This window comes from Margalitia sp. FSL K6-0131 (genome assembly GCF_038008735.1).
Taxonomy (GTDB): domain Bacteria; phylum Bacillota; class Bacilli; order Bacillales; family Bacillaceae_C; genus Margalitia; species Margalitia shackletonii.
Genome location: NZ_JBBOZS010000001.1, coordinates 748798 through 806468, shown reverse-complemented (window position 1 = coordinate 806468; position 57671 = coordinate 748798). Strand labels below are relative to the sequence as shown.

The 57671-nt window shown below is 36.6% G+C and carries 61 protein-coding genes and 1 pseudogene (1 of these 62 running past the window's edge); 17 read left to right on the top strand and 45 right to left on the bottom strand.

Annotated elements, in window-relative coordinates:
- From NSQ59_RS04075 to NSQ59_RS04040, 8 genes are all read right to left on the bottom strand, one after another.
- Positions 1 to 611: the 5' end (the start) of a sensor histidine kinase gene (locus tag NSQ59_RS04075; RefSeq protein ID WP_340829455.1), read on the bottom strand. 1081 nt of this gene lie to the left of the window's left edge; the window shows 611 of its 1692 coding nt (coding positions 1-611); it begins with the start codon at positions 609 to 611; the stop codon falls past the left edge of the window.
- A 129-nt stretch (positions 612 to 740) separates the two neighbouring features.
- The gene (locus NSQ59_RS04070; protein WP_340829454.1) at positions 741 to 1463 is read right to left on the bottom strand and encodes a DsbA family oxidoreductase; all 723 of its coding nucleotides are present in this window, start codon (positions 1461 to 1463) and stop codon (positions 741 to 743) included.
- Between the two features lie 313 nt (positions 1464 to 1776).
- On the bottom strand, positions 1777 to 2142 hold the full coding sequence (locus tag NSQ59_RS04065; protein ID WP_340829451.1) for a VOC family protein: 366 nt from the start codon (positions 2140 to 2142) through the stop codon (positions 1777 to 1779).
- Between the two features lie 488 nt (positions 2143 to 2630).
- Positions 2631 to 2966: an ASCH domain-containing protein gene (locus NSQ59_RS04060; protein ID WP_126650067.1), complete on the bottom strand. Its 336-nt coding sequence runs from the start codon at positions 2964 to 2966 to the stop codon at positions 2631 to 2633.
- Positions 2959 to 3294 (bottom strand): rhodanese-like domain-containing protein, encoded by a 336-nt coding sequence (locus NSQ59_RS04055; protein WP_340829444.1) that lies wholly within the window; start codon positions 3292 to 3294, stop codon positions 2959 to 2961. The genes NSQ59_RS04060 and NSQ59_RS04055 overlap by 8 nt, the downstream gene beginning before the upstream one ends.
- A gap of 181 nt (positions 3295 to 3475) precedes the next feature.
- Positions 3476 to 3610 carry a hypothetical protein gene (locus NSQ59_RS04050; protein ID WP_340829442.1) on the bottom strand — a complete coding sequence of 45 codons (135 nt, stop codon included), beginning with the start codon at positions 3608 to 3610 and terminating at the stop codon, positions 3476 to 3478.
- A gap of 59 nt (positions 3611 to 3669) precedes the next feature.
- Positions 3670 to 4044 (bottom strand): nucleotide excision repair endonuclease, encoded by a 375-nt coding sequence (locus NSQ59_RS04045; RefSeq protein WP_340829440.1) that lies wholly within the window; start codon positions 4042 to 4044, stop codon positions 3670 to 3672.
- Positions 4045 to 4109: 65 nt separating this feature from the next.
- Complete coding sequence (locus tag NSQ59_RS04040; protein ID WP_340829438.1) at positions 4110 to 4232, bottom strand: hypothetical protein; 123 nt, start codon at positions 4230 to 4232, stop codon at positions 4110 to 4112.
- 309 nt (positions 4233 to 4541) lie between these two features.
- Here NSQ59_RS04040 and NSQ59_RS04035 point away from each other — a divergent pair, with 309 nt between their 5' ends.
- The 4 genes from NSQ59_RS04035 (at position 4542) to NSQ59_RS04020 (ending at position 8728) form a co-directional block, all read left to right on the top strand.
- Complete coding sequence (locus NSQ59_RS04035; protein ID WP_340829437.1) at positions 4542 to 6971, top strand: PhoX family protein; 2430 nt, start codon at positions 4542 to 4544, stop codon at positions 6969 to 6971.
- Between the two features lie 172 nt (positions 6972 to 7143).
- Positions 7144 to 7953, top strand: coding sequence for a GerAB/ArcD/ProY family transporter (locus NSQ59_RS04030; protein ID WP_340829435.1), 810 nt, complete (start codon positions 7144 to 7146; stop codon positions 7951 to 7953).
- Entirely contained in the window at positions 7940 to 8245 is a 306-nt protein-coding gene (locus NSQ59_RS04025; RefSeq protein WP_340829433.1) for a GerAB/ArcD/ProY family transporter, read from the top strand. The genes NSQ59_RS04030 and NSQ59_RS04025 overlap by 14 nt, the downstream gene beginning before the upstream one ends.
- A 102-nt stretch (positions 8246 to 8347) precedes the next feature.
- Complete coding sequence (locus NSQ59_RS04020; RefSeq protein WP_055738369.1) at positions 8348 to 8728, top strand: DUF2500 domain-containing protein; 381 nt, start codon at positions 8348 to 8350, stop codon at positions 8726 to 8728.
- A gap of 25 nt (positions 8729 to 8753) precedes the next feature.
- On the opposite strand, the gene NSQ59_RS04015 is transcribed toward NSQ59_RS04020, so the two are convergent.
- Positions 8754 to 9023 (bottom strand): hypothetical protein, encoded by a 270-nt coding sequence (locus NSQ59_RS04015; protein ID WP_340829431.1) that lies wholly within the window; start codon positions 9021 to 9023, stop codon positions 8754 to 8756.
- A gap of 350 nt (positions 9024 to 9373) precedes the next feature.
- On the opposite strand from NSQ59_RS04015, the gene NSQ59_RS04010 reads away from it, so the two are divergent.
- A complete protein-coding gene (locus NSQ59_RS04010; RefSeq protein ID WP_340829429.1) occupies positions 9374 to 10651 on the top strand; it encodes a hypothetical protein in 1278 nt (425 codons plus the stop codon).
- Between the two features lie 212 nt (positions 10652 to 10863).
- Positions 10864 to 12132: a metal-dependent hydrolase family protein gene (locus tag NSQ59_RS04005; protein WP_340829426.1), complete on the top strand. Its 1269-nt coding sequence runs from the start codon at positions 10864 to 10866 to the stop codon at positions 12130 to 12132.
- A gap of 324 nt (positions 12133 to 12456) precedes the next feature.
- Here the strand turns inward: NSQ59_RS04005 and NSQ59_RS04000 are convergent, their stop codons facing one another.
- From NSQ59_RS04000 to NSQ59_RS03930, 15 genes are all read right to left on the bottom strand, one after another.
- The gene (locus NSQ59_RS04000) at positions 12457 to 13620 is read right to left on the bottom strand and encodes a hypothetical protein (protein WP_055738365.1); all 1164 of its coding nucleotides are present in this window, start codon (positions 13618 to 13620) and stop codon (positions 12457 to 12459) included.
- Between the two features lie 253 nt (positions 13621 to 13873).
- Positions 13874 to 14935, bottom strand: a complete 1062-nt coding sequence (locus NSQ59_RS03995; RefSeq protein WP_055738364.1) for a DNA-processing protein DprA — start codon at positions 14933 to 14935, stop codon at positions 13874 to 13876.
- Positions 14936 to 14945: 10 nt separating this feature from the next.
- Positions 14946 to 15797 (bottom strand): YifB family Mg chelatase-like AAA ATPase, encoded by an 852-nt coding sequence (locus NSQ59_RS03990; RefSeq protein ID WP_235950798.1) that lies wholly within the window; start codon positions 15795 to 15797, stop codon positions 14946 to 14948.
- 4 nt (positions 15798 to 15801) lie between these two features.
- A complete protein-coding gene (locus NSQ59_RS03985) occupies positions 15802 to 16110 on the bottom strand; it encodes a hypothetical protein (protein ID WP_235950797.1) in 309 nt (102 codons plus the stop codon).
- 12 nt (positions 16111 to 16122) lie between these two features.
- Complete coding sequence (locus tag NSQ59_RS03980; protein ID WP_340829419.1) at positions 16123 to 16479, bottom strand: magnesium chelatase domain-containing protein; 357 nt, start codon at positions 16477 to 16479, stop codon at positions 16123 to 16125.
- A 5-nt stretch (positions 16480 to 16484) separates the two neighbouring features.
- A complete protein-coding gene (locus NSQ59_RS03975; RefSeq protein ID WP_126649289.1) occupies positions 16485 to 17105 on the bottom strand; it encodes a transposase in 621 nt (206 codons plus the stop codon).
- 227 nt (positions 17106 to 17332) lie between these two features.
- Entirely contained in the window at positions 17333 to 17824 is a 492-nt protein-coding gene (locus NSQ59_RS03970; protein ID WP_055738363.1) for a hypothetical protein, read from the bottom strand.
- Between the two features lie 72 nt (positions 17825 to 17896).
- Positions 17897 to 18361: a hypothetical protein gene (locus NSQ59_RS03965; RefSeq protein ID WP_340829415.1), complete on the bottom strand. Its 465-nt coding sequence runs from the start codon at positions 18359 to 18361 to the stop codon at positions 17897 to 17899.
- Positions 18362 to 18541: 180 nt separating this feature from the next.
- Positions 18542 to 19402 carry a proline iminopeptidase-family hydrolase gene (locus NSQ59_RS03960; protein WP_340829413.1) on the bottom strand — a complete coding sequence of 287 codons (861 nt, stop codon included), beginning with the start codon at positions 19400 to 19402 and terminating at the stop codon, positions 18542 to 18544.
- A 298-nt stretch (positions 19403 to 19700) separates the two neighbouring features.
- Positions 19701 to 20453 carry a Cof-type HAD-IIB family hydrolase gene (locus NSQ59_RS03955; protein WP_340829410.1) on the bottom strand — a complete coding sequence of 251 codons (753 nt, stop codon included), beginning with the start codon at positions 20451 to 20453 and terminating at the stop codon, positions 19701 to 19703.
- 259 nt (positions 20454 to 20712) lie between these two features.
- On the bottom strand, positions 20713 to 21249 hold the full coding sequence (locus tag NSQ59_RS03950) for a DinB family protein (protein ID WP_340829407.1): 537 nt from the start codon (positions 21247 to 21249) through the stop codon (positions 20713 to 20715).
- A 17-nt stretch (positions 21250 to 21266) separates the two neighbouring features.
- Positions 21267 to 21812: a DUF1697 domain-containing protein gene (locus tag NSQ59_RS03945; protein WP_340833129.1), complete on the bottom strand. Its 546-nt coding sequence runs from the start codon at positions 21810 to 21812 to the stop codon at positions 21267 to 21269.
- 151 nt (positions 21813 to 21963) lie between these two features.
- Positions 21964 to 22185 carry a hypothetical protein gene (locus NSQ59_RS03940; protein ID WP_126649294.1) on the bottom strand — a complete coding sequence of 74 codons (222 nt, stop codon included), beginning with the start codon at positions 22183 to 22185 and terminating at the stop codon, positions 21964 to 21966.
- Positions 22186 to 22305: 120 nt separating this feature from the next.
- Positions 22306 to 23100, bottom strand: coding sequence for a class I SAM-dependent methyltransferase (locus NSQ59_RS03935; protein ID WP_340829405.1), 795 nt, complete (start codon positions 23098 to 23100; stop codon positions 22306 to 22308).
- Between the two features lie 147 nt (positions 23101 to 23247).
- Positions 23248 to 23694, bottom strand: coding sequence for an NUDIX hydrolase (locus NSQ59_RS03930; protein WP_340829403.1), 447 nt, complete (start codon positions 23692 to 23694; stop codon positions 23248 to 23250).
- A 313-nt stretch (positions 23695 to 24007) separates the two neighbouring features.
- On the opposite strand from NSQ59_RS03930, the gene NSQ59_RS03925 reads away from it, so the two are divergent.
- From NSQ59_RS03925 to NSQ59_RS03905, 5 genes are read left to right on the top strand one after another with little or no spacing between them, the layout of a single operon-like run.
- A complete protein-coding gene (locus NSQ59_RS03925) occupies positions 24008 to 25258 on the top strand; it encodes a hypothetical protein (RefSeq protein WP_055738356.1) in 1251 nt (416 codons plus the stop codon).
- Between the two features lie 6 nt (positions 25259 to 25264).
- Positions 25265 to 25450 (top strand): helix-turn-helix domain-containing protein, encoded by a 186-nt coding sequence (locus NSQ59_RS03920; protein ID WP_340829400.1) that lies wholly within the window; start codon positions 25265 to 25267, stop codon positions 25448 to 25450.
- A 58-nt stretch (positions 25451 to 25508) separates the two neighbouring features.
- Positions 25509 to 28334 carry a helix-turn-helix domain-containing protein gene (locus NSQ59_RS03915; protein WP_340829398.1) on the top strand — a complete coding sequence of 942 codons (2826 nt, stop codon included), beginning with the start codon at positions 25509 to 25511 and terminating at the stop codon, positions 28332 to 28334.
- A gap of 10 nt (positions 28335 to 28344) precedes the next feature.
- The gene (locus NSQ59_RS03910) at positions 28345 to 29961 is read left to right on the top strand and encodes a hypothetical protein (RefSeq protein ID WP_340829396.1); all 1617 of its coding nucleotides are present in this window, start codon (positions 28345 to 28347) and stop codon (positions 29959 to 29961) included.
- Positions 29954 to 30637: a hypothetical protein gene (locus NSQ59_RS03905; protein ID WP_126649296.1), complete on the top strand. Its 684-nt coding sequence runs from the start codon at positions 29954 to 29956 to the stop codon at positions 30635 to 30637. The genes NSQ59_RS03910 and NSQ59_RS03905 overlap by 8 nt, the downstream gene beginning before the upstream one ends.
- 452 nt (positions 30638 to 31089) lie before the next feature.
- On the opposite strand, the gene NSQ59_RS03900 is transcribed toward NSQ59_RS03905, so the two are convergent.
- From NSQ59_RS03900 to NSQ59_RS03865, 9 genes and pseudogenes are all read right to left on the bottom strand, one after another.
- Complete coding sequence (locus NSQ59_RS03900) at positions 31090 to 32466, bottom strand: M1 family metallopeptidase (protein ID WP_126649297.1); 1377 nt, start codon at positions 32464 to 32466, stop codon at positions 31090 to 31092.
- A gap of 165 nt (positions 32467 to 32631) precedes the next feature.
- Positions 32632 to 34119 carry an ABC transporter ATP-binding protein gene (locus NSQ59_RS03895; RefSeq protein ID WP_235950795.1) on the bottom strand — a complete coding sequence of 496 codons (1488 nt, stop codon included), beginning with the start codon at positions 34117 to 34119 and terminating at the stop codon, positions 32632 to 32634.
- 371 nt (positions 34120 to 34490) lie between these two features.
- The gene (locus NSQ59_RS03890) at positions 34491 to 34664 is read right to left on the bottom strand and encodes a hypothetical protein (RefSeq protein WP_161809201.1); all 174 of its coding nucleotides are present in this window, start codon (positions 34662 to 34664) and stop codon (positions 34491 to 34493) included.
- 381 nt (positions 34665 to 35045) lie between these two features.
- Positions 35046 to 35585 (bottom strand): TlpA family protein disulfide reductase, encoded by a 540-nt coding sequence (locus NSQ59_RS03885; RefSeq protein WP_340829393.1) that lies wholly within the window; start codon positions 35583 to 35585, stop codon positions 35046 to 35048.
- Positions 35586 to 35836: 251 nt separating this feature from the next.
- Positions 35837 to 37419: pseudogene (locus NSQ59_RS03880) on the bottom strand (IS3 family transposase).
- A gap of 28 nt (positions 37420 to 37447) precedes the next feature.
- Positions 37448 to 37921, bottom strand: a complete 474-nt coding sequence (locus NSQ59_RS27875; protein WP_445669195.1) for a MauE/DoxX family redox-associated membrane protein — start codon at positions 37919 to 37921, stop codon at positions 37448 to 37450.
- Positions 37922 to 39457: 1536 nt separating this feature from the next.
- Positions 39458 to 39886, bottom strand: coding sequence for a hypothetical protein (locus NSQ59_RS03875; protein WP_340829391.1), 429 nt, complete (start codon positions 39884 to 39886; stop codon positions 39458 to 39460).
- 17 nt (positions 39887 to 39903) lie between these two features.
- Positions 39904 to 40254 carry a hypothetical protein gene (locus NSQ59_RS03870; RefSeq protein WP_235950794.1) on the bottom strand — a complete coding sequence of 117 codons (351 nt, stop codon included), beginning with the start codon at positions 40252 to 40254 and terminating at the stop codon, positions 39904 to 39906.
- A 1548-nt stretch (positions 40255 to 41802) separates the two neighbouring features.
- On the bottom strand, positions 41803 to 42309 hold the full coding sequence (locus NSQ59_RS03865; protein WP_445669229.1) for a class I SAM-dependent methyltransferase: 507 nt from the start codon (positions 42307 to 42309) through the stop codon (positions 41803 to 41805).
- A 107-nt stretch (positions 42310 to 42416) separates the two neighbouring features.
- On the opposite strand from NSQ59_RS03865, the gene NSQ59_RS03860 reads away from it, so the two are divergent.
- Positions 42417 to 42686 (top strand): excalibur calcium-binding domain-containing protein, encoded by a 270-nt coding sequence (locus NSQ59_RS03860; protein WP_055738345.1) that lies wholly within the window; start codon positions 42417 to 42419, stop codon positions 42684 to 42686.
- 628 nt (positions 42687 to 43314) lie between these two features.
- Here NSQ59_RS03860 and NSQ59_RS03855 read toward each other — a convergent pair.
- Positions 43315 to 43953, bottom strand: a complete 639-nt coding sequence (locus NSQ59_RS03855; protein ID WP_340829386.1) for an NAD(P)-dependent oxidoreductase — start codon at positions 43951 to 43953, stop codon at positions 43315 to 43317.
- 156 nt (positions 43954 to 44109) lie between these two features.
- Between NSQ59_RS03855 and NSQ59_RS03850 the strand changes: the two genes are divergently transcribed.
- Entirely contained in the window at positions 44110 to 44547 is a 438-nt protein-coding gene (locus NSQ59_RS03850; RefSeq protein WP_340829384.1) for an Rrf2 family transcriptional regulator, read from the top strand.
- Between the two features lie 35 nt (positions 44548 to 44582).
- Here NSQ59_RS03850 and NSQ59_RS03845 read toward each other — a convergent pair whose 3' ends face one another.
- On the bottom strand, positions 44583 to 45074 hold the full coding sequence (locus NSQ59_RS03845; RefSeq protein WP_340829382.1) for a GNAT family N-acetyltransferase: 492 nt from the start codon (positions 45072 to 45074) through the stop codon (positions 44583 to 44585).
- Between the two features lie 133 nt (positions 45075 to 45207).
- Between NSQ59_RS03845 and NSQ59_RS03840 the strand changes: the two genes are divergently transcribed.
- Positions 45208 to 46164, top strand: a complete 957-nt coding sequence (locus NSQ59_RS03840; RefSeq protein WP_340829380.1) for a DMT family transporter — start codon at positions 45208 to 45210, stop codon at positions 46162 to 46164.
- 79 nt (positions 46165 to 46243) lie between these two features.
- On the opposite strand, the gene NSQ59_RS03835 is transcribed toward NSQ59_RS03840, so the two are convergent.
- From NSQ59_RS03835 to NSQ59_RS03795, 9 genes are all read right to left on the bottom strand, one after another.
- Entirely contained in the window at positions 46244 to 47419 is a 1176-nt protein-coding gene (locus tag NSQ59_RS03835; protein WP_340829378.1) for an MFS transporter, read from the bottom strand.
- Between the two features lie 270 nt (positions 47420 to 47689).
- Positions 47690 to 48568 carry a phosphotransferase gene (locus NSQ59_RS03830; protein WP_340833128.1) on the bottom strand — a complete coding sequence of 293 codons (879 nt, stop codon included), beginning with the start codon at positions 48566 to 48568 and terminating at the stop codon, positions 47690 to 47692.
- Positions 48569 to 48603: 35 nt separating this feature from the next.
- Positions 48604 to 49089 (bottom strand): hypothetical protein, encoded by a 486-nt coding sequence (locus tag NSQ59_RS03825; RefSeq protein ID WP_340829376.1) that lies wholly within the window; start codon positions 49087 to 49089, stop codon positions 48604 to 48606.
- Positions 49090 to 49175: 86 nt separating this feature from the next.
- A complete protein-coding gene (gene nagE / locus NSQ59_RS03820) occupies positions 49176 to 50642 on the bottom strand; it encodes an N-acetylglucosamine-specific PTS transporter subunit IIBC (RefSeq protein ID WP_126649326.1) in 1467 nt (488 codons plus the stop codon).
- A gap of 273 nt (positions 50643 to 50915) precedes the next feature.
- On the bottom strand, positions 50916 to 51743 hold the full coding sequence (locus NSQ59_RS03815; RefSeq protein ID WP_055738337.1) for a PRD domain-containing protein: 828 nt from the start codon (positions 51741 to 51743) through the stop codon (positions 50916 to 50918).
- Between the two features lie 39 nt (positions 51744 to 51782).
- Positions 51783 to 52271, bottom strand: a complete 489-nt coding sequence (locus NSQ59_RS03810) for a PTS sugar transporter subunit IIA (protein ID WP_126649328.1) — start codon at positions 52269 to 52271, stop codon at positions 51783 to 51785.
- Positions 52272 to 52484: 213 nt separating this feature from the next.
- A complete protein-coding gene (locus NSQ59_RS03805; protein WP_340829373.1) occupies positions 52485 to 53006 on the bottom strand; it encodes an AAA family ATPase in 522 nt (173 codons plus the stop codon).
- 19 nt (positions 53007 to 53025) lie between these two features.
- Positions 53026 to 53943, bottom strand: coding sequence for an aminoglycoside phosphotransferase family protein (locus NSQ59_RS03800; RefSeq protein WP_340829371.1), 918 nt, complete (start codon positions 53941 to 53943; stop codon positions 53026 to 53028).
- 12 nt (positions 53944 to 53955) lie between these two features.
- Complete coding sequence (locus tag NSQ59_RS03795; protein ID WP_126649330.1) at positions 53956 to 54495, bottom strand: GNAT family N-acetyltransferase; 540 nt, start codon at positions 54493 to 54495, stop codon at positions 53956 to 53958.
- A 701-nt stretch (positions 54496 to 55196) separates the two neighbouring features.
- Between NSQ59_RS03795 and NSQ59_RS03790 the strand changes: the two genes are divergently transcribed.
- Positions 55197 to 55637 (top strand): hypothetical protein, encoded by a 441-nt coding sequence (locus NSQ59_RS03790; RefSeq protein ID WP_340829368.1) that lies wholly within the window; start codon positions 55197 to 55199, stop codon positions 55635 to 55637.
- Between the two features lie 97 nt (positions 55638 to 55734).
- Here the strand turns inward: NSQ59_RS03790 and NSQ59_RS03785 are convergent, their stop codons facing one another.
- The gene (locus NSQ59_RS03785; RefSeq protein ID WP_340829366.1) at positions 55735 to 56340 is read right to left on the bottom strand and encodes a TetR/AcrR family transcriptional regulator; all 606 of its coding nucleotides are present in this window, start codon (positions 56338 to 56340) and stop codon (positions 55735 to 55737) included.
- Between the two features lie 178 nt (positions 56341 to 56518).
- Between NSQ59_RS03785 and NSQ59_RS03780 the strand changes: the two genes are divergently transcribed.
- Together NSQ59_RS03780 and NSQ59_RS03775 are read left to right on the top strand one after the other, a co-directional pair.
- Positions 56519 to 57280, top strand: coding sequence for an SDR family oxidoreductase (locus NSQ59_RS03780; RefSeq protein WP_340829365.1), 762 nt, complete (start codon positions 56519 to 56521; stop codon positions 57278 to 57280).
- A 141-nt stretch (positions 57281 to 57421) separates the two neighbouring features.
- Entirely contained in the window at positions 57422 to 57658 is a 237-nt protein-coding gene (locus NSQ59_RS03775; protein ID WP_055738329.1) for a hypothetical protein, read from the top strand.
- Positions 57659 to 57671 lie beyond the last annotated feature (13 nt).

Below are 57671 nucleotides of genomic sequence, written 5' to 3'. Positions count from 1 at the left end.
AACAGTTTCATCAGGTTAAATAAATCGTCCACATCTGTCTCTATTAGTAGATAACTATTATTTAATACTCCGTATGAAAACTTAAGCGGGACTATCAAACCAATGACTTTATGGGGATTGTTATTTTTATAATGAGTTGGAGTATAAATACCGATTTCCGTGTCTCCGCTTACGATAGCCTTTTTCCAAATAGCAAGCTTCTTGAATTGGTCCAGCTTAAAATCATAATCCCCATAATAATAGCCGGAGGATGTAATCAAATAAATCCCACGGATATTCGACTTTTTGTGGGCTTGCATTAATCGTTCGAGATTATTTACTATTTTAAAATCAGAATATGTTTGCGGTACTTGATGCTTCAGATTAATAGATGTACTGTCTGAAACATACTGTTTAATAGTAGATGCCCCGTAATACATATCGCCTAAAGTCTGATCCAGCTGTGTTTTAATTTTTTCACCAGCAAAATGGTTATAGTTCGAGAGTTTCCCATTCACGACTTTCGAGGACTGTTCATAAGCAATCATCCCCAAGGTTAGCAGAGGAAGCAAAGCCACAATCAGAAACATAATGAACAGCTTTTTTTGGGTACTGAGATGATTCGTGAACACGGAAAGCCCCCCTGGTGAAAAATAATTTTGCATTGGTAATTGAAAAGTGTAAATCTTCTAAAATATTATATCGTATTTTCCCAATAATAAAAGACTTGGATTAAGAGGGTTCCAAGTCTTCCGTTTCAGCTATTTTTTATCAGGAATTTCACACTTTCCGTCTGCACAATACGGATCATTCGATTCATTCTTGTCTTCATTTAAAATAGTAAAAGAGCTTTCTTCTTCGCTTGCTTTTTGTAACGCGTTTAAAAATACCCCAATTGGTTGCGCTCCGGAAACAGCGTACTTTCGATTGATCACAAAGAATGGTACTCCTTGGATACCAAGCGAACCGGCTTCTTGTTCGTCCGTGCGAACCTCATATGAGAATTCATCGCTATTTAGCATTTCACGCGCTTTTTCAGGATCTAAACCGACTTCAGCGGCCAATGCTGTCAATGTTTCATGTTCCCCAATATGTTTAGATTCCGTAAAATAAGCTTTAAATAAACGTTCCGCCATTTCTGTCATTTTCCCATGCTGTGCAGCAAAATGGGTTAAACGATGGGCATCAAACGTATTCGTTGGTTTCATCGTATCGAAATGATAGGTTAAACCGACCTCCGCCGCTCTCTGAGCAACATTAGCATTCATTTCCTTTGCTTGTTCCACGCTCATTCCATATTTCGCCGCCAGCAACTGGTGCATATCTTCGTCATAATGCACTTTAGCATTCGGATCCAGCTCAAAGCTCTTAAAGACAATTTCCACATTCGCCTTCCCGCCAAACTGATTCAATGCCTCCTCAAAATGACGCTTCCCTATATAACAAAACGGACAAACAAAGTCCGACCATACTTCTACTCTCATCTTAAAACCTCCATCATTTTTTATTACTTCATTATTATCCTACACAGAAGGAAATACAAATATTATGTCTCCAAAACTGGGTAACAAGTTTTGGACAACATACTGCCGCTTGATTATTGTGGTTCTTGCCAACTATTTGGGCAGGTCTTTTTCTGCTTTCTACTTTATGTTCAGTGGGATCTCTCAATATTTCGGCGTTCTCTCCACTTTTTTCGGCAGTTCTTAATAGAGTTTCGGTATTCCGCTTAAGCTGCGGCCAATGTTATTCAGTGACCAAACAAAAAAGCCGATGAACACTCATCGACTTTCATTCTTATTCCTTAAAATGACAAACCTCTAACGGATTTCCTTCTAAATCTTGAAACTTGAACCACTTAACACTGCCTTCATCCTGGATCGGTTCCACATTCACTTGACAATCTACTAAATGTCGATGAGCCTTTTCCACTTCAGGTGTGAAGAAATTGAACGTTATATGACTTTTTGCGTTATGAAGCTCTTTTGCTGACTTTCTTACTAATGTTAAAGGTGTTTCACCAATATTTAATGCAGCATATCCAGAAATGTCATCCTTCCAACGGACCGTGAAACCAAGCACATCGCAATACCAATCTACTGCCCTGTCAAAATCCTTCACCGGTAAAAAAACAGTATCAATTCTTTTAAACAAATTGGACATTTTGATCTCCTTTAAAAGTTGATTTCCTCATAGTTTCGACGTCATATCGCATTTTCCTGCTAAAATTTGCTGAATAGGTGAAGGGCACTTTATTTATTCGGAGATTTTTATGAATGTGTGGAACTTTCTAGGAGAAGGATGAAAATCGGAATCGGTTTGTGGACATCCAAATAGAGGGTGGGGGTCTTTTTCTGTTTAATGTGGAAAAAATAAAGAAACCTGTGGATTTCTTCAGGTGAAGGGATGAAAAATAGAATCAGTTTGTGGACATCTATATAAGATGTGGATTTTTTTCTGTTTGATGTGGAAAAATCAAAGAAAACGGTGGATTTCTTCAGGTGAAAGGATGAAAACAGTATTGTTTTGTGGAACTTTATATAAACGCTGAAAAATAGAATCGTTTTGATGAACAATAAAAAGTAAAAAAAATTCCCAGAGGATCTCCCTCAAAACAAAAACCTCCACTCAATAGCGGAGGCAAAGCATCGTTACATCGCCTTAAATTCATGTACCCATACTTTCATTTTCGGCACCCAGCGCATACCTGGATGCATGGATAAAATTGATTCCTTATACGCTTCTAAATTCGCAAATCCCTCTTGACGTGCATTTTCTTCTGTCATGTCACCAAGTTGTTGGGAATAGACGTTTTCCACTACAAATTTTTTACCGTCTAATTCCATGATTTCTCCGATATCCGCGTATCTGCCATTTCGGCGAGTAGCAGTCTTCTCCCCTGCCAACACCTTTTTGACATCCCTTTCTACTGTCACAAGACGGTCGACCGAGCATGTTTTAGGTGGTAAAACATTATTTTCACTCATGTTTCTCTCCTCCTTTTTGTTCATTGTAATCCTTCCATGCTGTAATGCCACCTTCAAGCAGCGAAACATGATAATTTTTTTCAGCTAAAATCTTAGCACATTTTGCGGCAGAGTTTCCGGTCGTACAGGTCACAATGATCTCCCTGTCTTTTGGCAAGGTTGAAATCACATCCTCTTGATTTTCAAATATAGCCGATTTATGTATGTTATACGAATTTTCTACATGATATTCCCGAAATTTTTCCTCAGCACGAACATCAAGGACAAACGGTTTCCTGCCCTTCAATTGTTCCTCTAATTCCTTTGGTGTGATCTTTTTGATTTCCAAGTTCCATCCCTCCAATTCTTTTCTTTCATCCTATCATGTTTAAGGGAGAAAATCATACCAAGTTATTAATAGTGCCTTATCTTAGATTTTATGTGACTAATTCATGATTTAATATTACCGATATCTCTATTAATGTTACCTATTATGCATTCTATGTGCCCTCCGTTTTTCATTGGTCCCTTCACCAGCTCTTTTCGCTCCACATCCCATTCCATATGTGACCTCTTTCCTCTTCAAAATCCCCTATATCATATTCTATGTACCTCAATTGTTCATCCGTTACCCATTTTGAATTTTTTCTGCCCTCCCTATTCATTCTAAAACCTCAACCACCCCATCCTAAAATCAAAAAAAGCAACCCCCAGTGAGGATTGCTTATTTATAAAACACCTTTTCCACATTATACTTCGCTTGAAGCTTATTAATAATATAGGTTTCATATATTTCGCGCTCAGTTGGATCATCGACATAAAGCACAGCGATTTTATGGATCTCGTCACGATGGTTCTTGATTGGGGATACGTTGTCCTCAAAGTGTCTGGTTACACGCTGGCGGAGTTTTCTTGCTTTCCCGACAAACAACAGATCGCCGCTGGCATTGTAAAATAAAATAATGCCGCCTTTATCCCTCGCTATCAATCGGTAATCTACAAACCCATATTGACTGCTGATTTTGGATTCCTGTGCATCCACTGCTTGTTTTTTCTTCGTCACGACTACATCCGGTTTTGGAATTTCTATTTTAATCAATCGTTTCACTCCTATTTTAATATCATGAAGACCTATTATAGCATTATTTCCTATTAAAAGAGATCTTATTTTACCATCTCATAAAACAAAGAAATCCCTTTTCCTATTTTACTTCGCGCAATGGTAACTCGTGTTTCGTCAACCAATTTTTGGTTCCCCGCCGCCTTCCATCCAAATGTTTTTTCCATCTTGATCTTACCCCAGTAATCGATTATGAAATTTCCCTTTTTCTAAATCTAAAATTTGTTCATACGTATTCCGACCTATCATCTTATCGGAGTAACCATTGTCCCCTACCACCATAAAATAACCATTCTAATGTGTCAGCCTCTCCGGAGATTTTATCTTTCCTCCAAAATACCTTCCATAATCCGAAAGACTCATTTTCCAACTTCATCGTATCTTTATTTCCCCTTCATACTTTCTTTACATTAAAACGCTTTAATGAACTTGTAAGATAGGAAACTATTAATCCATTTATCTAAAGGAGGATATTCATGAAAAAGAGGTTGGCATTTGCTCTAACTGCAAGCTTGCTTGTCCCATCCGCTATTCCGGCATTAGCAGCACCCGTGAAGGACATAAAGGTCGAATCCATTGCCTTCAAAGGGATGGATGCACCGAAAACAGTAAAGGAAATGAGTCAAACGTACACAAATGCTTCTGTAGAAATTACATATAGTAATGGATCTAAAAGAATCGTACCGCTTACGTACAACAAATTATTTAAATCAGAAGATGCGATTGCCTTAAACAAAGGAAAACTAATTCCTGCTGGCACACCGATTGATGTGAATGGAAATCCAATCATCGACCCAACTGCTTCCGGAAAAAATCCATACTTTGTATCGGATGCGCCTGATGCAAACAGCGTCATGAAGGTTGGGAACCAAATTTATATGGTTACACACTATGAATACCAAACCCTCTCTGCAGACGGAAAATCAGCTTACGGTGTGGTACCTGCTTCTATGTCCCTATCCAAATTAAAGCAGGACAAGGCAACTGGGGCGTTAACCGTTGAAAGCGTGAAAAAGATTGATTTCAAAGACGTTAATGGAATTTGGATTCCTTGTAATGGAACCCTTTCACCTTGGAATACACACCTCGGTTCGGAAGAGTACGAACCAGATGCAAGAGCCTTCGAGGCGGATCCTGCTTCAAGTGCGGCTACATATACAAAAAGCTTTGCCAAATTGTATTTTGGGGACGAATCAAAAGCCAATCCGTATTTTTACGGATGGATTCCTGAAATTACAGTAAAAGAAAATGGGGACACGAAGGTGGTCAAACACTATAGTACCGGCCGCTTCTCCCATGAGTTAATGCACATCATGCCAGATAATCGCACAGCCTTTTTCGGTGATGATGGCGGTAATACGATGATGTTTATGTATGTTGCTGATAAAGCGAAAGACTTATCGTCCGGAACATTATATGCATCGAAATTTACCCAAACTGGTACTGAGAATGGCGGTGCAGGCAACTTAACATGGATCAAGCTTGGGCATGCGACTGATAAAGAAGTCAAAAATATTATTGATAAAGGGACAACATTCAGCGATATTTTCGAAACAGCTGATCAACCGACACCAGGTTTTACACCAATTAAAACCTACTCATCTAGTAAAATCGAATATTTAAAAGTAAAACCGGGTATGGAAAAAGCAGCTGCCTTTCTTGAACCGCGTCGCTATGCTGCCATGCAAGGAGCAACATCTGAGTGGAACAAGATGGAAGGTCTCGCTGTCAATACAAAAGATAAGAAGCTATATGTTGCTATGTCTTATGTGGAGAAATCGATGGAAAAGGACTCTACAGGAAAAGATCCTGCTGACGATATCCAGCTTCCAAAAGTAAAATCTGGCGTTACTTATGAATTGAGCTTAACAGGCGGACAAAAGGACAAGACTGGGCAAACCATTAACAGCGGCTATGTTGCCAGTTCTCTTAAAGGATTAGTTGTTGGCGAAGATTTACAGAAACCCGATTCATATGGCAATACAGCAAATCCCGATAAAGTTGCCAATCCTGATAATCTAACATTCTCTGATGATTTAAGAACCCTTTTCATAGGAGAAGACAGCGGTATGCATACAAACAACTTTGTATGGGCCTACAATCTCGATACAAAAAAATTAACCAGAATTCTTTCCGTTCCTGCTGGTGCCGAGGCAACTGGTCTAAAATATGTTGGTCAGTTAAATGGACATTCCTACCTCATGAGCAATTTTCAGCATCCGGGGGATGAGCTCGACAATTTTGATATCACGGCCATTAATAAAGACGAGTTAAAAGCAGAAATTGATAAAGAAATTGGAATCAATAAAACGGGCGGAGTCGGTTATCTTAACGGATTGCCTGCTTTAAAGCAAGGGCAAACTGCTATTCATGGGGAACCAATCGGACGATTGATTATCAAAAAAGATGTCCCTATCTATAAAACAGACAAAAACGGTAACCTCAAAGCATCTGGTCATGTAAAAAAAGGCACCATTCCTTATTACGGAGTGGAGGGAGATTATTATTACATCGGCGGTAACCAATATATCCGCTCGGAAGCCGGGAAAGTAATTCCTTATGAAGGCTGTCTGCTTGTACGGAAAGCAACTGCTATGTACGGACCAGACGGAAAAAAATATAAAACATTAAAGGCCGGCGAACAAGTAAAAGTGTATGACCAAGATAGCCAAAAATATGATGTTGGAAATGGTTATTACGTAAAAAAAGACAGCAATGTTTCCTATGTAGTAGGTATTGTAAAAATAAAAAAAGATACCGCACTCTATAAAAACGGAAAAAAAGTTAGAGTTCTTAAAAAGGGGGAGCAATACAAGGTATATAAATTAGAAGAAAATAAATTAAATCTTGGCAGCGGACAGTATGTGTATGCTGACCATGCCTATATCGAGTACACGAAAAATTAAATAACTTAAATCATTGCCCTTTAACTATTTTGGTTATTGGGCAATGATTATTTGAAGAGATACTTTGAATAAAGAATTGCTAATAGTTGCTCTGCATTTTCATAATTCCCCTTTAATTGGTAACACTAACTTCCATGTACAAAAAGAAGATTTACCTGTTGGAGGTAGCTAGATGCAGCCGCAAACCATTTCCGATGCACAAAAGATCTCACCCTATTATATTTTTTTCCTTATTATCACAATGCAGGTTGGGGTGGGTTTACTTGATTATCAAAAATTTCTTGCTAAATATGCAGGGTATGATGGTTGGCAGGCAGTAATTATCGCAGGGATAACAACGAATATCTTGTTGTGGATAATGTTTAAACAAGTAGAAATGGTAAAAGGAGATTTTTGCGATATTCATTGGACTGTTTTCGGAAAACTGCTTGGAAATCTTCTAAATATTATTTTTGCATTTTATTATTTATGGTATGCGGTTACAGTGCTCAGAAATTATATTGAAATTGTTCAAGTTTGGATGTTCCCTGATTTAAGTACTTTTTGGTTTGCAACCGGCTATATTTTATTATGTCTCTATATTATTTACGGTGGGTTACGTACCCTTGTTGGAATAGCCTTTTTTGCCTTTGCCCTTCCGTTTTATATTATTTATGTCCAAGGCTTTACCCTTCCGTTTTCTAATTTCTATCACTTTTTACCGGTATTTGACCATTCGTTTAATGATGTGATGACAGCATCCCAAAGCATGACGTTATCCAATATGGGGTATGAAACGCTCCTCATTTACTATCCATTTTTAAAAAACCCAAATAAGGCCAAAAAGTGGGGACAGCTTTCCTTAATCTTTACGACCTTTATGTATTTATATATAACTCTCCTAACATTTGCATTCTTTGCACAGGATGAGCTCAAAAAGGAGGTTTGGCCGACATTGACCTCTTTTAAAATTGTAAAAATTACCCGTTGTGGAACGTTTTGAATTCATCGGAATCGCCAACTGGAGTTTAATTGTTTTACCCAGTATCTGTTTATCCCTTTGGTGTTCAGGCAGATTGATAAAAAGAACGACAAAGTTAAAAATGAAACACAACATAATTATTTTAAGTATCCTTGTAGTACTAGGCTGTATCCTTTTTGATAAAAAATCTCAAATAGATATATTAAACGAAATCATCAATGATCTGGGATTTATCATCGTTTATATCTACATCCCTATCCTGCTCTTATTATTATGGCTTGTTATGAAAATCAAGGCAAAAAAGCAAACATAGAACAGACAAAATTCCCTCTTATTTAGAGGGGTTTACTGTTTTAGCACGAAACTTTTCCAGTCGAACAATCGTATATCCTCTAAAGGAAAGGGGGTGTAAGACATGGAAGAAATTGTATTTTCTGCTGGACCATATTTTATTGGTATTGTTTTTTTAATAGTGTTCGTGGTAATTATTTTTACAGTTATAAAGGGAATTACTCAGTGGCAAAAAAATGAGCGGTCACCTAGGATTTCTGTACCAGTGACGGTAAAAACGAAAAGAACTGATGTAAGACGCCATGCTAACCATAATGACAATCTAGTTTCTCATAGTACGAGCACGTCCTATTATGTTACGTTTGAATTTGAAAGCGGCGATCGTTCTGAATTTCATATATCAGGTTCTGAGTATGGCCAATTAGCTGAAGGGGATTCCGGTATCTTAACCTTCCAAGGAACAAGATATCTCGGATTTGAACGGAGGGTTGGGCATCAAGCATAGACCGAGGTGTGTTTTCATCTTGGTTTTATTTTTTTTGGACAGACATAAAAATCTGTATAGTAGATAGGAACATAAATACTAAAATTCCGATACTGACAAAATAAGAAATGTCAGGTTGATAATCAAAAATGTGAAAGAAATAGGCAGATATAATTACTAAGGCTAGTAAAAAAAGCTCAAAAATGACTCCCATTATCAAAAACAGTAAATAAGGAATTACGATTCCCCTATCTGAAATATGTTTTAAAGTCAAACCTTCCCAACAGAAATCTGCAACCTTATGGAAAATCTGCATTTTATCCACCTCTATGACTATTCAAGTGAAAATAGCTTTATAAAATGAAAGAGTTTGTGCACAAATTTTTTACGGCAAAGTACCGCTTTCCTATATAGTATGTCCATCAAATGGATTATTTAACACTTATATGTTATTTTAGTACAGAGTATTTTTTAAACAGGAATACCTTTCTACTAATCTTGCATATAATGTAATTTCCGTATGGCTAATTTGTTGTGCGGATGACCTATCTTATTAATATAGAAAAAAATAGGCTTTTCAGACTGTAACACGGACGAAAAAGATTCGTCTAATGTGTGTAATAAAATTTAAAGATACACCATTTATAAAAATTGGGGGATCAATACATGATGAAATATAAAAAAGGTAAAATGTTGACGGCTTTGGGGTTGGGGCTTGCTCTCATTCTTGGCGGATGCGGATCGGAAGAAAATCAAAACCCAAAGCAAACAAGCGATGTTTCCATAGCGGATAAGGGACAATCGAAATCGGAAACATCGAATACAAAACAACATTCAGGTAAAAACGAGACTGCAGGTTCTAATCAATCATCGGAGACACAAACGAATGTTGGAAAAACGAGTTCCAATTCATCTAAAACTTCCACACCTCCTACAAATATATCAAAAAAAAAAATAAATATGAGTGATGTAACAGCAGTCCGACTTGCAGACCCGCAAATTGGCTGGGTCGGAGGAGATGGCTGGATAGCTAAAACGGTTAACGGCGGAAAAAACTGGGCGGTGAGTTACCAAGGAATCGGGACAGTACGGCAAATTTTTGCTTTAAATCAACAAAATGTTTGGGCGACAATAGACCAGGGCGGAAATAGTCTAAGATTGCTGCAATCAAAGGATGGCGGTTTACACTGGACATTAATCGGTACTGCACCAAATAAAGAATTTCTTCATTTTATTTCGGGTGACACTGCTCTTAGCGGAAATGCCTATTCATTAGATGGAGGCAGAACATGGCATCCGATTTCTACACCGAAAAACATGGTGGACCAAGCGTATTTCCATGATTTGAAAAACGGATGGGCAGTTACTGAGAGCAATAAAGTGTTAACTGTGCAGAAAACAACAGATGGAGGAAAGACTTGGCGTCCTGTTTTAACGAAAAAACTAGCATCCCCTTTAGAGGGTGTTATTATTCGATCTACAGGAGTGCATGATGCCTGGATTGAATGCATTGGTGATTCCGGAATGAACCAAACATCCTACTCCGTTTTCCATACAGCAGATGGAGGTAATTCATGGAAAACCGTTATTGCTAATTCAACTGCTGGGGGAGGGCCTGCTCCGGGATTTACCCAAAAGGATAATAAAGGTCCAAAAAATAAAGGATCGAAACCTGGCCCATTATATGTAGTCAGCCCGCAAGTTGCCTTCATGGGAGGGACTTGTCCGGCTTGTGATAATCCTAATTCCATCGGCTGGACAAAAGACGGGGGAAAAACATGGGTAAATAGCAAGGAAACCTTTAAAGGATACGGTGAATCCTACCTGGCTATCGCCGACAAAAACCATGGCTGGTGGATCATGACGGAAAACAATAAACCAAGTATCATGTACACTACTTCCGATGGCGGAACCCACTGGACCAAGGTCCACATCTTCCGTTAGGGTTAACGGAAAGTCACCGCAAAAGGATTGGCAAGCGCCAGTCCTTTTTTGTGTTCCGAAATGGGACAGATTGCACCACTTTTACCCTTTACATGATTAAAAAAATATTTAGATTTCCGAAAGAAATGTTGTTTTTTTGCAGGATATCCGCTGAATTACATTGAATATTAGTAATTGAAAGAATAAACACACAAAAAGGAAGGGATACTCACATGACTTACGTACTTGTAAAAAACGGAACACTAATCGATGGAAATGGCGGAGAGCCGATTCAGGATGCTGCAGTTTTACTAAAAGACAACAAAATCAAACAAGTAGGCAGAGCAAATGAGATTCGCCTTCCAGACGAAGAAGTAGAAATACTAGATGCAGAGAATGGTTATATCCTGCCTGGACTATTTGATACACATGTTCATATGATGATGGAGTTTTCTAATCTTGAAAAAACAGTTTCCACTCCATTCTCCTATCATTTTTACCAAGCAATCGAGTATATGAAGAAAACAGTGAATGCAGGGATTACTTCTGTGCGTGATGCCGGCTTTACAGATGTAGGTGTAAAGCAAGCTATTGAAAATGGCCTTGTGCTTGGACCGAGAATGCAAGTTAGTATTAACCCGCTAACGATTACTGGCGGCCATGGTGACAGTTGGACAAGATCCGGAATTGATACTACTAGACCTACCTATCCTGGTATGCCAAGCGGACTCTGTGACGGCCCCGAACAAGTTCGCCAACGAGTAAGGGAAATGCTAAGAGCCGGTGCTGATATCATTAAAGTTCATGCAACTGGCGGGGTAATGAGCCCGACAGATCATCCGGAGTTTACTCAGTTCTCCTTCGAAGAGTTAAGTATAATGGTGGAAGAAGCAAGATTCCGCCGCGGTATAAAAGTAATGGCTCATGCCCAAGGTGCAGAAGGAGTCAAAAATGCCGTACGTGCAGGCATTCACTCTATTGAACACGGTATTTACCTGGATGATGAAGCGATTGAGTTAATGCTGAAACATGGAACTTACCTAGTGCCAACCTTACTTGCACCAGTAGCCGTTTTAGAGCAAGGGAAAAACAGTAATAATATGCCGGCACATGCTATTCAAAAAGCATTGGAAGTGGTGGATATCCACCATGAAAGTGTTGCGAAGGCATACAAAGCAGGGGTTAAAATTGCAATGGGTACAGACGCAGGGGTTATGCCTCACGGAACCAATCTTCGTGAATTGAACCTAATGTGCGGCATTGGTATGAGCCCAATGGAATCCCTTGTTGCAACAACAAAGGTTGCCGCTGAATGCCTTGGCTGGGAAGATAGATTAGGAACTGTCGAAGAAGGAAAATTAGCCGATCTAGTCATCACGAAGGCTAACCCATTAGCTGATATCGCCGCTCTTGAAAATCAAGACAATATCGTTACCGTTGTAAAAGATGGGAAAGTAGTAAAGGATTTACGAGTGGCAAACACTAATTCAGTTACTCAATAATTTTCAATGGCCAAATCACCCAGGTGATTTGGTCATTTTCATGGAGTGCTATAGTTTACCGGACACCAGTTCCGTTACATGTGACAAAACGGGAGATTTCGCAAAGTTTGCGGACCCTGGTTCCGTTATTATGCAAAAATACGTTGATTTCCTAATGTTTTTATACCAATAGCGTACTGTGAGTCCGCTTAGACCTGAAATTATGGCCATTTTGTCGAAATAACGGATTCTGTGTCCGCCATTTTGATTGTTCCATTATCACACTTCCACGCAAAAAAATCCTTCCCATGTCAGCGTCCGCTTTCCACAGGAGGGATTTTTATTTTATAATGTCTTCATTAATACACTTGCTAACACAACCGACGCTACTGTTACTGTTGTAAAACCACCTATTAATAAAGGGGTAAGCAACTGAGAAAACAACCATTCTTCCTCTTTTTTATTGCGAGCCAGGGAACGGCTGATTTCTTGGCAGATCATATAGTCTCCCGGGAATCCGAATAGGGCTGTTAGAGCAACAGGGATGCCAAGGAATTTATCCCATTTGAAAATTTTTGATCCTACAATACCCCCAATAATAATACCAAATGCCCCTACTGCAAGAATAAGCAGTACTGCAGGTAAATTACGTAAAAATACATCAAAGGTTACGGAATTCAGAGATGGTAATAATACAACAATCAGTGCAGCATTTGCAATGCCGAACGCATTGGCTCTTTGCATCATGTTCTCTCGATAAAATCCAATTTTTATTCCAATAAAACCGATAACAAGTGACCATAGGCTGTAATGAATGCCTGTCCATTTTCCCAGTAAAACAGCTATAGCACCACCTAAAAATAATTGAAAAATTAGCACTGCGGAGGTTGCATATTTTTCCGGAATCCATGATTTAGAGGTTTCTGCTGCTGCAGCCGCTACTTCATTTGCTGCTTCCCCATCGATATTGTGTGAGTCGCGCAGCTTCACACCATACTTTCTTAAAAAATTGGAAGCGAGCGGCAAGCCAAGGATACTTTGTAAAGCTAATATAAGTGCAGGAATAACAATAATAGATGTCATACCGATTGCTTTTAATTTTTCTGATGTAATAACAAATGCGATAATTCCACCAGTTAACGGCCCGATTCCCGAAGCTGCCGTCTTATAACCTAGTATCGGAGTTGCAATGGCAAGAATAAGAATAGTAGCAAATATAATACCGATAATCGCAATAATAACAGATTTATATTGTGCTTTTAATGTTTTTAACGGAATGAGTGTCCCCATATGTACAATAAGCGGTGCTATCATAAGCCCTCCAAAAACGGTTAATGGGGTCTTGTCCGTCAGATTGGTAGGAATAATACCTGCCCAAAGGGAAAGTAAATAACCTAAAAAAACAACGAATAGCATTGGAACTCTTGCCCGACTAACAATAGAAATAACTTCTCCAATCATTACTAGTGCTAACACGACGACGCTTGCAACGATAGGCTCATTAAGCATCTAAATCCCTCCTAAATGTCTTGTCTTGAAGCAACGGGACATACCAATAAAAAAGTATTCTCGCAACATTCTCTGAATTGATAAATAATTTGGAAATTACAATCAATTCTATTGATATTGTTAACGCATGTCAACCCCTTCGTTACTCGAAAGATAAAAAAATTTCTGAAAACGTTTACAACGGGTGTCAGGCACCACTCGTGGACAAAACGCAAAAGTGTCCACATCTGGTGGACACTTCAAGCACATGGAATTATACTTTTTTCACTACATTCCCGCGTATAATAATTCTTCCATTCAATTCAAGATCAAAAAGTTCATTCATTAATAATTGCTCATTTATTTTCAGGAGTTCCGACAAACTGGAGATTGTATGGGGGTTAGATGATTCGGAAAGTGTGGATAATATTTGGTTATATTGTTCATGCTCTTTAGGCGGCTCGCACTCCATTTTAAGATCGCGAATAGCTTCGAGGCTGTTTATTCCCAGATAAGGTTCCACCCCTTGAGCAAGCAATTGATTTGTTCCAACACCTTCTGGCACATGAATATAGCTTGGAACAGCATATATTTTTTTCCCTTGACCAACAGCAAATTTCTCGGTCCAAAGAGCTCCACTCCTCATCCCTGCTTCCACCACGACTAGCTCTGTAGACCAGGCACTAATAAGGGCATTACGCCTCAGAAAAAACGGTGGTTTTGGTAAAGTACCCGGTGGATATTGCGAAAGGATGGCACCATCGGCTTCAAGAATTTCATGGTAAAGTCGGAAATGCTCCTTTGGGTAACAAACATCCACGCCACCGGCAAGAAATGCGATTGCCGTACCCCCATGTTGAACGCAAGATGCATGTGCATAACTATCAATGCCTTTTGCAAGACCACTGACAACGGGAATATGTAATCCTGCCAATTGCTTTCCTATTTCCTCCGCAACCTTTCTTCCATACGCTGTACATCTTCTTGAGCCAACAACGGCAATCGAGTGTTCAAATGGTCTCAGATGCCCTTTATAAAATAAAAGCACAGGAGACTCTGGACATATTTTAGCAGAAGTTGGATATAAAGGATCATCGAAGGAAAGTAACCCAATCCCCTGTTTTATTGCTTTTTCAGCAATCGTTTCAGCATCTTTTAGAGAACGATTGTTTAATACAGAGGAAATAACCCTTTTATTAAGTCCTTTTACCGCCTCAAGTTCTTCCCTAGCTGCCTTGTAAACCGACAACGGTGATCGAAAGTATTTAATCAGTCTTTTTTGAAAAACGGGGCCGACATGTGGCAGTATACTTAACCAAATCCAATATACCTTCATATAGATTGTTTCACCTCCTTATGAACGCCAATTTATCCTTTTCCAAGTCACGGCTTAATAAGCTTTTTCTCATATGTTCATAGCGAATATCCTCACTTTCTTCCATATCTGCAATTGTTCGGGCAATTTTAATGTATTTGTGAATTGCCCTGCCAATATATTGAAAGCGTTCAGCCGCAACCCGCAACAGACTGATCGTTCCACTATCTAAACGGCAAAATCTATCAATGTGTGCAGGTGTCATCTGAGCGTTGCAATTAATAGAAGGTACATCCCGAAAGCGCTCTTGCTGTAATTTGCGAGCCTTTTCCATTACTATTCTTATATCTCTTGAACTTTTCCCTTGTAAATCCTCATCAAAAAAATCCACGATTCCGACATATTTTTGAATATCCATTCTATCCATGATTGGTCCTGATAATTTCTGCCGGTATTTTAAAATTTCATAATCGGTACATCTACATTTTTCCTGTCCAAAATAACCACAGGGGCAAGGGTTCATAGCACCTACTAACATAAAGTTTGCAGGATAAGTGTTGGAACCCCATACTCTTGTAATCGTCACACTTTTATCTTCTAGTGGCTGCCGCAAAGAATCTAGTGACTTCCTACTAAACTCTCCCATTTCGTCTAAAAATAAGACGCCATTATGAGCAAGGGAAATTTCTCCTGGACGGGCATAAGTCCCTCCACCAATTAACGAATTTGTTGACGCATTATGATGCGGTGCACGAAACGGTCTCTCTGTTAAAAGGGCACATTTTGTTTTTAACAAATTTGCTACACTGTAAATCTTCATTACCTCTAAAGACTCTTCTTCTGTCATATTCGGTAATATGCTTGGAATTCTTTTTGCAATCATTGATTTACCAGCTCCAGGTGGGCCAATCATCAAAAAAATTATGGCCGCCAGCCGCAGCAATGGCTAAAAATTCTATCAGAAGGGATTGCCCTTTTACATCCTTAAAATCCAAGTCTTTATAAAATGGTAGGTCCTCACTGCTATTTTCATCATTAACGGAACATATTTGCTGACCACCGTTTAAAAATTGAATAACATCCTGCAGCTTTTCACACCCAACTACTTCTATTCCTTTTACTAATCTAGCTTCCGCAACATTTTCCCGAGCCACGAATAATTTTGTTATTCTTGCTTCCTTTGCCTTCATAACCATCGGAAGCACTCCCTATACAGGACGAATAGTTGAATTTAATGAAAGCTCCCCAATAAAACCAACCTTTTGCAAAGAGGGTACTTGAATCTGGTTCGTTCTAATTAAAAGGCCTATTGCCATTGCCAAGTCGAAGTGAGTACCTGCTTTTTTCATATCAGAAGGGGCAAGATTGAATACTACTTTCTGAGGAGGAAACAGATAATTAGCATGCCTTATCGCCACCTCCAATCGCTCCTTCGCCTCCTTCACCGCTTTATCCCCTAAACCAACAATCGATACAGATGGAAGGCCGATTAATGTTTCTGTTTCGACCTCCACCACATATCCATCAATACCGGAAATCGCAAAGCTGTATACAGTTGATGCCATATTCATCACCACCCTTTGCTGAATTGATAATAGGGATCGGTACTCGTCATAGCAGTATTTAATTTTCCATTCGGGAAAAATGTCAGTCTAGAATAATTGGTGTTTAAATAGCTTTTATAGTTTTCAGCAAGGGGAGGGTAAAAATAAGAGAAGATTTTTTCCGTCGTAATCAGCGGGTTTTTCTCACCGAGGAGATAAGTGCGGTAACTGCTCCATGGGTAGTCCTCTGGATGCTTGACAATATTTGCCCTCAGTGGGTTTAAGTGAATGTATTTACTGACCTCCAGCTCATATTCAGGAGTATCGATGAGTTCATCACCATATCTGCTTTGGAAGACATGACCGTCATAATCATATCGCTTGTTAAAATATTTGGCGTATTTTGTGTGCAAATGCTTCATAATATCGCTTGGTGAATGTTCAATGGTTTCTACTTGGAGGTGAATATGATTAGTCATGAGGCAATATGTGTGCAGTTTAAAGGGGTAACGTTGTTTTACCTCTGTTAATAAGTGAAGGTATTCTAGGCGGTCGTGATCATCAAGAAAGAGGTCCATTTTTCGAATGCCTCGACTTGTAATATGATATTTGGCCCCCGGAAACCAAAAACGTCGTTTACGGACCAAGTAAATCACTCCTTTATTTTTTTAACTGGAAAATGGGATGTAGGGGTGAAAAGGAAATTAATGCGTGGCTTTCTTACTCAATTCGACTAATCTCGTATAAATCCTTCTTAATTTTATTAAAATTTTAATATGGATCTATTATCCAAAATTAGTTTTGCATTACTTGGAGGGAAATACCATTTCAAATCCTATAAAAATAAACTGTCCTCCACACAAGGACAATATTCCTAATTGTCTACAGATGGTGCCTGACACCACTTAAAGAGAAGGAGCGTTAGGGATTGAATGATGAAGTAGACAGTAAAAGAGTAAGCTAATTGCCACCCCTCATAGATGAACACATGGAATTGCTTGGTTAGCCATTCAAACATGGTTCCAACCAGTGTGCAACCGATGATATAAAATAAAATTGTAAAACCTTTGATTCTGAACTTATCAAAAAAGTAAATAAAAAGATAAGCGAACGGGGCGTAAAAAAGATATAAAACAAGGTCAAAAAGATCGAACTTAGGAGTGTCCATTAAATTATACATATCCACTCTTGGGGCAGCTAAAAGATGATCCGAAATCCTTGCTACCGTAGATCCAAACATCATCAGCAGAATCGAGATGCTAATAGGGAACCTCTTTGGTAATAGAAAAACAATAGTATACGAAATGATAATTCCAATAATCACAAACCATTCATTTTCATCAAATTTTTGCGGAAGCGGCAGCATTTTCTCTCTTCAGCCCCTTATTTATGGAATTGGTATTCAGTGTTTATAAAAATAATTATCCAAACGAAGTGTTTAACCCAACTTTTTTTCGAAAAATTGAAACGATTTTATTAAAATGCCGAATAAGACCGTCGTGAAAACGAAAACTAGCAGTGACTTCCACGCTTGCCAGTTGATATAAATAATTACATTCCATAATACCAACCAACATTCAACCCCAAGGAGAATTCCAATTAGTAGGGCGGTCAAGCAAATTTTCGTTAACTGTTTCTTTACCATTGGAAGCATATTAAAATAAAGCAAAAATAGTAATGGAGTTAGTAAAACCTCATATAATCGAAAAATGATAAAAAGTTCCGCACTCTTCCCAATGGTCCATACATCTAAATTTATATAAAGAATGGCATAGTAGCATGAGAAAACAAATTCTGCGATCATTAAAATAAAGAGATTTTCTAATTTATTTCGCTTCTTCTTTAACAAACAAAAAGAAATCAACCCAATCATCCACACGTCTATAAAAAAAGCAAGTTTCATAACCACCCACTCAATCATAAATAAATCTACTTACTTATTAAGTTGGTTATTTCATTGCCTTTTTATGCAAAAAGGTGCCAGGCAATAACTAAAATGAACACTTTTGTCCATTTTGAGTGCCTGACACCTTATTAAAAAACGGGGCTCTTTCACCCTCATACATAACATCACAGCGCCATGTTAATCTGCGCTGGCTAAGAATTCTCTTACGACCCGAATATATTCTTCCGGCTCTTCCAAGTAAGCTAAGTGAGCACTGTTTTCATATACATGGAATCTCGCTCCCGGAAGCTTGCGGCTTTGTGCTTCTACAGTGCTTGGTGTAGCCTCGTCAAAACGGCCGCATGTAAAGAGGGCAGGAATCTGAATCTCCTTTAATCGGTTCGTTACATCGAAGCTTTTGAGGTTCCCGGTTGTACAAAATTCAGAAGGTCCCCACATTGTGTTGTAAACCACTGCATTCGATTTTGCATATTCGGTTTCCGTTTCTTTTGGCTTGGATTCAAGGCGATATACAAACCGTTTATTAAATTCCTTCATCGCCGTTTTATATTCTTCTGAATCGGTTGTACCTTCACGTTCATGTTTTGCTAAAATATCCTGAACATCCTGCGGAAGCTGTTTTAAATGAACTTCCTGATCTCGCTCCCACTCTGGTGCACTTAAGCAAGGGCTTGAAAAGATGACACTTTTGACCCCTTCTGGCTTTGTTAATAAATAACTAGCAGCAAGCATGGTTCCCCATGAATGTCCTAAAATATGCAGCTGTGAAAGTCCTAGTGCTTCCCTAATTTGACCAAGCTCCTCCACGAACCGCTCCACATGCCACAAGGATAGATCATCCGGCTTGTCCGATCTTCCGGAACCAAGCTGATCATAAAAAATAACAGGGCGCTCATCTCCCAGTTCCTCCAGTTTGAAGAACGGAACATGTGTCCCACCTGGTCCCCCGTGCAAAAGAATCACAGGTGTTTTTTCACCGTTTCCCACTTTTTTATAATAAACTTTTCCACCAGTTACCGAAACATAGCCTTCTGTCATTCTCGCTCATCCCTTCGTATGTATATCTGTAGTCTATAATACTGTTAAAAGCGGACATTGAATCCGTTATTTTGATAAATTCCCCTTATTTAAAGGGGCAAGTGGACACTGAGTCCGTTATTTACGAAAAAACACGACGAAGTCACTGCTTTTTTACATGATAAGGGAACCAGTGTCCGCAAACATCAAAATTTGACCCCATTTATCACAGATAACGGATCTGGTGTCCACCTGGCCCACAAAATAAACCCAATAAGCGCCTTTTCCACATTAGATTAGGCATTTTCCCCGTCTTTATTTACAAAACCCACTGTAAAATTGCTTTGGCGACGCCATCCTCTTCATTTGTAGCCGTTACCCAATCAGCTGCTTTTTTCACCGTTTCCTGAGCATTCCCCATTGCCACTCCTATACCGGCGCTCTCAATCATCGCGATATCATTAAGGCTGTCGCCTACTGCCATTACGTTATCCATCGTAATACCGATGCGCTTGCAGACTTTTTCCAGTGCTTTCGCCTTACTAATACCGTACGGATTTACTTCTAAATTCGTCGGACTTGAATTTGTGACTTGGAGCTTATGCTTGTTCAACTCTTGTATAATCGTATTGCGAACATCATCGTCCTCCACATCAAATCCAAACTTCAACCATTGGTGCTCTGATAATGCCATGTCCTCAGGAAAGTCCTCTCGGAATACCTTATCCACTGTAAGAGCCCAAAACTTCGTTTGATGGCGATTTTTCAAATCCCACATCATTTTGATTTCCTCGACTTGAAGTAAATTTCTTTCCAATAAATTGCCGTTGCTATCCCAAATTTCCCCTCCATTTACCGTAATGATAAAGGAATTCAGCTCGAGGGAACGCGCATATTCATCCACGTGAATAAATGGCCGTCCCGTGCTTAATACAACATGAACACCACTTTCTCGTGCTTTCGTGATGGCCTCCCGATTCGCTTGGGAGATTTCCTGATTTTCATTGAGAAGCGTTCCATCCATATCTAGTGCAACTAATCGTATATCCTTTTTTTGAGTATTATTTTCCAATTCTCTATACCTCTCTTCGCCTGCCTATTTTCGTCCCCTCTATTGTAGGCATAAATGCTTCATAATGCCAATAATTGAAGAAAAGCAATAGAATTGTCCACCTGCCGCGTACAAAAAGGCCAAATGTCCACGAGTGGTGCCTGACACCACTCATAGACACCACTCGTAATTCAGCCAAAACTTTTATATATACTCAAGCTTACATAACATAACGTTGTCCACAGATTGTGTACAATCCACATGTGGTGTCCGCACCCAATCAAGTTTGCGGGTAGTTTTCAGCACCCATGTAGCGCTCTTGGATGATGTTACGGTGATGGAGTTCGTGTCCTGCTATGATGTATGCAAGGGCCCGGACGGTTACTTCGGAACCATTGGCATTTCCTGTTCGCTGCCAAGCATCTTCATGTAAGCTTTTAAGTAAAAGAGCGGTGGAATGACGTACGGCTTCCAAATTTTCAAGAAGTTCTTCAACCGATAATTGGTTGAAGGCAGCGTGAAGTACATAGCTCTGTTCATCGAAACCTGGCAATGCCACTTTCTCCCCCCGCGCAATGCTTAGAAGACGATATGCCATTATTCTTTCCGTATCTGTGATATGGCCAATCACTTCTTTTATCGTCCATTTGTCAGGAGCATATCGAAAATGGGCTTGTTCTACTGTTAATCCTTTAAGAAGTTCCACCGTTCCTTTTATTTGCTCGCTAATAATTTGCTCGATATCACCTTCTGAGACTAAGCCAATGTAAGTTGCAAAAAATGGATTATACTCCTTGAATTCCGGTCTTTTTTTCATCTTTGCCATCCCCTCTTTTATTCGTTTTTCATTTCCTTTGCCATTGAATCAAGCTTAACCGTTGTTCTCCAATTCCGTACAGTTGCTTGCACACCAACCCTCTGAACCTGCACCGCCAGCTTTGAATCTCGGATACTTTTTCGAAAAAATAAGTACATCTCTTTCCCTATCAGCAGGAACTGTTCATCATCATTTTCAAATTGCCTTAAACGATCCACCGCTTCCTGAGTTGGTTCTTCCTCTAAAAAAGGAACATGAACGCTTTCTCCCTCTAACAAATGGTCAACCGGAAACGGACATTGCTGAATAATCTTTTCAATCTGTATAGAAGTTCTCAAAATAATGGAGACAGGAAACCCAAATGTTTTTGCAACTTCCTGTTCCAATCGATTTCGTAAGGTCTTTTCCTCCTCTTCAGACTCAAACACAACATTCCCGCTCTGAATATATGTCTTCACGTTTTTAAGCTGTATTGTTTGAAAAAGATTTCTTAATTCAGCCATTTTGATGATATTATGGCCGCCAACATTAATTCCTCGAAACAACGCAATATAAATGGTTATTTTTAACACTCTCCTTTCAAATTCTAATATTTTCATAATTTTGTGACCTATTTTACAAGCTTTCATCATTATTTACAATCCTCTATTATTTTGTCTATGTCTCAAAAAAAGAAAAAAGCACTTTACCCCAATCGAGGAAAGTACTTTTTCTTTAAGACAAAAAACTAAACAGCAACGCTAATATCATTCCGACCACAATAAAAGCAATAATGGTATAAAAATTTTTGTACCAGTGCTCCACAAGTTGTTCCGATAACACGTTATCCTTCTTAGCATTATTTAATTCTTTGTTAAATTTATATAAACGGGTAGCGGGTATTACAAATATCACGACAGCAATTATACCTATAAGGATCCTCAGGCATTCTTTCATTTTCTGTCCTCGATTCATTAGAAGTTACCTTATTTTATCATTTCCTATTTTTAGATACATAAATCCATTAAGAAGTTCAAAATTCCGTCATTTTTGTGGCAAGGAAATGTCAGTATAGATTTATTCCTTCAATGGCTTACTAGTGATCATTGTAAACAAACCCGGAACCCTGTTTTCTATACCTGCCGGTGCCCCGTCAGAAAAAGCCCACCTCACACCTTTTTCTTCCTCTAATTTTTTGATTTCTAATCCTGCCTGAACAACCGAGGTGACGACTTCCCCTAATGTCCAGCGGCGAACCAGTACTTTTTCCAAAGAGAATCTTTCCCTTTCAGAAAGAAGACTGCTATAGGCAACATCCCCTTCTATCACCGTTTCATCAAAGTAATTTCCGTTTTCACCCATATCCACTACTTTTGAGGCAAAAGGATGATAATCCCTTAGAATAAAAACTCCGCCTGGTTTTAAAGCATTAAAAATTAATGCAAAAAGCGGCTCAAGATCAACAAAATAATGTAAAACGCCTAATTCTAATAAGATATAATCAAAGTCGGCCAGCTTCTCTTCTTCCGGAATCATCAATACATCTGACACAATGTATTTGATTTTTACCCCTGCCGCATTTGCCAGCTCTAATGCATATTTTTGATTGTCATATGAAATATCGACAACCGTCACATCGGCACCCAATAATGCAAGAGATACAGCTTTATTTCCTTTAGAACCAAGTAAATTAGCAATCTTCTTCTCTTTCACATCACCCATATAAGGCAAATAATGTGAAACAGCTTTAACAGGATCTTTTTTCAACGTTTGCGCATATTCATTTGGAAATCCATGCCGATTCACCCAGGCCTGGTAAGCTGATTGGCTCCAGCTTTTTTGATTCTGGCTACTGATTTTTTCTTGATGCATTTGCTCACCTCTTCTGCAATCATTAAAAATCCCTTTTATTGAATAGTTCTTTATTCACACTTTATTTCCTTCTATTTCAAAGAAAAAAAGACTTCCGCTCCTAGAGAAAGTCTGTTATAAGTATCACCTATGTAAGTACCCAAAACTTTACGCCGATATATAATGCTTTGCACAATCCTCGGCCATTGTTAAAATTTCAATCCTAAATCGGCTGTCCCCTTCTATTTGTTTAATCATCTGCCGAGCTGTTTCAAAATTAAAAATAACATACCCTGTTTTTTCATTTTCAAATTCATATGGGACAAAATAATCTACTTTTGCCAACAGCCACACTGTATAGGTATCTGTTGATTCCCAGTACCAAGCGGCAAAAGGCTGCCTTTCTCCGCTAACTACTAGCCCAACCTCCTCCATCAGTTCACGATCAAGGGCTTCCTCAAGCGTTTCCTCCCCCTCCATTCTCCCGCCAATCGTCGTTAAGACCTGTTCATCTTTATCCCAGGCCATTACGATATTGCCATCTTTCGTTATCGGTATACAATGAACTCCGGCAATTTTTTTATCTGTTGGCAGTTCCACAATCTTTTTTAACATGAAGATTCCTCCTTAACCGCATCGAGAATTAGCGATGGAAATACAATTTTATCCCGATTTCTGGGATCATATTTTTTTGAACGAAAGATAACTCCATCACGACCATCCCATTCTTTTTATCTCCATAATATTGCACAAAATTGTTTTGTACAAAAATAATTAGGTTGTAAATTATCAAAAAAGGATTTTAAGAGTTTTTACAAAAATATTACTGTACAAAAAGCGTCAGATTGATATTATAGAAAACATAACATATCCAATTTATTCGCTTTTCAGAAAATATTGTACATAAATATAACTTATTGGAGGGCAAATGGTCAATTCGCATACTTCAAAAATAGCAACTCTACAAAATTATAAATTTATCATGATTCCTGTATGGATTGATTGGGGAAAATTAAGCGACGGTAAAGTTATAAAAAAACAGTTCGCTGTGATCGGACTAAAAAATCTACATACAGGCACCCATATCATTCATCCAATGACAGATTTTATTTTACATTACTGGCAGGCAAGAAAGTTCAACACGCAAAAGAAACATGCGTTAAACACCGTGAAATTCCTTAATTACTTACTTGTTAACAGGCGCAGTATGCGGATACACTCACTGTCTAATTTAAAACTGGCGGACGGGAGTAAGTACCTTAATACGTTAACTTCGGAAGGACAGTCCAGAGTAACAGTAAAAGACAGTGAAAGGACGCTCACCTATTTCTATCTTTGGTTAATCGGTAAGGGTGTTATTAACGGCATAGATAAAAGTAGCTTTGTCAAAAAGGAAACAATGCATGGCACAATCTATTACGAGTCTCCTTTCCAGGTGATTTATCCAGAATATCAACCTCCAAAAGTAGAGCATGCATTCCCCATCAAATACATCCCTCTCCTATTAGAAATCGCTATTCTGGAAGCAATGCCTATTGCTCTAGGCGTTTATATGCAGTTATTCGGTGGTCTTCGAGTGGGAGAAGTGGTTAATCTAAAACGAACTCAAGTGAAAAGACGAATAGTGAACGGGGATTTTCTTTTTGATGTTAAGAATCAATATTTTCGTTCTGACCTTAAGGATAGTGCGGGCAGCAGCTATGTAAAGCGAACTAGGAGTCAAAGAATTTTTCAGATTAAGGATTGGGGTGAATCCCTATTCAATGATCATATAGAATTATTTAAGGCGATGGATAACACCAATGCCCTTTTCGTAAATAGGGACGGAAATGCAATGTCTGGACGGAGTTACCGTCAATATTTCGATAAGTTAAAAAGAAGCTTCATTGAATACCTGAAAACTTATGGGGACAGCGAAGATAAATTACTTGCCCACCATTTGAGCATGATGAGTTGGTCGACCCATATTGGAAGAGGAACCTTTACAAATATGTTAGCAGAGATTGCTGAAAATCCATACGATATTGCATTTCCACGAGGCGATAAAAGCCTACTTTCTTCCCTATCTTATATGTCTAGGACCGAACGATTGCGAAAGAAACTGGAACAAAAATTTAATCATATGCATGAAGCATATATTCCAAAGCTCATAGAAAACCTCAAAACACATAAGGAGTAATAATACGTGCAGAATATATCTAAATATCTGACAAAGTCTGAACTCGCAAGAGTTTTAAATGTCACCCATAGCACTATCATCAGATGGATATCCGAGGGAAAAGTTCCTTTGATTGAAGTTGATAATAAAACCCTAATCCCAAAGAATGCCATTCCAGTGATAAAGGAGAATATCGGAATATATAAATACTGATGAGTACATGAGGCTCAAGGATTTTCTTGAGTTCTTTAAAATCAGCCATGAAACTTTTTTGAATTGGATTAAAAGAGGCTGGATTAAAACTAGTGTACAATACGGGAAAAATACCTATATCCCTCTCAGTTCCATTGATGAGATAAAAAGGTTAAGTGGCTATGTTAATGAGGAAGCTTGTATAGACATTAAACAGCTGAGCAGCATATTAGGTGTGAGATCGGAAAAAATCTTTAGATTAATCAAAAGTGGCTTACTCGTAAATTACCATCTGTATAAAGATAAATTTCTTTTTAAATCCGATTCTATTGAGGATATTAAGCAAACCATCGGTTATTTCGATAGTTTTAATCCGAATGAATACATAAGGATAAACGAGGCTAAGAAAAAATTAAATCTCAATTTTGATTTTCATTATTGGAAAACAAAAATACCTTACATTACACATATGGGAACACCCTATATACATATGAAGGACTTGACCTTTATATTTGACCTTATAAATCGTAAAGAAGATAAAACAATTCTTAGCGAATATTCGGTGTTAGAAAACTATGTGGACACCATTATGGCTGCTGAATTATTAAAAATTAATAGAACTACCGTATCACAACTAATAAATTCTGGGAAAATTAAGGGTGCCGTGAAAGTTTCGTATACCCCGCGCAAAACTAAATGGATGATTCCGATGGAATCAATCGAGGATTATAAGGAACAACGCCAACTTTCTTTGAGTGATAAAAAAAAGGCTGTTTCGAAACCAGCCAATACATTACAACTTAAAATTACGGAATATCCGGTGTTAGAAAACTATGTGGACACCAGTAAGGCTGCTGAATTACTACAAATTAATAAGACTACCGTATCACAACAAATAAAGTTTGGAAAAATTAAGGGTGCCGTGAAAGTTCCGTATACCCCACGCAGAACTAAATGGATGATTCCGATGGAATCAATCGAGGATTATAAGGAACAACGTTGCATTTCTTTGAGTGATAAAAGAAATGCAGTTTCGAAACCAGCCAATACATTACAACTTAAAATAATAGCTGAAAAGACCGGATTATCATTGCGAACATTACGGAATAAGATTAGAAAAAAGCAGTTGTTTCCAAATGCCCAAAAGGTTGGAGGAGTTTATTATATACCAATTGAAGAGGCAAATGCTTTTATTAAGAACAATAACCAGCGGCTTTACAAAAAAAAGGTAGACATCTATACGAATAAGGACGCTTTAGAAGAGATATTAAAATTTATGAATGCCTTCCCTTTACCTTATCGTTTAAGGAAAACGCAGGATTTATTTGTGGATTTCTGTAAGCTCAAATTGAGCAAATTAAGAGGCGCTCCAAACCATATTCAATCCTTTTTTGGTTACTACCAGTCAGTGTTCGAAATCTTAAGTACTCTTGAAAAAAATTTGTACGAGTTAGATGTTAGTCTTATAGATTCGATTATGACCAATGAAATAACAAACGACCATAAGAAACGCATCTTCAATCATTTTTATGAATATTGTTACTCTTACTATGGTCAGCAGGTTCCGAAAAAATATGTGGTTTCTAAAACGAAAACCAATGAAGATAAGGATAAGGAAATTTACTCCCCTGAAGTTTTTTTTTCTTACTATAAATATGTAAAAGATATAGCGTTGCATTTGCCAAATGCCATTAACGATCAATATTACGCAAACATGTGGGCATTTACAATAATGCATCTTACAGACGTTTGGAGGGCATCCGACATTGTTTATAATACGCCAAAAATCGATATATCGTCTATTCAGGTCGATTCTTTGGCCTGGTTTAATACAAATGTTTTAACAATGACACAGTGCCAAAAGGTCATTAATCAGTTGTACTTGCATTTCCGGTCAATTAGGACCAGTAAAACGAATACGCTTGTCACGTTTTTGGTCGAACCGGGACTGGTTAAGCCATTATCCACTGCATTAATTATTTCAGAATTACATAGGCAAAAAAACGGGCATTCATTTCTCCTTGAATCATTCTTCAGAGGAAAAAAATTTAAATCAGTGGCTACGTCTGGGAAAGATCAACACCATTCCTTTTTTAAAAACGAATCGAACCTTGAACCCTTTAAAAGCTTGAAGTTTAATAACAGTACGATGACTTACCTGTTTTATAGTATAAGCGATGAGGACGGCAACGACGCAGATGTGGCTCTAGAACTTACTCAAAGGGTAAGGTCCCATAATAGGGCGGAGACTACAGCTATTTATGTGAAAGCCACGAACAAGGACGACACCTTGAATCAAGTGTCTTCTAACCTGTTCCGACGAGGGCATTTCGGTTGGCTGTATAATTATCTAATATTATTGACTAGTGAAAAGGATGATGTGACCCGAACAATGGAAGAAAAAACAGTGGCAATTTCGACCCTTAGAAACGAGTTAGGCAGTCCATTTCACACCGAAAGGTGGGCGCAATTTCTATTACAAATTAAGCAAAAGAGAAATTCTGTTATAACCAGATTGGCGAATCTGAGAAAGGAATCTCTTAAAGAAACAATAATAAAGATTTTTAAGGGGGAAATGTCTTCAAAGACAGAAAATGCCCAGTGTATTACGCATCCTGTTTGTGAATACCCACGATTAAACTCGTGTTATTCATGCCCAAACATCATCCCTAAAAATTATTTATTTATCGAACTGAGTGGAGAATTCGACCGTTTAATTAATTCCATTGAAGCCACTCAACATGATGCCGTCCGAAGAAAGGAATCGTACTTTCTTTTAAATTTATTACTCCTACTTGACGAAGGAATCGACTTTTTCGGGGAGGATTATGTTGAGGCATTTATAGAAATACAACATGTACGTGATAAGCTTAGCCAACTAGCTGACAAAATTTATATTGAATAAGGAGAACAACTTGGAATTAAAACTTTCTCAAGATTTGTTCGGCAATGCTAATGTAACGGTAGTCGAACAAATTTATTATGATGATACAGAAAAAGAACGATATTTAAACACTTTTTCATCTTTGAAAGAAAATGGGTATATTTCCGCAAACTCTTTTAATGACCATGTGTGGATTATGCCCTGCCCAATAAAGGCAAACGATTTCCGATTGGTATTTAATATAGAAATTTTTGGAGTATTAAACCAAGCTGTTAAAGCCTTTATCATCTTACGGAGATCATCCGGAGTCAGCCCGCATAATTGTTACGATGAACTCCAACTCCTCAAAAAAACGATAAGGGTATCAAATGGTTTTAAAAAAACAGACAGGATCAAACAAACAATGTTGTCAATGTCAGCGCCGCGGGCCTATAAACTTTCAAATGTGTTAAAGAACTTCATCAGTTTTTTTCCCTGTGAACAAGGAGAAGAAATATTAGGCATCTGTAACACCGCGCCTTTTGCAATATATGGTAACAGGGATTTACCTCATTTCCATGATGTATTGATATTCAATGATATTGTAAATGATTTTTTTCAGACTAAGCCGATCGAGTTGACTCTAAAATTTATGCCAATTATGATTTGGTGGCTTATTACGAATATCATACCTCAGCGACCAACAGAGTTCCTTTTGACGAATAAAGACTGCCTGGAACATAGACCAGATGGAAGCATGTGGCTTAAAGTGCCAAGAATCAAGAATGAAAATGACTCACCTGACAGGGTAATCCGTTACGATTCCATCCAAATTGATCGTAAAACGTACCAGATTATCTCTTCCTACAAATTAAAACTAATAGAACTGGGTATCGAGGATGATTACCTTTTCCCGCGGGATTTTTACCAATTATTCCGGAAAAGACCCAGACGTCAAGCATTTAATAGGGTGACACTGTACAATTTTGATCTTTTACTACAAGAGTTTTATACCGAGGTCGTTGAAGGGGTATATTCGGAAACAAGTCTTGAGAAAATCAAGCCGGGAGATACCAGGCACTTCGCGATTATCAATATGTTTTTACAGGGATTTAACATGCTTTCCATAGCCAGAATGGCAGGTCATGATGTAATTGCCACACAGGAGAATTACTACTCTCATGCGGAACATTTTTCTCAATCGTATGTCTACATACTGGCCCAGCACATGCTGGAACGAAAAATCTCAGATACAATTCCCGAGGGATTTATTGGATGGAGAAGGGATGCATACGATAGAGGAAAAATTTACAATGACCAGGACACCTTAAAAATGTTAAAAGTAGAATACGGTTATTGTAAGGAGAAAAGTGAAATCTTCCCTTCCTCATGTGTCGAGGCTTGCAGGATGTGCAACAATTATGTCTTTAAACCAGTTATTGAGAAATACGAACAAGGGATAAAATGGCTACAGGACTATTCCACCTTCCTTAATCAGCGCATGAATGAGATTCTTTCAATTATGAAGAAACAATGCAGTTCATCACACCTTTCTGGCCATCCTAGATCTGAAGAAATATTAAAAGCAAATTCAATGAATCTGGTAAAATACATGAATCAAAAAGCAATGGTCGATTCAAAATTGATGGAGGAGGACAGATATGATTAAATCACAAGATGGACAGACTGGCAAAGGCAGACCTTCCAACTATAGTGACGAACAGCTTAAAGAAATGGCGTTACAAATTAAAAACAAATTTAAAGGGCAAAAACTAACTTATCTTTTCTTAGAAAGGGAAACTGGCATTGGCAGGAATACATGGAGCAGGCGTATACCTGATACAATCAAAGAATTAAACAAGCCAATCCCAAGGATTATCGGATTGACAGAAAGTGATGATGTATACTTTCCAAATATTGAACAAATATTTGAAGTGTACAAAAATGACAAGAACAAAATAGTTAATGAGCTTCACTTCATCGAGGCAACTTTCATTGAGCTTTATAATGAGGCTAAGAAATTAAAAGAAGATCTCAAACGAAGAAAAGATGAAAGTGAGGAGTTAAGACTGAAAAACGACGAGATAAGGTTTTTACGGGAGCAGGTAAAACATTATGAACAATTGTACAATCAGCAAATGGTTTCCAGCGCATTTTCTCATCTTCATTCACAAAATCAGGTTAACGACAATCTAATACAGTTTGATAAAAATAATAGATACCATATGAGTTTAGAAAATTTGGAAGTTTTTTTCGAAACCGTGGAATCCAATCCTTCAAAAAAAAATTCAAACCTTTCAAACATGGAAAATAGGTTTAGTAATCTATTCAAAAAGGACCGATAGGTCCGGTCCTTTTATTTGTGTGCTTATTCAATTATAGCACCCTTTAGCCATCCATGCAGGACAAAAACAGTCCTGCACCACAGAGAATGAAAATTGTTCAGAAGAGTCAATACTGATATAGACCTAAATCCTATCGACACTTAGCTTTATTATTATCTAGCTCCTCTTTTTTTTACGGGGAAGTGGGTCTTAGGGCATATTGTTTCCATTTTGATAAGTGTACCTCACGGTACATTATCTCCTTTGGAAAGTTTTTTAAGATTTTTTGATTACTATTCCACCCAAGATTTATTTCGAAATACTTAAAACTAAATTCACTAAATCATAAATACAATTCAAAAAATACAAAATACCATAAGCCGATAATCCTTAGTGTAGGAAAAATCGGCTTTTTATGTCGAAATTTGCTTAGGGTATGTTTTTTCCTGACGATTACCCCAGGAAATAATTTTTTAGTTTAATTTTAACCAACCTTCAAAATCAGAATTATCTTTAAGATTAAAATAGGCTTTGGTAAACCTTACAAATTCTTGTGTATTTAATTCCTTAAATTTATATAACTGATAATAGGTTTTTAAAAATTCTTTAGCTTTATTGATTCCTCCTCTTTTTTCAAACAGTTTCCACAACATATTCATTGATTCCCCATATATATACGAACTTTGATTATTTCTATACTTATCAATTGGTAAATTGACTACTAGTTCTTTGGATGGCCTTTTTATTAAATTATAGGGTACCTTTTCTTTTGTAGAAGAAAAGTAATATAGTGATTCAGCGAAATTTGCAAATCCTTCATCTAACCATGCATCATTAAAAGGATCGTTACTAATAATTGCATAAAACCATTGGTGAGCTATTTCATGTACAACCATATTTTTAAGTGCTTCGGAACTTACCTGTTGACTATTATATATTGAACCGGCTGTTATTATTCCGGGATACTCCATTCCCATTTCTCCCAATACAATATCCAACTGTTTAAAAGGATACGGACCAATATTTTGTTGAAAAAAATTTAAAGCATCTAGAGCTACATCGCTTATTTCTTTATATAATTCAATATCATTTTCCATTCCGAATACTCTAATAGAAACATTGTTTTCCTTTTTTAATACGAATTTAGGATTTTTAAGAATTGATATAAAAACCTCTTTAACGTTATTAATCTCAAATGAACCTCTATTTTCACTTGGATATTCATCATTTTGACTTGTAGATGTAATAGTAAATTCTTTAGGGATATCATATGTAATCTTAAAATCACTAAATCCAGTATGATAGGATTCTCCCCTAAGTTGATATTTTTCTTTATTCCACTTATGGTTTCTGTAAGTAGCTAGCATAGGATAAAACTGAGCCAAGAAGTAATTATTACCACTCTTTGTCAGTCTTAAACCTTTTTCAGGAAGAGTGAAATCGTAAGAAAAATGTACCACAGTTTCTTTTTTTGGTTGAATATTTGATGACAAAGGTAATTTGAGCGTATCTTTATCTAATTTGAAACTAACATTTTTCTCGTTAATTTCGACCTTCTTAAAATTTATTGTGGATGGATATTCTAGTTGTGGAGCATTTTTTTTAGTAGACATATTCGGAATAAAATAAAACACCAGTTCATTCCATGCATCTGCAGAAGTGTTTTTAATTTTGATCGTAGATTCTATATGGAAGACACCATTGGTATTCATTGTAAGATTAATTCTATATTTACTTTCGTTTCCCTGTTTTATAAAACTTGGTTTAAAACCAAGCATAGAATCAATTTTAGATGATTCTAACCTCTTAACATTATGAACTTTGAAAATAGTATAAGAAAAACCAATCATAAAGATAACAAAGCAAACTAATAAAATCAGCTTATTCTTTATCTTTTTCCCCTCCTTATTTTTTACTAATATATAATAAAAATTGGAGGTTTATTCGTTTTAAGCTAAATCAAGTCCCAATAAAAATTTTCATAGAATAAACCTATATTTGACTGATATAATAATTTACTGATACCAAGATGCTTGGGACTCATACATATTATAATATTCACCTTTCTTTTTCATTAAATATTCATGAGAACCTTCTTCAACAATTTCACCCTGCTTCATAACAATAATTCGATCTGCCATTCTTGCAGATGCCATTCTATGAGAAATAAATATAGCTGTTTTTTCTTTAACAATTTCCATAAATTGATTAAAAATTGACAATTCACTTTTGGGATCTAATGAAGCTGTAGGCTCATCCAAAATAATAATATTGGAGTTTTTAAATAAAGCCCTAGATAACGCTATCTTTTGCCACTCACCACCTGAAATATCTATACTATTAGGAAGAATCTTGCCTAAGTTTGTATCATATCCTTTTGGTAACTTTTCGACTAACTTATCGACACCACTTATTAATCCAACGTTTTTTATTTTTTCTTCATTAGTTATATTGTCCAAATCACTAAAAGCTATATTTTCCTTTACACTGTAAGCAAATTTAACAAAATCTTGAAATATTGCAGTCATGTTTTTTCTTAAATCATCATCTTTTATTTCTCGAATTTCTTTCTCAGAAAAAAATATTTTTCCCTGTGTAGGTTGGTATAGGCCTACTAATATTTTTATAAGAGTACTTTTCCCAGATCCGTTATCGCCAACAATTGCAACTTTTTCCTTAGGTTTAATAACGAAAGAAATATTATTTAATGTATAAGTATCGCTGAGTGGATATTTATAATATAAATTTTCCACTGATATACCTTTGGAGAAAATAGATCTACTGTTATCTAAGCTCAATTGAATTTTTTCGTTTATAGTACCTTTATTATCGATTTCATAATCTATAAATTCAAAAAAATCTTTAATATATAAACTACTCTCTAATATCAATGCCACTAAAAATGAAATGCGATTTACGGAGAATTGTAATTCTTTCAAAGATTGTATAGTAGTAACAAAGTTACCTACGCTTAATTTTTTTATTTTTATTACATACACAATTAGAACTAATGCTAATGCATATAATAAACCAGAGAATGCATCGATTCCGACACTTAGTCTATTTTGCTTATTTAAAATTCTAATGTACTTTTTGTTATTAGTTAAAACAATTTCCTTCCACCTTTGTAACAATTTATCTCTTAACTTAAAAAGTCTTATTTCTTTTGTACTTTGTTTACTTCCAAATAAACCAATTATATAATTTGCTTCTCTTAATTTACCCGATTGATCTTTATGAAAAGCAAATTTCTTGTTTCCGTACTTATATTGAATAACTAAAGTAGGTATTGCAACAACAACACCCAAAAATATCAAAGACCAATGAATGAAATATAAAAAACTAATATAAGATACTATACTGATAATATTTTGTACCGCTTCAACAAGATTTTTAACTGGCCTTAAAAATCTACTCCCATAATTATTTAATATTCGATACTGGTGATTATAAAAAGACGGAATTTCATAATAATAGTAAGGTACACTTATTAGTTTATTCATTATAATCTCACCTAAATAATAATCTAACATCTGCTCCATTTTCGTATCGAAAACGTTAAAATAATTGCTGAGACTTGACTTAACTATAATAATAAAAAACTGAAAAACAATTAGTTTTACAATAATGATAAGGTTATCATTATTTCCAGTAATGTACATAGTTACCTTGTTAATAAGAATTTGTAGTATCCACAATTCTATTAATGGAATAAATCCATTGGCAATCCGAAAAAAGATTGTAAAAAAAAGCCATGACTTTTTTATTTTGTAGATCATTTTAAAAGACCTAAACAAATACAAAATCATAATATCACCTATTTTTATAGCTAGGATATATATAAGACCAGGTAAAACACCTGGTCTTATATATTTTAATTAAAATATCCACAGCCACAATGGGTCGCAATAAGTTTTCCACCAAATATTTTTGGTTCATAGCAAAATTCCATGTCTCTCTCTCTACCAGGTCCACACGGATCATTTGCACAATATACTGTATCACAATCGGCCCCCATAGGTTTTACTTCGTTTTCATGGTTGTCCATAAATTCCACCTCCTTTCATAGTTTATATGAAAATAGGTTAAACTTTTTGATAGAGGAATTAACAAGTATAAATTGGCATTTCACATGTTATGGTCTAAGATTAGAAACATAACCCTCTAGTTATAACCTAATTACTAACTTTAATAGTAAAGGAAAGAAGATTTTACACTATTTCCCATACTTATAGTATAATTTTTTTTAATACATAAGATGTTTTGGAATAAGTCGTATATAAGAGAAAAAGAAATGAAGTTTAATCAGTGTTGTATTAAAAGGCAATATAATAGTTAACAGGTCTTTTTTAATCATTTCCACCTATCAATTTCATAAATTTAAGTTATTAAAGTCTATTTACATTGCTTTCTACAATTTAATTAAATATCAAGATACCTTTTTAATAGTCAGAAAAGAGATTAGCAAGTCAAAATCCTTCTTATGGTTCACAATGCCTTTTTCAATAACCTTCTTCTCTTTTGAAAGAAGATAACTGAAAGGGAACCCTGTTATTCCTAAATTATGTAACTGATCGTTTTGTATTAATGAAACTTTAAAGTTTCTTAAGTTATAAAGATTAATAGTTTCTTGTGCTTGATCTTTATTTGCTAACATTAATAGATGAAAATCGATATTATTATATTCTTGTCTAAGTTGTTCTAAATATGGATAAACTCTTTTACAGGCTGCACATCCGTATGAGGTAGCTATTAATATAGTTCCATCGCAATTTGAATTTGTATTGACGTCCTTTTCATTTATGTACTCTAGATTATTTAAAGGATATAAAGTTCCTTTTCTAAGTCCGTCCTGATTCTTAAGAAGTTGTCTGCTACTTTTCAAGATATTGTTATATATATAAAGGATCATACAAGCTACTAAAATTACCAAAAAAGATAAACTGTATAAAAAAATTAATGTACTCATATATTTCTCGTCCTATTCATTAAAATTAATCTGCCAAAAGCATTAAATAAGAAGTAAAACAACATCAAATTAATACTAGAAAGTACAAAGTTAATTGTGATCGTATACGGTGTTTGTCAAGATAGTTGTCGCATTTCACTTGTTTGCTAGTGTAAGAACGTTTGGGGTTTTACTACCGCGCTTCGCTTGGTGGCCTTCTCATCAAAGAACAGAATTCATTCTGTTCTTTGATGAGAAGGAAAAGGGTATTTTCAAGCTTGTCCGCAGTGAGGCGATTTTGTTTCTTCCTTTTCTATTTTTTCTTTCATAGGATTTAGAGCCACCGAATTATGTGCACTCCAGTCTCTAGTTGAGCGTGACCAACGCTCTGGGTGCTTTTGCTTCGCTAATTCGTAAACGTTTTTGCGCTTTTTTAGTATCTCCGTATGGGCACCTGTGTGGCATTGCTCTGGCGTCACAAAATTAATTCCACTGTGCAAATGTACACAGTTATACCAATTCACAAATTTTAATGCCCATTCACGTGCAGCTTTAAGGGTTTCAAATCCCTTGTACGGGAATTCAGGTCGATATTTTAGAGTCCGGAACATCGCTTCAGAATAGGGATTATCATTACTTACCCTAGGTCTTGAATAGGAGCTTTGGATCCCCAGTTTTTCAAGTAGGACCTGGAATGTTGCGGCTTTCATAGGGCTCCCATTGTCGGAATGTAACACCAGTGGCCTTCCTTGAATTTTCTCGCTAATTACCGTCTTTTTCATTAACTCCTCAGCGTATTGTGACTCCTCTGTTTCCCAAATCTCCCAACCTACTATTTTTCTACTAAAAATATCGATAATTAAATAGAGTCGGTAAAACATGCCTTTCACCGGCCCTTTTAACCATGTAATATCCCATGTCCAAACCTGGTTAGGTGCTGTTGCCAAATGGCTTTCTGGTAGTCTTCGTTCAGGTCTTTTACTTCTTCCTCTATGATTTTGCATATTTTGCTTACGAAGCACTCGATAGAAACTAGATTCAGAGGCAATATAAATACTCTGATCGGCTAATTTCGGCACAATTTGAGTGGGTGGTAAATCCACAAATTCCTCTTTTTTGACAACCTCTAATATCTCTTGTTTTTCCTCCTTTGTTAGTTTATTTTTCGGTTCTGGACGTGATGCAATCGGACGCCCATCTTCCTTAATTCCTCCTTCTGAAATCCACCGTTCATACGTACGTACACTAATGTTCAATTCTTTGCACGCCAAGGCTAATCGCGCACCATTTTGGTTAGCTTCTTGGATGAGTTCTACTGCTAGTGCGCGATCTGACGGGTTAATCATTCGTCCTCTTGGTCCCCCCAGATCGCTTGGGCCTTTTTTCTGAGAAGTAATAGGGCTGCGGCTTCTGCCAATGCTTTTTCCTTTTTACGCAAATCTTTTTCTAACGTTTTTGCACGTTTTTTCTCTTCCTTTAATTCTTGATTCAACTGCTTTGATTGATTAGATTCCCGACCGTTTGCGTTTAGACAAGAATCACGCCATGCTTCAATTTGTTCTTTATATAGTCCTTTTTTTCTACAATACTCTGCTAAATCTGCCTGGCTCATTGCGTATGTTTCCATGACAATCAAAAATTTATCTTCACTGCTCCACTGTTCAGAGACTTTTCCATCACCCGGAGTGGGGTTTCCAGCTATTCTAGCCTCTTTCCTCCACTTATATAGAGTGGGTTCAGTAATTCCGAGTTCTTTACTTATCTGACTTACAGATTCATTATTGGGGGGCATCATTCTCTTAAGAATGGACTCTTTCATTTCCTCCGTATATCGTTTCCCATTATTACTTTTCATGTCGATCAACCTCCGTGTGTTAATTAAACTATACACTAAAGTTGTCTACGACATCTATCCTAACAGAGGGGGTATATGAAATTTCGGTAATTCCAATATAATTCTGGCTAAAGGTTAGACTAAAGAAAAGAATTAATAAAAAGAATATTCGATAGTAGGTGGATTTACCTAAATTATCTTCCATCAAATTGCCGAAGCAATTACATTTTATTTTCAAACTTTTTATTTGACTGTATATAGTTGTTCCTAAGAAGGCAAATATTAATAAAATCAAAATTATCATACCTATTGAAACAGTCGATTTAAAAACAATGAATACAGATACAGAAAACTCTAACAAAAATGTGGAAATTGCACAAAATAAAGAGAAAGTCTTATTAAATCCTAATGACTGAAACACATTAATGAACTGACTTAAAGTAAAAAGTTTTGATACAGAAGAAAACAAAAAAATTATACTCGTAAATATTTGTATAAAGTAGAATATTTCCAATGTAATCACCTTCTAAAAATTAACAATATTTATAGTACACTGTCATTATAAACTATTAATTCCATTTAGTAAACAATTAATTTTGAATATTATAAAAATATTAAACTATTTTAAATATTCCATATATCATACATCTTCGCTGGTGTGAGGTTTCGCGGGAATACACCTTTGATATAAAGAAAGTAACTAGTTTGGAATTACTTTGTTATTTATCCATAATTATGCCAGATGGTTCCTTAGCAATTGGTTGTGGGGGTAGTACCAGCGAAGCTGACATCACCCGCAATACGGAAATGTCAAAGGTTATATTACGTTATTCAAGTTAAATACTACCAATACACATACCCCCATTCTGTAGGATGGGGGTAAAATAAAGTTGTTAAATTAAGGATTATTTAGCAATAAAGTCATTTAAAAATCTAAGTTTTATACAACAATTGCGTCAGTTAACTGAAAAGGCGTTGCTTTCATATTTCTAAACTAATAACGATGTCTCATCATTCCATTGAACCGGGGTAAGAGTCCCGTTCTTAAAATCGCTTTTTATTATGCTATAACCTATGGAATCCAAGTATTCGTTGGATTCGTCTTCCCAACATCCTCTATAGTGGGCTTCCTTCAGATAACCGCATGAACGAAAAACCTTCCTCATTGCTATGTTATCCTGTCTAGTTTGCCGCCTTTCAATACGGATGATTTCTGGATATGTATTAAATACATGGACAGTAAGTCAACGAACTGCTTGTTTGCCAATTCCAGTTCCCCTGCTTGATGTCTTGACTCGTAAGTCAAACATAGCGGACTGTCCAACTAGTCATTAATTCTAATGAGTCCAACATTTTCACTCGATTGTGGGTCACGTATCCAGAAAGTACGACATTCGTCGCTATGATAATTCCCATTATCAATGGCAAAGGAGATTTCGTCTCTTATCTTATAGGCGTGGTATTTACATAGAAGTCCCATCTGTCGGATGTCAACCAGTCAATGAGTTTTGTTTTTTCTTCTTGCATAAAGGGGTACCACCAGAATTTTGACATATAACCCACGCTAAGACATTTTTTGGAAGATAAAACCCTGACATTTCTACTCTAAGTGAATTTCAACTTAAAAAAATCGATTTCCGTACTCTTAAGAATCGACTTATTTAGATTAGATTCTTAAACTAAAACTGCATATTGTTAAGTAGTAGCATCAGGATAATGTGGGCACTGGCACTATCCTAACGCGAATTACCTTTTTGAAACATCTACTACACCAATGTCTGGATTCATTCAAACTCAACTAATAATTTGTCGGTATCCCTATATCCTCTATGCGGTATCACTGCTTCGCTAATTATACCTTAATCTAAGTTCTGAACAGTTCTTAAATATGTTTCACAAGTAAGGGGTTAAATTCCCGTTTCACCCAGGTTACTGACACTGATATAGTAAAAACACACAAAAAAGGTCAACCATAAATTTTTACGGCAGACCTTATAATATAAGAATTCGATTTTAATATTTTTAGGAAAGTCACATTGTTGCAACATGATGATCTATCTTAAAATGTAGCAGAATATGAAACATTTTTTTCTGTACCAAATTGATCGGCCCAATAACGATTCGTCGAGTTATCTGTTCCATAATAAACATCAAACCAATCACCAGCTAAACCTGCACCGGTATCAGTAACACTATAAGTAGAAACATATTTGGTACCACTAGCTGTAGGTAAACGAAGCGCAATATCACAGTTAATATCAGTTCCAAACGGAATAACAGGTTTATTTGAACTGTCTTTATGCACTGCAATAGTTTTATATTGTACATTATAAAATCCATAAGTAGCTCCATGTCCAGAAGTTAAACCTACATAAGCAGTAACAACTGGAGCAGTATAAGAATGCTTGGTGGCAGCAAATGATTCTGAAACGAAGTTAGATACAGTAAAAATTAATAATGCTATAATAAAAAATGTAATCTTTTTCAATTTTGATATTCCTCCCTTTATTTCGAAAGAAGTAATTTGCCATTAGTAGCATTAAAATAAACAGATACCATTTTCTTGTATTCACTATTCCAACCGATCACTAACATTAAGGTGATATTTGTTTCTGGATCCTTGGTTAGCATAAAATTATAACCTTTTGCCCAATCTTTACCTGGGTGAATACCTCCTTTTTCTAGTGCCTTTTTGAGTAATTGCGGCGAATCATATTTTACATCTGATAATCTTATCAATTCCTGTTTTGGAAAAGGATCTGTATTTTTTACAGTAAAATCATTCGTTTGATCAACTTTTCCCTCATGGATTGTTACTAAAAATGTCTTGTTAGTATCTGGTACTACAAATTTCACATTCCAATATTTCCTTTTTCCATTGCTCCCAATTGACTTTCCAGGCTTATCTAAGTCTATATTTATTGCTTGATATAATTGTGCATTCTTATTCCATTTCAACGCGGATGGATATGCAAGTTTAACTGCTTCTAATATTGATAGTTCAGTTTTAGTTTTTTCGGCTTTAGAAGCTGAGGTTTGTGGGATAAGATTATCTTTAAATAGTAGTACACTAACCAGTAATATCGGAATAAATACGAGTATAGTAACTATTAATTTTTTTTTTTCATCTAACCACCTCCGTAATGTATTGTTTTAAATAAAAAACCTTCTACATTTTCTTTCCCCCTATAAAACTGCCGTTATCTTTACACAATACTCCTTTCCCTTATATTTCCTTTCATAGAATTATTATTCTATTAGTGTAAATAAATGTCCTTTTAAGAACATTGTCTATTTTTGTCTATAATTGAAATTATATATATATAAGTTAATAAAACATCGCTGTAATAGTTACGGTCTATTTAACTGTAACAAAAACGACCGTTTTCTTTACTTTGTATACTATGAATAGCACGTTAGATAATCGGAAATTTTGTACGCTAAGCAAAATCGACATAGAAATAGCCAAATACATGTACGTTAAGGCATTTGGCTTTATGTGTTATGTCTAATATTTATTTAATGGTCTTAGAGAATTTATAGGTAATTGATGCGAATCAAATTTTACTTTGATTTTGGGAATGAGTTTTGGTTCTAAAATAAAAAGAAATATGTTATTTTTTTTAGAATATTTATTAGTACCATAAACGGTCCTAAATGTTACATTGTAGACAATATCTTAACTCTGTAAACAACGTATTCAGCGTAGAAATGTCTTTACAATGAGAAGGCATCAGATAACCTTGTTAGGTAAACCGATCATTTTTCAAGTGTCGGGCAAAAAGGATAGAATCAGATGACTCGAAGCTCATTGTCAAGACGAATACGTTGTTTACATTACAACAATGAATAAACCATTGATAGACAAAGGTTTACTATTTACGAGTTAAGATAACCGTATTTTGTTGGTGGGACCCCTATTATCAAAGGTTGTTCTATAGAGGATATTGCGGAGATATTTAGTTAGTCTGGAGGTAATGTCAAATCGGTGCTTTTCAGAGTAATTCCTTTTGAAGATACAATAGATAATATTAAGTTGTGGATAAGTTTATTGAAAGAGACTGAATTTCCCTAGAGTGGGGAAATTGGACCCTTTTGATATCGCATTTTCCTTAGCGTATGTTTTTTGCTGGTAGGACCCCTACATACTCATTCAGCATTTCAGCTAAACTTCCCGTTAGCGCACATACAATTTTTAACGGCCTATACCTAATTCACCATATATTACCTAAACGTAGTTATTAAACTTCGAGATTTGGTGGCTTTGAACCGGGTGCATGAGTCCACTAACCCTAACCATTTAATATGTTTGAAAAATTAATGTACAAAAATATTCGTTAACATCTGTTATTTATGTACAGTTAAACAATTATGTACAGACAATAAATAAGTTAAAAACGTATGTTATATAAGCATATGGATATTTTTTTTAATAATGTACATGAACATTTGTGGAGATACCTTCAATTCGTGGAAAATTCCATTTTCATCGAAGAACTCAAGTAAATTCACTTTAAATCCTACACTCACAAAAAGTTCCGATAATGTTTGATAATCATAGACCATTTTATGGCTTGCAGCGGGGTGATCTTTTGGGCCAGGACCGCCAACCTTTACAATAGCTTGGTAGGCCTCATCTGGAAAAAATCCATCCGGAACCGCACAGCGAATATAGCCATTCGGTTTTAAATATCGATAACAAATTCGGGCTGCTTCCTGTCCTTCCTGGTAGGAAAGATGTTCCCAAACATGTTCTGCCAAAATCGCGTGGATAGTTCCCTCTTTAAAACGTTTTTCCCATGTACGTTCGTCCAGGAGGTTAAGTTCATTTTCCTGTGTATGTATCCAGCCTGGGTTATTGTTAAATTCCCCTGCACCTACTACTACTTTTATCTCATCCAACGCCAATATCCCCACCTCACTAAAAATAATTTCTATTTTTCTATAAAATATCCTTTTTTATATTGAAAACTGCTCCAAAATCGAGTTATGATTTGAGTAAAAAAGAGGGATACTTCATGAAAAAACTTCTTGCCATTTTCCTTTCTATTGGGCTCATTCTTTCCTTTTCTGTTATAGAATCAAAGGAAGCATCTGCAAAAACCACCGTCAAAAAATATGCAAATTGTAAGGCATTGAATAAAGATTACAAAGGCGGAGTTGCCCGTTCCGCTTCCGTGAAAAACAAGGGTGGAAAAACGCGCTATAAGCCATTTGTATCAAAGGCACTTTATGATGCTAATGCCAATAAGGATCGGGATCATGATTTTATTGCATGTGAACGCTAAAGAACAAATGTGCAAGATCGGTCGATAGTTACTTGCTCTAAAAAACTGTAAAAAAAAGACCTTTCCAACGAAAGTAAGTAGTTCCGATTACAAAGCACAAATAACATAAGATTTCATAGCATTGAATAACAATGTAATTAGCACACAAAAGCTTGGGATTTTTCCCAAAGCTTTTGTCTTTAATATGTAAGGAAGTTCATTAGACGCTAAAGGGAGTTTGATAAATAAGCGGAGAAATTTCTCTTAATGACGAAATAACACAGAAAATCCCTTAAATAGACGGAAGTATTCCGACTATTATTTCAAAAAACGTAAAAATGAGTAATTTTGCTTTGCTTAATCGGAAAACCTCCGCTTATATACCCCGAACCGAGCTCTTTTCCGCTGTATAACCGTAAAATATCCGCTTATTTTGATTATCTTTGGTTGCTCAAAAAGGACAATTAACATGTTGACAACAACAATTGTCAACATATTTTTTAGACTGCGATTTTCCTTGCTACATAATCATTGATATATAGGAGGAAAATAAGAGACCAAATCATATGCGATTTGGTCTGCTAATTAGCATACTATTTGGTATGTTTCTCCACCGAAACGAAACCACTTTACAACGAAAGGTCTTTTTTTATTCTGCTTCTCCAACAACCGTAAATCTCTCATTCACATGAGCAGGATTTTCAATCTCATCTACCATTGCGATTGCATAATCTGGATAACTAATATAGCTTTCTCCTTTAGAATTAACTAAGAGCTGATCTTTTCCTTTTTGATATGAACCTGTTCGTTTTCCTTGAGGGTCAAAGAAAGCAGATGGGCTAATATAAGTCCAGTTGATATCACTTGATTGTAGGTCTTCAAGGTTTTTAGCCATGTTAGAAGCAGTTGGGAAATAAGCTGCCGGAAAATCAGGTGTTTCTAATACGCGTACGGTTTTGCTTTCATCCGTAAACAAGCTTCCTGCTCCACCAACTACGAGCAGTCTCGTTTGCGGAAGATTTTTCAATGCATCAATTAACACTTTTCCCGCTTCAATATGTTTTTCTTCTTGTCCAGGTGCTGCATTAAATGCATTTACTACTACGTCGAATCCTTTTAGATCTTCGGATTTTAAATCAAAAATATCTTTTTCTAAAACTTTAATGTCTTGATTTTGAATTTTTGCTGCATTTCGAACAATTGCAGTAACCTCATGTCCTCTTTCCACAGCTTCTTTTAAAATAAGGCTTCCTGCTTTACCAGTTGCACCGATAATTCCAATTTTCATTAAGAACACTCCTTTTAAGATGTAACTAAAATGATTACATGTAATAATATAAGTTACAGGTTAGGCTTTGTCAATCCATTTTTGATTGTTGTAACTAATTTTGTTACATTTGATATGGTATAATAATAAGGAATCGAAATAAATGAAGGTGAAATCATGTCTATAAGCAGCCGTTTTGCTGTCGGAATTCATATATTATCGCTATTAGAAATAAACAAGGACACTGTAAATTCCTCAGAATTTATCGCTAGTAGTGTTAACACTAATCCTGTAGTTATTCGTAAAATTATGGGAATGTTAAAAAACGCGGGGCTCGTCAAGGTTCGACCAGGTGTGGCAGGGGCAGAGCTTGCAAAGAAACTTTCAGAGATCACTTTATTGGATGTTTATAAAGCGGTAGATGTCGTACCTGAGAAGGAATTATTCGGCATGCATGAACATCCGAACCCAGATTGTTTAGTCGGCAGAAACATTCAAAGTGCCATTGTCCCGATTTTTTCTAGCGCTCAATCCGCTTTGGAAAAAGCACTAGTGAATATTACGATAGAGGATGTAGTGAAGGATATTTTAGAAAAAGAAAATGCGAAGCAATAAAGACATTCCTTCTGCAGAATGTCTTTATTGCTTCACTATAATTCTTTTTTCATCACCCATGACCCGCCATCATCTGCACCAATTTTGATAAATCCATTCTTTTCATACATGTTTAACGCTGGTACATTCTGAGGATTAACGCTGAGGGAAACTGCTTTATATCCACTCGACTTTGCAAGCTGGAACATTTCCCTCATCAATTTTTTACCTATGCCCTTTCCCCTTGCTTCGGGTATCAGCGCAATCCCTAACTCAGGCGTCTCCTCATCAACAAACCCATAACCGCCGGCATCCTTACTAAAAAGACGAATCCAAATTGCTCCGAGTGGTTGATTGATTGCATTCACGGCAATTAGAGCACGGTCGGTATCACGCCCCCAATCTTTAAGATATTTTTCAATTGCAGGTTCCTTTAATATATCTCTATTTAGGGCTGGCTTCCCTTCTTCTACATACATGGATTCATATAACATGTCCCATAGAAAATCCATGTCTTGTTTTTCAAAATTTCTAATATAATTTTCCATTTTACCCATCCTTTCCATAATAATTAGAGCTTCCATATTTCATTTGAAATTCCTCTTTTTATGGCATGTTTCTATTTTATATGCAATAATTTGATTATTATGAAATTAGTCCAATATGTAGGGGGAATGAAATATGCATCTTAAATTGCCGCTGTTCCTAGTTGGGGCGGGTGCTTTTTTATGGGGAATCATTGGAATCTTTGTAACCAATCTATATGCCATTGGCTACACGCCATTACAGGTTGTTGCCATACGAGCACTTTTCGCATCCATTTCCCTTGTTTTGTACATAGTGGTGAAAGATCGAAGCCTTTTAAAAATCAACATTTCGGACAGTAAGTATTTTATAGGTACAGGAATTATCAGCTTTGTTCTGTTTAATTGGTGCTTGTTCCGCGCCATGGAAGTAACCTCCATCTCTATTTCTGTCATTCTGCTATATACTGCACCTGCCTTTGTAGCCATTTGTTCAAGAATTCTTTTTAAGGAATGGTTGACAACACGCAAGGTGATCGCATTAATTGCTACCTTTATCGGCTGCGCCTTTGTCATTGGTGTACTGCCATCTTTTCATGGATCGATTTCTTTTCTTGGCCTATTATTCGGTCTTGGCTCTGGTCTTTTCTATGCCCTGTACAGCATATTCGGAAAATACGCTTTGCGTAAATATAACGCGATAACCGTCACGGTATATACTTTTATTTTTGCTGCAACTGCCGTCACACCATTTAGTGGATTATGGTCTGCAGCCTCTTTATTTTCAAGCTTAAATGCATGGTTGAATATTATTGGCCTCGGCCTTTTTTCCACATTATTAGCCTTTTTGCTATATACAAAAGGTTTAACCAAAATAGAATCAAGCCGAGCTTCTATTCTGGCTACGATCGAACCAGTCGTAGCATCGATTATGAGCTTTCTTGTGTTCAGTGAAACCTTGCATTTGTGGCAGTATATTGGAATTTTAATGGTGATTGCAGCAGTTGTGTTTGTTCAGGAGTCTGGGAGAAAGGAAATCGTACATAAAAAAGAGTCCTCACTAGGCAATAATGAAGCGAGGAATAACAGTATAACTAGATTTAAACAAAATTAAGGTCCTGATTCTCCTATTTTGATATTTAGACCGATTTAGGCACTTAGTCCTAAACAAAATCGAACAGACCGGATGTAATTTAAACAGGTACCTGCACCCTTTTCATATTCCCCCATGTTAAAAAGCTCATTAAAATGAGAACAACGAAAGCCAGCAATATATTTTGAATGCCAATATGGCTAATTAGCGTACCTGTTAACAGTGCAGATGATATTTTTACAAAGGAGGCTAGAATCGTTCTTAATCCTATGACTCTGCCAATATATTCTTTTGTTGTGTTTAATTGAATAAGCGTTTGGACAATTGTTAGGTGTGACATCGTGAACAGTCCTAAGATGAAGATGCATATCACCGCTACTATTCTAAAATCATTCAAATATAATAGGAATGCAGATATCATCATGCCCACCATCGTCACCAATATCACTTTCTGTTTCAGTTTTTTGAGAAAAAACGTAACGATAAGCCCGGCGGCAATTCCCCCGATAGAAAACGCCATTTCAAAAGAAGAATACAACCCGCTGCCGCCGTGAAACTGATTGGCAAGAGGGAGCATTAATGTCGTGGTCATTTGGATACTTATACTATTTAATATGGATAGGAATAATAAAAACTTCATTCCAGCCTGATAGTTTATAAAATTCCAGCCCGCAATCAGCTCAGGTATGTAGCGAACTTTTCCAGCCTTCCTTTTTTTTGGACGAACCCTCTTAATAAAAAAGTACAAAATTGCTGCCACTAAAAATGTTAACGAATTAATGAAAAAACTAGTAGAAATTGATAGCTTCACTAAAAACATACCGGAAACAGCCATTCCAGCAAGGCCAGCCGCTTCACTTAAGGAAGACGACTTTGAAATGACAAATGGAATATCCTCATCGGAAAATGCCTCTTTTATAAAAGATTGGGATGCTGGTTTGTAAATGGTGTAACAAATGGCAAGGATAAATTGCAGAACGTAAAATAACACTGCCGATTCCACGTGAAAAAAAATCAGCCCTGCCATGACAAATACAAACAGGAAACGAAGGCCATCCGTCACAACCACAATATTTTTGGAGTCACGGTGGTCCACATACACAGAAAGAAACGGCGTCAGGATCATACTAGGCAAATAATAGATAGCAATCATCAACCCAATCGAAGCCGCTTCGCCTGTAAGATGAAAAATATACCACATCAATGCTATTTGCTGAATTCCATCCCCAAAGCCTGTTATTGTAATCCCTAATAAGTATGTGATTTTATTTTTCATAAAAAGGACCTCTAATCGCGCTATTTTCCCTCATTATAAAACGATATTTTCATAAGTAAAATTACGAAAATGCTATAATTATTCATAAGTAATCCTTATGAATATACAAATCTACATACAACAGAACTTTTTTGAAACCAACCAAATATAACTGCCCTCTAATAAGTGAAAGGAGGCAAGGGAATTAATGAAACCGCTAAAAGTAAACCTTACATAGATATAAAATACCAAACTCCATGATAAAAACCATGGAGTCTTTTTGCAGCAATATTAAAACAGAACCTTATACCCCAACCACTCATCCAAATCAACATCGCCCTGCACTGATAACAATCTATAAAAATACCGATAAGGAAACCGAACCTTTGACAAATCAGGTATGGACAGAACTTTTTCATATCCTATTTTAAAATCCTTGGCAGATTGCTCATCCAATATGTACTCTAATCCGATAAAATCAAGCTCTCTCGGTGCTACCACATAAGCTTCTGTATCCACTAATCCCGTAATCTCCTTTTCATTTGCTAAAAATTGCGAAGGGTCTATGTCTACTAAAACAAACGTGGAGTATTCCGGATGTGGCAATGAGCTTATGATTTCCGTAACCTTTGGCAACATAACTGTTATTTTTTCATTATCTGAGTGAAACCTGGAAACTAGCTCTGCTGCACATCGGCTTAGGTGATGATGAAAGTCATCCAAAGATATTCTAAAACTTCCAGAAGGATTTCCGGCAAAGTCTTCCCTAAGTTGATGAATTCTTGCCAACCCTTCTCCAAGACTCTCCAGCACCGAAGAAGGCTGACCAATAAAAGATGAAACAACCTGGCCATCTAATTTTTCAACGACAACATACTCTCTTGTCGTTTTACCTTTGTTCATTACTTTCGGTATAGGAATTGAACTAATTTTGATTAATGTATCATTCACATTTTCCAATGCAAAAACATTTCTTGGGTCTATCCCAAATGTATTTTTACAGCCCCACCAGAAATCATTGTTTGGTTCTTCTTTTAATCTGGATGCACGCACCACAAATTCCTGGCTGAGCGTTTTAACCAGCCAAACATCACTTGCATGGCCCGAGTAGCCAGGGCTTAATTCCTGAATTTCTTTGATGGGATCTTCGAATAAAAACTGTAATTCCAACTGCAAAACCTGCTTTCCTCAAAATAAACCTTCATTTAATTTCGAGCAGGCATTTGATTATTCCTTCTCTTCTCCATACTTTCCTTCACAAATTGAAATCCGTATAATAGCAATGCTCTAAATAAAAGGACAAATACAAGCTGAACACGGCTCATTTTATCTAATGAAGTAATTCTTAAACGTTTCAGTACCCACATCCCAATTGTTGCAAACGCTATATGTAAAAGAAGATTGCTCATCAAATAAGACACAAATTTTCCATAAGTGTTTTTTAAACTCCAAAATGCGGATGCCAAAAAAGGACCGAAGACCAGTGGTGCGCTGCCTTTTAATAGCGGATGAATGGTTGTATAATACTTCCACCAATTGCGCTTCCCAGCAATGATATCTATTATTTTGGATACCATACTTATAAAAATAGCTGCAGGAAGAAATCTTTTTATCGCTTTTTCACCTACAAATGGTAATGTAAACCAAGGCAGAATCATGATTAAAAATAAAAGGAACTTCGGTCTCTTCATCTGTGCACCTCCATTTTTAGGATGTGCAATATTCACTTTTTCATGAAAAAAACCTACTTTATGAAAAAAGTAGGTTTCATCTATTATTAGCTGCGAATTCTATGGATTTCATCCGCCACAAATTGAACATTTGTGCCGACAATAACTTGAATACTTGTTGATCCGACAACATTAATTCCCGGAACGCCTGTAGATTTGATCTTATTTTTATCCACTTTATTCATGTCTTTCACTTCTACTCTTAGACGTGTAACGCAGTTATCAACAGATACAACATTTTCGTCGCCGCCTAAGCCATCGTAAATCTTTTCTGCCATTGCAGTGAATCTATTTGCTTTGTTCGTAGCTGTTGCTGCCACTTCTTGTTCCATTACGCTTACGCCTTCTTCCATTTCTTCTCCTCGACCAGGAGTCATAAGGTTGAATTTTGTAATGATGAAACGGAATACGAAATAGTAAATTACCGCAAATACTAAGCCTTGTACAAGTAACATTAATGGCATATTTGCAATCGGAATTTTTAAACTTAACACAAAGTCAACTAATCCCGCACTGAATCCAAATCCTGCTGTCCAATGGAATAGGGCAGCAATCATTAAAGAAAGACCTGTTAAAACAGCATGCACAACATAAAGAGCCGGCGCTACGAACATGAAGGAAAACTCAAGTGGTTCAGTAACCCCTGTAAAGAAGGACGCAAAACCTGCTGCCATCATCAAAGATGCTACTTGTTTTTTGTGTTTTGTTTTTGCAGTATGGTACATTGCAAGTGCTGCTGCTGGTAAACCAAACATCATGACTGGGAAGAAACCAGCTTGGTACATACCTGTGACACCCTTTGTACCTTTGGATGCCCAGAAGTTTTTAATATCATCGATTCCAGCAACGTCAAACCAGAACACGGCATTTAAAGCATGGTGTAAGCCAATAGGAATTAATAGGCGATTGAAGAATCCGTATAAGCCGGCACCTATCGCACCTAATTTACTAATTCCTTCTCCAAATGAAACTAATCCTGTATAAATTACTGGCCATACGAAGAACAAAACAACAGAAATAACAATCATTGCAACCGCTGTCATAATCGGCACTAAACGTTTTCCACTAAAGAACGCCAGGAAATCCGGTAATTTTACCTTACTAAAACGGTTGTACATTACAGAAGCGACAATGCCGGAAAGAATACCGATAAATGCATTATCAATTTTTCCAAAGGCAGGATCTACCTTACCAGCATCAATATGTTTTAACATTGCTACCGCATCTGTTGAAAGCAATGTAGTTGCTACGAGAAAAGCTACTAATCCACTGATTGCTGCAGATCCATCCCTTTCTTTCGCCATTCCTAAGGCAACCCCAACTGCAAACAAAATTGGAATATGATCGATAATGGAACTTCCAGCCTTAATCAAGAAAGCCGCTACAGGGCTTCCAGCACCCCAACCACTCGGGTCAATCCAGTAACCAATACCCATTAAAATCGCTGCAGCTGGTAAAACTGCTACTGGCAGCATTAAGGAGCGGCCAATTCTTTGTAAATATTTCATTACCATGGTTTCATTTCCCCCTAAAAAATATATTCTCTTTTTTAGATAAACTAGTAATCTCCATTTTTTGGGGTTCAGAATAATCCGTATAAGTACAAGGAATTCAGAGTGATTATGGTATGGATAAATAGAAAAATAATATCTAAGACGATTCTAATTCCTCTGATTTCACTAGTTACATTCGGCTCTTATCCAAATCCCGCTGCAACACTCCCTTCAAGCTTTTTATGGCTGTTTTCGCATACATGTGAAAAAGCCTTTATTGAAAAAGCAATTTGCTTATTCAATCCACTGTTTTCTCAATCGTTCAATGTGAAGAGTGATATATCCCATTTCATGTTTCGGTAGCATCAAATCGTGATTAGCATCCAATTCCTTCGCTACCTTCCGTGCACATTGATAGGAAAGTGGGAACTTTTTCTTGATCATATCAAGCATTTCCTCGTCCATTGTGTGGGTTTCATCGTGATTCATTCTAGTTAAAGCAAATCTTAAATGAGTAATAAGCCGATGATAGGATATATCGTCTTCCCTCACTTGGATATGAAGAAAACCCATAATGGTTTCGACGATCTCTCGGATGATGGTTGTTTGAATCACCGTTTGACGCATATCTCCGCCTTGAAGTTTCATCGTATGAATATGGAGAGCAATATATCCCGCTTCATCCTCCGGCATTCGAATATGACATGTTTTTTCAATATAGTTTACAGCCCACAGACCGATTTCAAATTCCCTTTTGTACAAGATTCTAATTTCGTGCAATAGCTTATTTTTTAATTGAATGCCTTGCGATTCCCGCTCAAGTGCATAGGAAAGATGGTCTGTGAGCGCAATATGAATATGTTCGTTCAGCTTGGTTCCCAAGTATTCTTCTGCATAAGAAATAATTTTTTCTGAGATGATGAAATGCTCTTCTGGAATTCGGCTAAGGAGCTGCTGGAGCTTTTCGTTTTCCTTCATGACAAAAAGCTTTTCTACTTTCCCGGCATTGACGATATCATTTCTCTTTTTGCCAAAGGCAATTCCCGCCCCAACAGCAATTTTCTCCTGCATACCGTCATTCACAATGACAGCATTATTATTCAGGATCCTCGTTATTTTCATCCGAATTCATCTCCTTGTATTCACTATTTATACAGTGTATCATTTTCCGGATGCAGTTATCATAACGGTCTGACCTTGAATGCCTTCTTTTTCCTCCGTGAACGTATACTGTTTATTTCCATCATGGCTGTTTGTTATCACCATTGGTGTTACTGTACTGCTTGCATGTGTACCAATGTATTCCCAATCAACCTCGATTAAAAGCTGACCCAAGGAGACACGATCCCCTTCATTTACTCGAACGGTAAAGCCTTCTCCCTCCAATGCGACTGTTTCCAATCCAATATGGATGAGAATTTCCGTTCCATCCTTCGCAAGAATGCCTACTGCATGCTTTGTCGGAGCAACTTGGATAATCGTCCCCTCAACTGGGGAATGAATCCCGCCGTTCGAAGGCATAATAGCGATCCCTTCCCCCATCATTTTTTGGCTAAAAACAGGATCCGGAACCTCTTCAATCGGAATAACTCGACCGTTCACAGGTGCATATATCTCTAGTGGTGTTTTTTTGAAAAGATTTTTAAACATGTTAAAGGACTCCTCTTTTACATTTTTGACATCAAAAAAGGCATGGCGGTATTAAAGAAGGGGACACTATTTGGACCTTCCAATTACCACCATGCCTAATCGTATCAGTAACATGTGATGCATTATTAAAGTATTAGGTACATATTATCATGATTTTTTTCGGGATTCAAGTGGAAGCGGTAACATTTTTTTTTTGAATTTTTCCGATTATTTTTACTGAAGATAGTTCATGGCATCCTCAAGTAAATCCTGAATGGGTTTGGATGTATCCACCTTTAAAAATGCCGGCCCGTACGGTCGCTTACTATTTTGAATCGATTTTCGAAACATTTCTTCTGATTCAATACCCTGAATCTGGCTGATCAAACGCTCTCGAGTTTTTAACCTTCTATTTATTTCTATGAAATCCTCCAGATAACATTCTATATATTTATAATCAGCTTGATGTTTTTTGGAAATGCCCTGACCCTTTTCCAGCATTTCTTCATAGAAGCAAGGGCTATCAAAAATAACACTATGTCCTTGCGACAAATGGAAATCGATTAGTGCCCATTCAATATCATATGAGATGCTTCCTGTAGTTTTGGCATCTACCTGCTTTTCGTCTAGGGATTCTAGCAAAGCAGATTTTACAATATCATGATCGATCACAACAGCACCTGTTCTTTTACCGATTTGTCTCGCAAGTGTCGACTTCCCTGATCCTGGAAAGCCTGACATTTGGAGAAAAAACATAAGACATTCCCCTCTCTTTTTATTGCTCAAATCCTGCTAAAAACCAACCTGGAGTAAGATTTTCAAAATTCTTATGATCTTCCATCACTCGATACAACCTCTCCATCATTTCATCAATGGTGTCAGGCGCCGCTTTTAACGTCCAGACAATAGAAGAGAAAATGGTCATAACTAAATAGATAGAATACAGCCTCCAAAAATGTTCCGGAATTTCACCATTAAAATATCCGATAATTTGTCCAACCGAAAATGGAATACTTGTTTCACACGAGAACATTCCTACTTTTACAAAATCATGGAATGGGTCTCCCCAATCGAAGCGTTCAAAATCGATAACACCACTGTATTGCTTATTTTTTTCAATGATATTTCCTGGATGAAAGTCATCATGTTGAAAGCGATTTGGGCGATTTTTTAGAAGATCAACATTCGTTTCGATAAAATCTATTAGCCTATGGTCTGAATGAATTCTTTTTCCACACGTTTTATATGCATCTATGTATCTTTTATATTTCTTCGTTATCCTTGGAAACCATGATTCAATTGTTGACGGAGCCTGAAGGGAATGCATGCGTTTAAGATCCTGGCTAGCGGCCATACCAATTGAATACTGTTCCCTAAGAGTATACGCAGGAAGCTTTATCTTTGCATCTTCGCCTTCCACATAAGAATACACACTGTAGCACATTCCCTTATCCTCCAATAAACCTAGCTCAATTGGTTGCGGAGATTGTACATGCAGCTTCTTCATTTCTTGTAAAATAGCAAATTCCGTTGTTTTTCTTTCATATTCCTTGGCACCGCTAGTACGTAATAAGTACTTTTCCTGTTCATTCACGGTAACAAGATACTTCTTATCGAAGGAATATCCCTTATGTATTTCTTCGACTTTTTTGGCTGATCGAAGTATGGGAATTTCCGTTATTAACTCTTCCATACTATCCCCGCCTTATTTTTTATATTCCATTAGCCAGCAGTCACGAAGTTCCCCTTCATGCATCTCATGTTTCGGGAGAAATTTCACTTTTTTCATCCCGCATTTTTCATAACAGGCAATAGCACGTTCATTCCAGCTTTGCGGATCCATCACGACTCTGTCTGCGCCTTTTTCCCTTACCAAAAATTCTATCATGGAAGAAACCAGCTGCTTGCCGATTCCTTTATTCCAATACGGAACTTCCCCAATAAATTGATCGGTTCCAAATATCGTTTCAGGTGTATCTGCGTATCCGTATTCTTCTATCTCATCCTCTTCTAATGGGTAAAATTGAATATAGCCAATTTCTGCACCCTCGTATTCTATGATACAACCAGTTACTTCTCTATTTTCCCGATTGTAAAAGTGCTTTGTCACCATCTCCATATCATGCGGCTGATCTCTGCCTTCATAATATTCAAGGACACAGGGATCAGATAGCCACTTTACTAACTTTTCTTTATCCGTATCAACAAGTTTTCGTACAAGTAATGCTCCTTTTTGATATATCATTGGTTTTCTCCTTCCAAATGTATCATTAATGAATTCCTCAATCTCCGAGGTATTTCCTTCTTTTTGATGAAGGTTGCCTTTTCTGATAGTGTGAGAAAAACTTCTCTTCTCGTAAAGGGCAGCTCGCTTTCGTTTTTGCGTTACTCTTGGTCTTTTGAATTTTTATAAAGGACAACTCGCTTCTGTTTTTCCTTCCTCTTGGCCTTTTGAGCCCCTATAAAGGACAATCCACTTCCGTTTTTCTTTCTCCTTGGCCTTTAGGACCCTTATAAAGGTCAACCCCCTTCGTTTTTTTCTTCTCCTTGGTCTTTTGAGTCCCTATAAAGGACAATCCGCTTCCGTTTTTCCTTCCTCTTGGTCTTTTGAATCAGATGGTAATCAATTTCGGCCATCTAAATGCTATTACTGTTTATTTGCTATCCGTTTATAGTCGATCGGTGATCTTTGTTCAAATCAAAAGCTATCCTAAGAAAATTACGTATTTCCAGATACAGTTACATTTGTTTCAGAAGCAATTCTTGCAAGTCCGTTCTCCTATTATGCCGGATGACGTAGATAGTGCACGAGCAAAAATCATTAAATCTCTTATTTTTTCATTCCTTGATTTAAAAGTTATGCATCCTTTGTGATAATTAAATACTAAGGATGCATAATTTTATATTGACTAATATTATGGATAAGCTGTATATAAAGGGGGATTTATGAATAAGGGAATCTTTTGGTTATGTATTGTAGTGGTTATTTTATTAATTGTTGCTTTATATACAGGAATCTTTAGCTTTTTGATTTATCTTTTAAGCATAATTCCAATACTGAACATAACAATTTACAACTGGCCTTCTGTTTTTACTTTTTCTCTATGTATCATAATATGGATTATTCCATATGAATTGATTGGTTTTCTTCAAGATATTCCTGGCAAAAATAAATATCTTATAAAGCTATTTTCGTTGATTTCAACTTTATTAAATCTTTCACTATTTACACTTTATATACTATTTTTAGATCACCGTTTTATTGGACTTTCGTTTTCCAAGGTAGGAATTATCTGTCTTATCATCATAACTATTGCTTTATCAAAAATAATTAATATAGCTGGAACTAAATTAAAAGATGCAGAAGAAAATAACAATAACATATAAAAAGTTCCAATAAATACAAAGGAGTCTCACCAATACTACTGACTCTTTTTTTGTTTTAGTTTTCTTTCCTATTGCTCAAGACCAAATTAGTTGAAAATTACTCCGTTAAATGTAACTTAAAAACAGTATTCACCTGACTAAACTGGATGATTTTCAATAATTGTTCCGCCACATAGGTAGAGCTGTATTTAAATCCTTGATTAATCCACTCTACCATCATTCCGAAAATGGCATACGCATGAAAGCTTGCTTGCAGTTCGCGATCTATTTTTGCATCGGGGTGATGATCGTATAAATCGTGCAAAACCAAGTCTTTTAAAACATGACAAATCTTATTTTGAAATCCTGATAGTGCACTTGATTGAACGATTAAAGTATAAAATCCCCTGTATTTATCTACATGGTCAAAAATTTTAATAGCGGAAGAAGTAAGTTTTTTCACCTCAAACGTTTCACTGTTTATATATGGTTCCCGATAAGAGGCAATTAGATTGGATATGATATCATCCAGCATCTCTTCTAATAGATCCTCTTTATATTGATAATGCTTGTAAAAAGTCCCTCGGTTCAAGTTTGCCAATTGTACAAGGTCTGTAATGGTAATTTCTTTAAAATCCTTCTTTTGCATTAAAGATATTAACGCATCCTTTAATGCCTGTTTGGATTTAGCGATTCTTCTATCAATAGAATGATTTTTAGACATAAGGCACCTCTTTCGTTCAATAATAAAAATTAATAAACAAATATAAGAGATAGTGTTGATTTTCCAACAAATAGACCTTCATTTGCTGATTGTACGTTGGATACTTTGATTATATTATATTTAGTAGATAGATAAGCAACAAATGTTCATTAAAATCCAAATGAATGGAGGACTTTTCATGAAACTAGAAAATAAAGTTGCGGTTGTAACAGGAGCAGCATCCGGAATGGGAAAAGCTATTGCAGAGTTATATGCAAAGGAAGGCGCAAAAGTCATCGTTGCAGACCTTAATGCAGAAGGTGCAAAAGCTGTTGCGGATGGGATTACGAATAATGGTGGAGTGGCAATGGCCATTCAAGCAAATGTTGCAAAATTAGAAGATATCGAAAATATGATTGATACAGCTGTCAAAGAATATGGAACTTTAGACATTCTCGTGAATAATGCCGGAATTATGGATGGATTTGAGCCTGTTGGTGACATAAATGATGAACGATGGGATTTAATTTTTGATATTAATACAAAAGGTGTTATGCGGGCAATGCGAAAAGCAATCCCAATTTTCTTAGAAAAAGGCAATGGGGTGATCGTCAATATAGCTTCTACCGGTGGATTAAACGGCGCTCATGCGGGTGCTGCTTATGGGGCATCAAAACATGCTGTTGTAGGACTTACTAAGAATACAGGATACATGTATGCTAATAAAGGGATTCGCTGTAACGCAATTGCACCAGGCGGTGTAGAAACAAACATTGCTGCATCAATGAAAAATATTAATGAATTTGGTTTCGATCGTACAAAAGCAGTACAAGGTGTTATGCCGCGAACAGGAAAACCAGAAGAAATCGCTAAAGTTGCTTTATTCTTAGCTTCTGATGAATCCAGCTTTGTTAATGGAACGGTGGTAGTAGCGGATGCGGGCTGGACCGCTGCATTTTAAAAGGCTAAATTAGTTATGGACTTCCTTGAAGGAGGTCCTATTTTTATTCCACGAGAACCTTCCAGATATTTCTCTGTTTTCCTAATAATAACTTTATGATACCATTAATGTAAAAATAAGTTATCCACAAGAGGAGAATTTATGTATCTAATTTTATCCATCGTTTTGGCTACCATATTAGGTTATCTTTTATTTATGCTAGGACCAATTTTTGCCGGTTTTATTGCTTTTGGAATTGTAGCAGGCTGTTTATTTAGAGGATTATACTTACTAAATAACATAAGTAAGAAACTTTCAAATGTAGCACCAGAATCGGACAAAGTAAAGGAAGTGTATGAGGCTTATCTTAAAGAAAAAGAGAATACCACCCAAGGATAGTACTCTACAAATT

Coding starts and splice junctions, on each gene's coding strand:
- NSQ59_RS03905 (WP_126649296.1), top strand. CDS start 29,954: ATGATTAAATCACAAGATGGACAGACTGGCAAAGGCAGACCTTCCAAC.
- NSQ59_RS03800 (WP_340829371.1), bottom strand. CDS start 53,943: ATGGAAGAGTTAATAACGGAAATTCCCATACTTCGATCAGCCAAAAAA.
- NSQ59_RS04020 (WP_055738369.1), top strand. CDS start 8,348: ATGGAAGAAATTGTATTTTCTGCTGGACCATATTTTATTGGTATTGTT.
- NSQ59_RS03815 (WP_055738337.1), bottom strand. CDS start 51,743: ATGAAAATAACGAGGATCCTGAATAATAATGCTGTCATTGTGAATGAC.
- NSQ59_RS03790 (WP_340829368.1), top strand. CDS start 55,197: ATGAATAAGGGAATCTTTTGGTTATGTATTGTAGTGGTTATTTTATTA.
- NSQ59_RS03980 (WP_340829419.1), bottom strand. CDS start 16,479: ATGGCATCAACTGTATACAGCTTTGCGATTTCCGGTATTGATGGATAT.
- NSQ59_RS03950 (WP_340829407.1), bottom strand. CDS start 21,249: ATGAAAAAAAGACCGGAATTCAAGGAGTATAATCCATTTTTTGCAACT.
- NSQ59_RS03855 (WP_340829386.1), bottom strand. CDS start 43,953: ATGAAAATTGGAATTATCGGTGCAACTGGTAAAGCAGGAAGCCTTATT.
- NSQ59_RS03845 (WP_340829382.1), bottom strand. CDS start 45,074: ATGGAAAATTATATTAGAAATTTTGAAAAACAAGACATGGATTTTCTA.
- NSQ59_RS03785 (WP_340829366.1), bottom strand. CDS start 56,340: ATGTCTAAAAATCATTCTATTGATAGAAGAATCGCTAAATCCAAACAG.
- NSQ59_RS03835 (WP_340829378.1), bottom strand. CDS start 47,419: ATGAAAAATAAAATCACATACTTATTAGGGATTACAATAACAGGCTTT.
- NSQ59_RS03795 (WP_126649330.1), bottom strand. CDS start 54,495: ATGATATATCAAAAAGGAGCATTACTTGTACGAAAACTTGTTGATACG.
- NSQ59_RS04000 (WP_055738365.1), bottom strand. CDS start 13,620: ATGCTTAATGAGCCTATCGTTGCAAGCGTCGTCGTGTTAGCACTAGTA.
- NSQ59_RS03775 (WP_055738329.1), top strand. CDS start 57,422: ATGTATCTAATTTTATCCATCGTTTTGGCTACCATATTAGGTTATCTT.
- NSQ59_RS03940 (WP_126649294.1), bottom strand. CDS start 22,185: ATGAAAGAATGCCTGAGGATCCTTATAGGTATAATTGCTGTCGTGATA.
- NSQ59_RS03850 (WP_340829384.1), top strand. CDS start 44,110: ATGTCTATAAGCAGCCGTTTTGCTGTCGGAATTCATATATTATCGCTA.
- NSQ59_RS04035 (WP_340829437.1), top strand. CDS start 4,542: ATGAAAAAGAGGTTGGCATTTGCTCTAACTGCAAGCTTGCTTGTCCCA.
- NSQ59_RS04005 (WP_340829426.1), top strand. CDS start 10,864: ATGACTTACGTACTTGTAAAAAACGGAACACTAATCGATGGAAATGGC.
- NSQ59_RS04070 (WP_340829454.1), bottom strand. CDS start 1,463: ATGAGAGTAGAAGTATGGTCGGACTTTGTTTGTCCGTTTTGTTATATA.
- NSQ59_RS03825 (WP_340829376.1), bottom strand. CDS start 49,089: ATGAAGAGACCGAAGTTCCTTTTATTTTTAATCATGATTCTGCCTTGG.
- NSQ59_RS03900 (WP_126649297.1), bottom strand. CDS start 32,466: ATGATTGGTTTTTCTTATACTATTTTCAAAGTTCATAATGTTAAGAGG.
- NSQ59_RS04030 (WP_340829435.1), top strand. CDS start 7,144: ATGCAGCCGCAAACCATTTCCGATGCACAAAAGATCTCACCCTATTAT.
- NSQ59_RS03895 (WP_235950795.1), bottom strand. CDS start 34,119: ATGAATAAACTAATAAGTGTACCTTACTATTATTATGAAATTCCGTCT.
- NSQ59_RS03970 (WP_055738363.1), bottom strand. CDS start 17,824: ATGCTGCCGCTTCCGCAAAAATTTGATGAAAATGAATGGTTTGTGATT.
- NSQ59_RS03925 (WP_055738356.1), top strand. CDS start 24,008: ATGGTCAATTCGCATACTTCAAAAATAGCAACTCTACAAAATTATAAA.
- NSQ59_RS03985 (WP_235950797.1), bottom strand. CDS start 16,110: ATGGTTATGAAGGCAAAGGAAGCAAGAATAACAAAATTATTCGTGGCT.
- NSQ59_RS04065 (WP_340829451.1), bottom strand. CDS start 2,142: ATGTCCAATTTGTTTAAAAGAATTGATACTGTTTTTTTACCGGTGAAG.
- NSQ59_RS04060 (WP_126650067.1), bottom strand. CDS start 2,966: ATGAGTGAAAATAATGTTTTACCACCTAAAACATGCTCGGTCGACCGT.
- NSQ59_RS03935 (WP_340829405.1), bottom strand. CDS start 23,100: ATGCATCAAGAAAAAATCAGTAGCCAGAATCAAAAAAGCTGGAGCCAA.
- NSQ59_RS03890 (WP_161809201.1), bottom strand. CDS start 34,664: ATGGACAACCATGAAAACGAAGTAAAACCTATGGGGGCCGATTGTGAT.
- NSQ59_RS03930 (WP_340829403.1), bottom strand. CDS start 23,694: ATGTTAAAAAAGATTGTGGAACTGCCAACAGATAAAAAAATTGCCGGA.
- NSQ59_RS04015 (WP_340829431.1), bottom strand. CDS start 9,023: ATGCAGATTTTCCATAAGGTTGCAGATTTCTGTTGGGAAGGTTTGACT.
- NSQ59_RS04010 (WP_340829429.1), top strand. CDS start 9,374: ATGATGAAATATAAAAAAGGTAAAATGTTGACGGCTTTGGGGTTGGGG.
- NSQ59_RS03995 (WP_055738364.1), bottom strand. CDS start 14,935: ATGAAGGTATATTGGATTTGGTTAAGTATACTGCCACATGTCGGCCCC.
- NSQ59_RS03805 (WP_340829373.1), bottom strand. CDS start 53,006: ATGTTTTTTCTCCAAATGTCAGGCTTTCCAGGATCAGGGAAGTCGACA.
- NSQ59_RS03960 (WP_340829413.1), bottom strand. CDS start 19,402: ATGACAGAAGGCTATGTTTCGGTAACTGGTGGAAAAGTTTATTATAAA.
- NSQ59_RS03780 (WP_340829365.1), top strand. CDS start 56,519: ATGAAACTAGAAAATAAAGTTGCGGTTGTAACAGGAGCAGCATCCGGA.
- NSQ59_RS03990 (WP_235950798.1), bottom strand. CDS start 15,797: ATGATTGCAAAAAGAATTCCAAGCATATTACCGAATATGACAGAAGAA.
- nagE (WP_126649326.1), bottom strand. CDS start 50,642: ATGGTAATGAAATATTTACAAAGAATTGGCCGCTCCTTAATGCTGCCA.
- NSQ59_RS04040 (WP_340829438.1), bottom strand. CDS start 4,232: ATGGAAAAAACATTTGGATGGAAGGCGGCGGGGAACCAAAAATTGGTT.
- NSQ59_RS03840 (WP_340829380.1), top strand. CDS start 45,208: ATGCATCTTAAATTGCCGCTGTTCCTAGTTGGGGCGGGTGCTTTTTTA.
- NSQ59_RS03965 (WP_340829415.1), bottom strand. CDS start 18,361: ATGAAACTTGCTTTTTTTATAGACGTGTGGATGATTGGGTTGATTTCT.
- NSQ59_RS03860 (WP_055738345.1), top strand. CDS start 42,417: ATGAAAAAACTTCTTGCCATTTTCCTTTCTATTGGGCTCATTCTTTCC.
- NSQ59_RS03810 (WP_126649328.1), bottom strand. CDS start 52,271: ATGTTTAAAAATCTTTTCAAAAAAACACCACTAGAGATATATGCACCT.
- NSQ59_RS04050 (WP_340829442.1), bottom strand. CDS start 3,610: ATGAATAGGGAGGGCAGAAAAAATTCAAAATGGGTAACGGATGAACAA.
- NSQ59_RS03885 (WP_340829393.1), bottom strand. CDS start 35,585: ATGAGTACATTAATTTTTTTATACAGTTTATCTTTTTTGGTAATTTTA.